At 53.2% G+C, this 57,671-nt stretch carries 49 protein-coding genes and 2 tRNA genes (1 of these 51 running past the window's edge); 23 read left to right on the forward strand and 28 right to left on the reverse strand.

Features of this window, described 5'->3' with window-relative positions:
* Positions 1 to 107 precede the first annotated feature (107 nt).
* The 3 genes from agp to QMZ65_RS18075 form a co-directional block, all read right to left on the reverse strand.
* On the reverse strand, positions 108 to 1,730 hold the full coding sequence (gene agp, locus QMZ65_RS18065) for a bifunctional glucose-1-phosphatase/inositol phosphatase (protein WP_160832457.1): 1,623 nt from the start codon (positions 1,728 to 1,730) through the stop codon (positions 108 to 110).
* 256 nt (positions 1,731 to 1,986) lie between these two features.
* A tRNA-Ser gene (locus QMZ65_RS18070) sits at positions 1,987 to 2,074 on the reverse strand.
* Between the two features lie 35 nt (positions 2,075 to 2,109).
* A tRNA-Ser gene (locus QMZ65_RS18075) sits at positions 2,110 to 2,197 on the reverse strand.
* 224 nt (positions 2,198 to 2,421) lie between these two features.
* Between QMZ65_RS18075 and yccA the strand changes: the two genes are divergently transcribed.
* The gene (gene yccA, locus QMZ65_RS18080; RefSeq protein WP_034820380.1) at positions 2,422 to 3,078 is read left to right on the forward strand and encodes an FtsH protease modulator YccA; all 657 of its coding nucleotides are present in this window, start codon (positions 2,422 to 2,424) and stop codon (positions 3,076 to 3,078) included.
* A 100-nt stretch (positions 3,079 to 3,178) separates the two neighbouring features.
* Positions 3,179 to 3,505 (forward strand): sulfurtransferase TusE, encoded by a 327-nt coding sequence (gene tusE, locus QMZ65_RS18085; RefSeq protein ID WP_038647738.1) that lies wholly within the window; start codon positions 3,179 to 3,181, stop codon positions 3,503 to 3,505.
* On the opposite strand, the gene yccX is transcribed toward tusE, so the two are convergent.
* Positions 3,506 to 3,784 (reverse strand): acylphosphatase, encoded by a 279-nt coding sequence (gene yccX, locus QMZ65_RS18090; protein ID WP_283216458.1) that lies wholly within the window; start codon positions 3,782 to 3,784, stop codon positions 3,506 to 3,508.
* An 82-nt stretch (positions 3,785 to 3,866) separates the two neighbouring features.
* Between yccX and rlmI the strand changes: the two genes are divergently transcribed.
* Both rlmI and hspQ read left to right on the forward strand, forming a co-directional pair.
* Entirely contained in the window at positions 3,867 to 5,057 is a 1,191-nt protein-coding gene (gene rlmI / locus QMZ65_RS18095) for a 23S rRNA (cytosine(1962)-C(5))-methyltransferase RlmI (RefSeq protein WP_160832454.1), read from the forward strand.
* Positions 5,058 to 5,115: 58 nt separating this feature from the next.
* Positions 5,116 to 5,433, forward strand: a complete 318-nt coding sequence (hspQ, locus tag QMZ65_RS18100) for a heat shock protein HspQ (RefSeq protein WP_034820407.1) — start codon at positions 5,116 to 5,118, stop codon at positions 5,431 to 5,433.
* Positions 5,434 to 5,465: 32 nt separating this feature from the next.
* Here the strand turns inward: hspQ and QMZ65_RS18105 are convergent, their stop codons facing one another.
* The gene (locus QMZ65_RS18105; RefSeq protein WP_034820410.1) at positions 5,466 to 5,888 is read right to left on the reverse strand and encodes a CoA-binding protein; all 423 of its coding nucleotides are present in this window, start codon (positions 5,886 to 5,888) and stop codon (positions 5,466 to 5,468) included.
* 175 nt (positions 5,889 to 6,063) lie between these two features.
* Between QMZ65_RS18105 and QMZ65_RS18110 the strand changes: the two genes are divergently transcribed.
* Together QMZ65_RS18110 and QMZ65_RS18115 are read left to right on the forward strand one after the other, a co-directional pair.
* A complete protein-coding gene (locus QMZ65_RS18110) occupies positions 6,064 to 6,690 on the forward strand; it encodes a YccT family protein (protein WP_283216459.1) in 627 nt (208 codons plus the stop codon).
* A 67-nt stretch (positions 6,691 to 6,757) separates the two neighbouring features.
* Complete coding sequence (locus tag QMZ65_RS18115) at positions 6,758 to 7,219, forward strand: methylglyoxal synthase (RefSeq protein ID WP_034820416.1); 462 nt, start codon at positions 6,758 to 6,760, stop codon at positions 7,217 to 7,219.
* A gap of 3 nt (positions 7,220 to 7,222) precedes the next feature.
* Here QMZ65_RS18115 and helD read toward each other — a convergent pair whose 3' ends face one another.
* Positions 7,223 to 9,277 (reverse strand): DNA helicase IV, encoded by a 2,055-nt coding sequence (helD, locus tag QMZ65_RS18120; protein ID WP_283216461.1) that lies wholly within the window; start codon positions 9,275 to 9,277, stop codon positions 7,223 to 7,225.
* A 123-nt stretch (positions 9,278 to 9,400) separates the two neighbouring features.
* Here helD and QMZ65_RS18125 point away from each other — a divergent pair, with 123 nt between their 5' ends.
* Positions 9,401 to 9,844: a YccF domain-containing protein gene (locus tag QMZ65_RS18125; RefSeq protein ID WP_034820431.1), complete on the forward strand. Its 444-nt coding sequence runs from the start codon at positions 9,401 to 9,403 to the stop codon at positions 9,842 to 9,844.
* A 12-nt stretch (positions 9,845 to 9,856) separates the two neighbouring features.
* Positions 9,857 to 11,995 carry a YccS family putative transporter gene (gene yccS / locus QMZ65_RS18130; RefSeq protein ID WP_283216495.1) on the forward strand — a complete coding sequence of 713 codons (2,139 nt, stop codon included), beginning with the start codon at positions 9,857 to 9,859 and terminating at the stop codon, positions 11,993 to 11,995.
* Between the two features lies 1 nt (position 11,996).
* On the opposite strand, the gene QMZ65_RS18135 is transcribed toward yccS, so the two are convergent.
* Entirely contained in the window at positions 11,997 to 12,620 is a 624-nt protein-coding gene (locus QMZ65_RS18135) for a TfoX/Sxy family DNA transformation protein (RefSeq protein WP_097119299.1), read from the reverse strand.
* 221 nt (positions 12,621 to 12,841) lie between these two features.
* Here QMZ65_RS18135 and sulA point away from each other — a divergent pair, with 221 nt between their 5' ends.
* Entirely contained in the window at positions 12,842 to 13,333 is a 492-nt protein-coding gene (sulA, locus tag QMZ65_RS18140) for an SOS-induced cell division inhibitor SulA (protein ID WP_097119300.1), read from the forward strand.
* Between the two features lie 349 nt (positions 13,334 to 13,682).
* On the forward strand, positions 13,683 to 14,756 hold the full coding sequence (ompA, locus tag QMZ65_RS18145) for a porin OmpA (RefSeq protein WP_097119301.1): 1,074 nt from the start codon (positions 13,683 to 13,685) through the stop codon (positions 14,754 to 14,756).
* Positions 14,757 to 14,847: 91 nt separating this feature from the next.
* Here the strand turns inward: ompA and matP are convergent, their stop codons facing one another.
* On the reverse strand, positions 14,848 to 15,315 hold the full coding sequence (gene matP / locus QMZ65_RS18150; RefSeq protein ID WP_141399037.1) for a macrodomain Ter protein MatP: 468 nt from the start codon (positions 15,313 to 15,315) through the stop codon (positions 14,848 to 14,850).
* Between the two features lie 53 nt (positions 15,316 to 15,368).
* Between matP and QMZ65_RS18155 the strand changes: the two genes are divergently transcribed.
* Positions 15,369 to 17,231 (forward strand): AAA family ATPase, encoded by a 1,863-nt coding sequence (locus QMZ65_RS18155; protein WP_097119302.1) that lies wholly within the window; start codon positions 15,369 to 15,371, stop codon positions 17,229 to 17,231.
* Positions 17,232 to 17,298: 67 nt separating this feature from the next.
* Positions 17,299 to 17,817 carry a bifunctional 3-hydroxydecanoyl-ACP dehydratase/trans-2-decenoyl-ACP isomerase gene (fabA, locus tag QMZ65_RS18160; protein ID WP_034820448.1) on the forward strand — a complete coding sequence of 173 codons (519 nt, stop codon included), beginning with the start codon at positions 17,299 to 17,301 and terminating at the stop codon, positions 17,815 to 17,817.
* A gap of 66 nt (positions 17,818 to 17,883) precedes the next feature.
* Here the strand turns inward: fabA and rmf are convergent, their stop codons facing one another.
* The 6 genes from rmf to rlmKL form a co-directional block, all read right to left on the reverse strand.
* Entirely contained in the window at positions 17,884 to 18,051 is a 168-nt protein-coding gene (gene rmf, locus QMZ65_RS18165; RefSeq protein WP_007887362.1) for a ribosome modulation factor, read from the reverse strand.
* A 269-nt stretch (positions 18,052 to 18,320) separates the two neighbouring features.
* Positions 18,321 to 18,887 carry a membrane integrity-associated transporter subunit PqiC gene (gene pqiC / locus QMZ65_RS18170; RefSeq protein WP_034820450.1) on the reverse strand — a complete coding sequence of 189 codons (567 nt, stop codon included), beginning with the start codon at positions 18,885 to 18,887 and terminating at the stop codon, positions 18,321 to 18,323.
* Positions 18,884 to 20,527 (reverse strand): intermembrane transport protein PqiB, encoded by a 1,644-nt coding sequence (gene pqiB, locus QMZ65_RS18175; protein WP_211728177.1) that lies wholly within the window; start codon positions 20,525 to 20,527, stop codon positions 18,884 to 18,886. The genes pqiC and pqiB overlap by 4 nt, the downstream gene beginning before the upstream one ends.
* Positions 20,499 to 21,782, reverse strand: a complete 1,284-nt coding sequence (gene pqiA, locus QMZ65_RS18180) for a membrane integrity-associated transporter subunit PqiA (RefSeq protein WP_034820456.1) — start codon at positions 21,780 to 21,782, stop codon at positions 20,499 to 20,501. Before pqiA ends, pqiB begins: the two co-directional genes overlap by 29 nt.
* 16 nt (positions 21,783 to 21,798) lie before the next feature.
* Positions 21,799 to 23,712: an ABC transporter ATP-binding protein gene (locus QMZ65_RS18185; protein WP_034820460.1), complete on the reverse strand. Its 1,914-nt coding sequence runs from the start codon at positions 23,710 to 23,712 to the stop codon at positions 21,799 to 21,801.
* A gap of 5 nt (positions 23,713 to 23,717) precedes the next feature.
* On the reverse strand, positions 23,718 to 25,835 hold the full coding sequence (gene rlmKL, locus QMZ65_RS18190) for a bifunctional 23S rRNA (guanine(2069)-N(7))-methyltransferase RlmK/23S rRNA (guanine(2445)-N(2))-methyltransferase RlmL (RefSeq protein ID WP_283216462.1): 2,118 nt from the start codon (positions 25,833 to 25,835) through the stop codon (positions 23,718 to 23,720).
* Between the two features lie 97 nt (positions 25,836 to 25,932).
* On the opposite strand from rlmKL, the gene QMZ65_RS18195 reads away from it, so the two are divergent.
* Positions 25,933 to 27,042 (forward strand): YcbX family protein, encoded by a 1,110-nt coding sequence (locus QMZ65_RS18195; protein ID WP_283216463.1) that lies wholly within the window; start codon positions 25,933 to 25,935, stop codon positions 27,040 to 27,042.
* 4 nt (positions 27,043 to 27,046) lie between these two features.
* On the opposite strand, the gene QMZ65_RS18200 is transcribed toward QMZ65_RS18195, so the two are convergent.
* From QMZ65_RS18200 to QMZ65_RS18220, 5 genes are all read right to left on the reverse strand, one after another.
* Positions 27,047 to 27,589, reverse strand: coding sequence for a cell division protein ZapC (locus tag QMZ65_RS18200; RefSeq protein WP_034820471.1), 543 nt, complete (start codon positions 27,587 to 27,589; stop codon positions 27,047 to 27,049).
* A gap of 149 nt (positions 27,590 to 27,738) precedes the next feature.
* Complete coding sequence (gene pyrD / locus QMZ65_RS18205) at positions 27,739 to 28,749, reverse strand: quinone-dependent dihydroorotate dehydrogenase (protein WP_034820474.1); 1,011 nt, start codon at positions 28,747 to 28,749, stop codon at positions 27,739 to 27,741.
* Between the two features lie 117 nt (positions 28,750 to 28,866).
* Complete coding sequence (locus tag QMZ65_RS18210; RefSeq protein WP_249221621.1) at positions 28,867 to 29,868, reverse strand: glycosyltransferase family 2 protein; 1,002 nt, start codon at positions 29,866 to 29,868, stop codon at positions 28,867 to 28,869.
* 2 nt (positions 29,869 to 29,870) lie between these two features.
* Positions 29,871 to 31,388: a lipopolysaccharide biosynthesis protein gene (locus QMZ65_RS18215; protein WP_034820480.1), complete on the reverse strand. Its 1,518-nt coding sequence runs from the start codon at positions 31,386 to 31,388 to the stop codon at positions 29,871 to 29,873.
* Between the two features lie 95 nt (positions 31,389 to 31,483).
* The gene (locus QMZ65_RS18220) at positions 31,484 to 32,290 is read right to left on the reverse strand and encodes a hypothetical protein (protein WP_283216464.1); all 807 of its coding nucleotides are present in this window, start codon (positions 32,288 to 32,290) and stop codon (positions 31,484 to 31,486) included.
* Between the two features lie 741 nt (positions 32,291 to 33,031).
* On the opposite strand from QMZ65_RS18220, the gene ssuE reads away from it, so the two are divergent.
* Genes ssuE through ssuB form a run of 5 tightly spaced genes read left to right on the forward strand, consistent with a single transcriptional unit; the run spans position 33,032 to position 37,297 of the window.
* Positions 33,032 to 33,583: an NADPH-dependent FMN reductase gene (ssuE, locus tag QMZ65_RS18225; RefSeq protein ID WP_097119308.1), complete on the forward strand. Its 552-nt coding sequence runs from the start codon at positions 33,032 to 33,034 to the stop codon at positions 33,581 to 33,583.
* Between the two features lie 10 nt (positions 33,584 to 33,593).
* Positions 33,594 to 34,553: a sulfonate ABC transporter substrate-binding protein gene (locus QMZ65_RS18230; protein ID WP_160832441.1), complete on the forward strand. Its 960-nt coding sequence runs from the start codon at positions 33,594 to 33,596 to the stop codon at positions 34,551 to 34,553.
* Positions 34,554 to 34,564: 11 nt separating this feature from the next.
* Positions 34,565 to 35,710 (forward strand): FMNH2-dependent alkanesulfonate monooxygenase, encoded by a 1,146-nt coding sequence (gene ssuD / locus QMZ65_RS18235; RefSeq protein ID WP_283216465.1) that lies wholly within the window; start codon positions 34,565 to 34,567, stop codon positions 35,708 to 35,710.
* 10 nt (positions 35,711 to 35,720) lie between these two features.
* Entirely contained in the window at positions 35,721 to 36,509 is a 789-nt protein-coding gene (gene ssuC / locus QMZ65_RS18240) for an aliphatic sulfonate ABC transporter permease SsuC (protein WP_034820490.1), read from the forward strand.
* Positions 36,506 to 37,297: an aliphatic sulfonates ABC transporter ATP-binding protein gene (gene ssuB / locus QMZ65_RS18245; RefSeq protein ID WP_283216466.1), complete on the forward strand. Its 792-nt coding sequence runs from the start codon at positions 36,506 to 36,508 to the stop codon at positions 37,295 to 37,297. Before ssuC ends, ssuB begins: the two co-directional genes overlap by 4 nt.
* A 101-nt stretch (positions 37,298 to 37,398) precedes the next feature.
* On the opposite strand, the gene pepN is transcribed toward ssuB, so the two are convergent.
* Positions 37,399 to 40,014 (reverse strand): aminopeptidase N, encoded by a 2,616-nt coding sequence (pepN, locus tag QMZ65_RS18250; RefSeq protein ID WP_283216467.1) that lies wholly within the window; start codon positions 40,012 to 40,014, stop codon positions 37,399 to 37,401.
* A 244-nt stretch (positions 40,015 to 40,258) separates the two neighbouring features.
* On the opposite strand from pepN, the gene pncB reads away from it, so the two are divergent.
* The 4 genes from pncB to QMZ65_RS18270 all read left to right on the forward strand — a co-directional run bounded on the left by pncB (position 40,259) and on the right by QMZ65_RS18270 (position 45,832).
* The gene (pncB, locus tag QMZ65_RS18255; protein ID WP_166932039.1) at positions 40,259 to 41,464 is read left to right on the forward strand and encodes a nicotinate phosphoribosyltransferase; all 1,206 of its coding nucleotides are present in this window, start codon (positions 40,259 to 40,261) and stop codon (positions 41,462 to 41,464) included.
* A 149-nt stretch (positions 41,465 to 41,613) separates the two neighbouring features.
* A complete protein-coding gene (gene asnS / locus QMZ65_RS18260; RefSeq protein ID WP_160832437.1) occupies positions 41,614 to 43,014 on the forward strand; it encodes an asparagine--tRNA ligase in 1,401 nt (466 codons plus the stop codon).
* Positions 43,015 to 43,314: 300 nt separating this feature from the next.
* Positions 43,315 to 44,442, forward strand: coding sequence for a porin OmpF (gene ompF, locus QMZ65_RS18265; protein WP_283216468.1), 1,128 nt, complete (start codon positions 43,315 to 43,317; stop codon positions 44,440 to 44,442).
* Between the two features lie 199 nt (positions 44,443 to 44,641).
* A complete protein-coding gene (locus QMZ65_RS18270; RefSeq protein ID WP_034820516.1) occupies positions 44,642 to 45,832 on the forward strand; it encodes an amino acid aminotransferase in 1,191 nt (396 codons plus the stop codon).
* Between the two features lie 45 nt (positions 45,833 to 45,877).
* On the opposite strand, the gene QMZ65_RS18275 is transcribed toward QMZ65_RS18270, so the two are convergent.
* The 7 genes from QMZ65_RS18275 to cmoM all read right to left on the reverse strand — a co-directional run bounded on the left by QMZ65_RS18275 (position 45,878) and on the right by cmoM (position 56,537).
* Positions 45,878 to 46,504, reverse strand: coding sequence for an MBL fold metallo-hydrolase (locus QMZ65_RS18275; protein ID WP_283216469.1), 627 nt, complete (start codon positions 46,502 to 46,504; stop codon positions 45,878 to 45,880).
* Between the two features lie 36 nt (positions 46,505 to 46,540).
* Positions 46,541 to 47,092, reverse strand: a complete 552-nt coding sequence (gene mepK, locus QMZ65_RS18280) for a peptidoglycan L,D-endopeptidase MepK (protein ID WP_034820522.1) — start codon at positions 47,090 to 47,092, stop codon at positions 46,541 to 46,543.
* A gap of 188 nt (positions 47,093 to 47,280) precedes the next feature.
* Positions 47,281 to 49,071: a L,D-transpeptidase gene (gene ldtD, locus QMZ65_RS18285; RefSeq protein ID WP_502921535.1), complete on the reverse strand. Its 1,791-nt coding sequence runs from the start codon at positions 49,069 to 49,071 to the stop codon at positions 47,281 to 47,283.
* A 180-nt stretch (positions 49,072 to 49,251) separates the two neighbouring features.
* Positions 49,252 to 53,718 carry a chromosome partition protein MukB gene (mukB, locus tag QMZ65_RS18290; RefSeq protein WP_283216471.1) on the reverse strand — a complete coding sequence of 1,489 codons (4,467 nt, stop codon included), beginning with the start codon at positions 53,716 to 53,718 and terminating at the stop codon, positions 49,252 to 49,254.
* Positions 53,715 to 54,449 carry a chromosome partition protein MukE gene (gene mukE / locus QMZ65_RS18295; protein WP_097119316.1) on the reverse strand — a complete coding sequence of 245 codons (735 nt, stop codon included), beginning with the start codon at positions 54,447 to 54,449 and terminating at the stop codon, positions 53,715 to 53,717. Before mukE ends, mukB begins: the two co-directional genes overlap by 4 nt.
* Positions 54,430 to 55,752, reverse strand: a complete 1,323-nt coding sequence (mukF, locus tag QMZ65_RS18300) for a chromosome partition protein MukF (protein WP_034820534.1) — start codon at positions 55,750 to 55,752, stop codon at positions 54,430 to 54,432. The genes mukE and mukF overlap by 20 nt, the downstream gene beginning before the upstream one ends.
* An 11-nt stretch (positions 55,753 to 55,763) precedes the next feature.
* A complete protein-coding gene (cmoM, locus tag QMZ65_RS18305) occupies positions 55,764 to 56,537 on the reverse strand; it encodes a tRNA uridine 5-oxyacetic acid(34) methyltransferase CmoM (RefSeq protein ID WP_211728168.1) in 774 nt (257 codons plus the stop codon).
* Positions 56,538 to 56,661: 124 nt separating this feature from the next.
* Here cmoM and elyC point away from each other — a divergent pair, with 124 nt between their 5' ends.
* Positions 56,662 to 57,447, forward strand: a complete 786-nt coding sequence (gene elyC, locus QMZ65_RS18310; RefSeq protein WP_097119319.1) for an envelope biogenesis factor ElyC — start codon at positions 56,662 to 56,664, stop codon at positions 57,445 to 57,447.
* Here the strand turns inward: elyC and QMZ65_RS18315 are convergent.
* On the reverse strand, positions 57,427 to 57,671 hold the 3' end of the coding sequence (locus QMZ65_RS18315) for a YcbJ family phosphotransferase (protein WP_160832433.1). It continues 649 nt past the right edge of the window; 245 of the gene's 894 nt are visible here — the last part of the coding sequence; the start codon falls outside the window, past its right edge; it ends in the stop codon at positions 57,427 to 57,429. The genes elyC and QMZ65_RS18315 overlap by 21 nt on opposite strands.

Here is a 57,671-nt window from a genome sequence, read left to right on the forward strand (position 1 = left end):
ACCCAAGGGCGGTAAAAAAGAAGCCGCAACGTTATCCGCTGCGGCCTCCATTAAGATCTTAACTGACAAGCATTACGTCGAGGCGGGGTTTTTTCATTACAGCGACGTTAGTTGCTGGCGGGAGCGGCTTTTGCCGCCTCACCTTCCGGCTTGGCTGGCGTCGCATCTGACTGCGCTTTCTGCGCTGCAGCGGCATCGGCTTTCGCTTTGTCCTCCGCCGCTTTCTGTGCAGTGGTTTTCTCAGCTTTCGCTTTATCCTCTGCGGCTTTTTGGGCAGCCGCTTTGTCTGCCTTCACTTTCTCTTCAGCGGCTTTAGCATCAGCCGCTTTCTGCGCAGCTGCTTTGTCCGCTGCAGCTTTATCTGCAGCCGCTTTATCTGCAGCGGCTTGATCCGCTTTCGCTTTAGCGTCGTCATTGGCGGCAGCAGGCGCTGGTTGTGCCGCTGGCTGTGCTGCTGGAGCCGGAGCAGCCGGCTGCAGCGGGGTACCCTGCAGTGCAGTATTCAACGCGGTAGCAAACTGATCCCAGCTGCAGTAGCCGTTAGCATCGGCATCACAGCCTGCCAGTTGCAGCGTGACACGCTTCGGCGGGTTTTTCAGGCTCAGCACATCAGCATTGCGCAGCTGTTCCGCTGTCTGATAAACGTATTCCACTTTCAGCAGATCTTTGTTGTTTTTAGCATCGTGCCAGCGCTCAAACACCACCTGACCACCGATTGGCGTCTTCTCATCGTTACCCGGCAGCTCGTATGGCTTAACCTGCAATGCGCTCAGCAGTGAGGCAATATTCGAATCGTGCCCCACCATCACCGTGACTTTCGGTGCGTTCGCTTTGTCCTGGTCCACTAACTGGCTGCGGATGTAATCCACCAGCGGTGCGGCCACTTCACGCGCGACATCGGGAGAAGTGAACAGCGCATCCTGATAACCATTTTTGATTGCCGCGAGGGATTTCCACTGCTCAGGAGTTTTAATCTGGCCCCAGGCCACCTGATCGGCCGGGAAACCTTCGTAATATTGCAGCGTGAAGGCATCAACCAGCGAATTGCCGATTTTCAACGGTCCATTCACGTTAGGCTCTTTGCCATTTTCTGCGCTGAATGTGTTGTCACCGCCGCTCAGATCACACTGTTTTTTACCGTTACAGGCCGGTGCCGATTTGTAATCAACAATTTTTTCTAACTGCTGGAAAGCCGGTTTCAGCGCCAGCTTCTCATTCGCAGCCGTCATCGCCGCCAGCGCTTTCTTATTGAATTCGTCGCTGCCGTCAGTGATCACCGGATTAAAGATAGGATCCATGGTGCCCATCGCATCCTGATGCGTCACGGAAATATCACAACCCGGGAAAGCGCCAGTAATGAAGTATTGCGCGGTGGCGACCGTACGTTGCAGGCTGTTGGCATAGACAAAGATGTTGCTGCTGTCCGGGCAGGTGCCGCTTTCCACCAGGCCCTGCTGTGCCAGCCACTGACGGGTATAGTTACCCATGTAGACTTCCAGCACGCCGCCTTTGGTGGTTAACTCGCCGCCGGGCACATCCCACTGCGGCCAATTCTTCTTGGTGGATTGTTCCAGCACGCTGCCGTTGTTGGCTAACGGTGCGCGCAGATTGTGACGGCTCAGCATCAGCACTTGCTGTAACTGCATATCTCCATCTGCCGCGTAAGCAGACATACCGATCGGGAGCGCAGCTATAACTGACAACGCGCAAAGACTCAGTTTCTTGATCATTGTGCCTATTCCATAATTCATCAGTGAAACACTCTGGCATTCAAACGATTAGCTCGCCATTGAGCGAATTACCGCACAGTGTAACCCAGCTTGCCTCGGAAAATCGCCAGATGTTTACAAAAACCGTGAATGGAATATAGCAGTAAACACGGGTGCCGTCGGGTAACGGCAGCAGATTGAAAAGCAACGGGATGTTTTTCGGAATTCCGGAACGCAGAAAAGCAAAAAGCCCGCATTTCTGCGGGCTTCTTTAATATGGCGGAGGAACAGAGATTCGAACTCTGGGATGGTTTCCCATCGACGGTTTTCAAGACCGTTGCCTTAAGCCACTCGGCCATCCCTCCGGAAATCTTTTTGTCACTTCACTCTGCAAGAGTGATGGCGGAGGAGGAGAGATTCGAACTCTCGGATGGTTTCCCATCGACGGTTTTCAAGACCGTTGCCTTAAGCCACTCGGCCACCCCTCCGCAATGAGGCGCACTATAAACATCCCCCCGAACGATGTAAAGCGCGGATTGAATCGTTCGCCTGAAAAACAGCCAAAATCCATTTTTTCGCTGTCAAAATCACCATTCTGCTCAGTGAAACAGCAATTTATCGCGTAAAGATGGGTAAAACGACTTTGCTGTCTGGTAGCCGTTGCGTATCCTCAGGCCATATTTGGTGTTCTCTCTCTATAATGGAGCGCATGATGGATAGAATAATTAGCTCGTCACAGCAGCAATCGCTGATCAGCACCCACAAAGTGCTGCGCAATACCTACTTCTTACTTGGCCTGACGCTGGCGTTCTCCGCGGTCACTGCCACGCTCAGCACCGTTTTTGCTCTGCCCTCTCCCGGATTAATTTTGATGCTGGTCGGTTTTTACGGTCTGATGTTCCTGACCTACCGTCTGGCGAATAGCCCGGCAGGTATTCTGGCGGCCTTCGCCTTTACTGGTTTCCTCGGTTATTGCCTTGGCCCAATCCTAAGTTCCTTCCTTGCGGCAGGCATGGGCGATGTGATTGCCATGGCGCTGGGCGGTACGGCGCTGGTGTTCTTCTGCTGTTCGGCCTACGTCCTGACCACGCGTCGTGACATGTCCTTCCTTGGCGGTATGATGATGGCTGGCTTCGTGGTGCTGCTGGTTGCGGTCGTGGCAAATATCTTCCTGCAACTGCCAGCGCTGCATCTGGCGATCAGTGCGCTGTTTATCCTGTTCTCAGCGGGTGCGATTCTGTGGGAAACCAGTAACATCATTCATGGCGGCGAAACCAACTATATCCGCGCCACCGTGAGCTTGTATGTGTCGCTGTATAACATCTTTGTCAGCCTGCTGAGCCTGTTAGGCTTCGCCAGCAAAGATTAAGCTGCAGACATAAATGTCCAAAACCCCGCTTCGGCGGGGTTTTTGCTTTTTAGCCGTTGGCGAACTTACAATACGCCGATTGATGCTGTGAGGAATGACTGTGATTTTTGCCGGTAAAGAGATCGCCACCGATGCGGAAGGCTACTTAAAAAATAGTGCGGACTGGAGCGAAGCACTCGCTGCGGTGATTGCTGAGAATGAAGCCATTGTGATGAGTGAGGCTCACTGGGAAGTGGTACACTTTGTGCGCGCCTTCTATCAGGAGTTCAATACTTCCCCTGCGGTGCGCATGCTGGTGAAAGCCATGGCGCAGAAGTATGGCGAGGAAAAAGGCAATAGCCGCTACCTGTTCCGACTGTTCCCTGAAGGTCCGGCAAAACAAGCCACTAAAATTGCCGGTCTGCCAAAACCTGCCAAGTGTCTGTAATCAGCCAGTGGTAAATCGCGTGTGCATCGGCGTGGGTTGATGAGGTTCCACCAGCACCTTATCGACCCGTGCACTGGTTGGCCCACCTGCTTTTAGCCAGGCGATTAACGCCTCCACTTTTTGTTCATCGCCAGCGGCCAGCACTTCAACACTGCCATCGCGCAGGTTGTGCGCATAACCGGTAACGCCCAGTTTATTGGCCTGTGACTGGGTGTAATAACGAAAGCCTACCCCTTGCACCATACCGTGCACCCAGATTTTGTAGCACGTGTTCGCCATGGCTATCTCCCCATTGTGCGTTGCAATTTGCCGCCATCCACCGGAAAATGGCGCCTCATTTTTTCAGGTAAGCATAGCAAACATGACCGTTCGATTGATTCTCGCTAAGGGACGTGAAAAATCCCTGCTCCGCCGCCATCCGTGGGTGTTCTCAGGTGCCGTTGCCCGTATGGAAGGTAAAGCCCAGTCTGGTGAAACTATTGATGTCTGCGACAGCAATGGTAAATGGCTGGCCCGTGCCGCTTATTCTCCACAGTCACAAATTCGCGCGCGCGTCTGGAGCTGGCAGCAGGATGAGTCAATCGACATTGCCTTCTTTGTACGCGCTTTTGAAAAAGCGCAGCAGTGGCGCAAATGGTTGGCGCAACGTGATGGCCTTGATAGCTATCGCCTGATTGCCGGTGAGTCGGATGGCATGCCTGGCGTGACCATTGACCGTTTCGGCAACTTTATGGTGCTGCAGCTCCTGTCCGCCGGTGCTGAATATCAACGCCCGGCGATTCTCTCTGCCTTACAGCAGTGCTTCCCAACTTGCGCGATTTACGATCGTTCTGATGTTGCCGTGCGCAAAAAAGAAGGACTGGAACTGACACAAGGCCCAGTCACTGGTGAACTGCCGCCGCCGTTACTGCCGATTACCGAACATGGCATGAAATTGCTGGTCGATATTCAGGGTGGCCATAAAACCGGTTACTACCTTGATCAACGTGACAGCCGTTTTGCCACGCGCCGCTACGCTGAAAACGCTCGCGTGCTGAACTGCTTCTCTTACACCGGCGGATTTGCCGTGTCGGCTCTGATGGGTGGCTGCCGCGAAGTGATTAGCGTGGATACGTCACAGGATGCGCTGGATGTGGCGAAACAGAACGTTGAGCTCAATGGCCTCGATCTGTCTCGTGCACAGTTCGTGCGTGATGATGTCTTCAAACTGCTGCGTCGCTACCGTGACAGCGGCGAAAAGTTTGACGTGATCGTGATGGATCCGCCGAAATTTGTTGAGAACAAGAATCAGCTGATGGGCGCCTGCCGCGGATATAAAGATATTAATATGCTGGCGATGCAGTTGCTCAATCCTAACGGTATTCTTCTGACATTCTCTTGCTCAGGACTGATGGCCACCGAACTGTTCCAGAAAATTATCGCCGATGCCGCAGTGGATGCGGGTCGTGATGTACAATTTGTAGAGCAGTTCCGTCAGGCAGCCGATCACCCCGTGATCGCCAGCTATCCTGAAGGTCTTTATCTGAAAGGTTTTGCCTGCCGCGTGCTGTGACTTGAAAATCTGTACCCTGCCTCCATATTAGAGACAGGGCACAGTTTTGGGAGGCACCATGATTACCAGTAAATTTGGCATTGGACAGCAGGTCCGTCACCGTCTCTCCGGGGTGCTCGGCGTTATTGTGGATGTCGATCCGGAGTTTTCGCTCGATGAACCCGAGCAGGATGATGTGGCGGCCAGTGAAACGCTGCGCGCCGCACCCTGGTATCACGTAGTGATGGAAGATGAAGAAGGCGAACAGGTTCACACCTATGTTGCTGAAATTCAACTCGCCGGTGAAACGTCGTATGAGCATCCTGAGCAACCTTCGATGGATGAACTTGCTGCTTCCATCCGGCAGCAGTTGCAGGCACCTAGCCTGCGCCATTAATGACAACGGCGACCTCGGTCGCCGTTTCAGCTTTACGACGCGATGGGCGGAATACCCAGACGCGGAATTTCAATCTTAGGACAACGATCCATCACCACCGTCATGCCCGCATCGCGCGCTAGCACTGCCGCCTGCTCATTGATCACGCCCAATTGCAGCCACAGCGTATCGGCACCAATGGCAATCGCTTCCTGCGCCACACCCCACGCGGCCTCAGCATTGCGAAACACATCTACCATATCCACTTTACCCGGAATTTCTGCCAGCGTGGCGTAAGCGGTCTGCCCCAGCAACTGCTGCCCCGCCAGTTTTGGACTCACCGGAATAACCTCATAACCCTGATCAAGCAAAAACTTCATCACACCATAGCTTGGGCGATCGGCGCGATCGCTCGCCCCTACCAATGCAATGCGTTTGGTGCGGCTCAATACATCACGAATCGTTTGATCATTCATTTTTTTCTCCTTGTTCGTTCGCCTGAGTGTAGTTGCCATTGCGTGACACAGTGCAAGCCCCTCAGATAAAAACTTTGCGCCTCAGCACGAATAAATATGTGAAAATGTAAATTTACTGCCATAATGTAATAATTTGCTACACATCACCCTTAATCCCCATCCTCCGGGAGTTGAAATGAAGCTGTCTTTGGCTGTTACGAGTTTACTCGTGTTACTCGTATCGGCATCCTGCCATGCCATCACCCTGAAACTCGATCCTGAAATCGACTTGCTGGTGCTTGATGGTCGCAAAATCTCAGGCTCGTTGCTGAAAGGCGCGGACAGCCTGGAGCTGGAGCGTGGGCAGCATCAATTCCTGTTTCGCGTTGAAAAACCTTGTGCGGATGCCACGCATTTTCAGTCGGTGCCGATGATCGTCACGTTCAATGCCAGCGCCACCTCAGTCGCGATTCGTTTACCCGTTCTGGCCAACCGCCGAGAACGCAGCACGTTCGATAAGGCGCTAAATTTCCAGCTCGTTGATGAACGAGGGAATGAAATCACCAGCGTGCGCGATCGCTTACCACAGGGTAGCGATAGCGATCTGGAAAAGGCCATGCTGAATTATAACCGTACTGCCCAGGCGGCATCGGTTCCTCGCTTTGCGCTGCAATCGGTGAGTGCGCCGGATGCCCAGACGAGTCTCGATTTTGCCTGGCAGGATGCGGGAGAGTTACCTTATCTGCAACAGTGGTCTCAGCGTTTTGATGCTGCTACACGCCTGAGATTTATCAGTTGGATGAAAACCTTACGCGCAAGTTGATAGTGTTGAAATGTCAGGGGTACACTCATGCCTTAAAATTAATGTATGAGAAGAAACAGGAAGCCCTATGGAGCAGACCGTTCGTACCCTTAACGTTCAGAAACACATTGCCCTCGTTGCCCACGATCACTGTAAAGCGACGCTACTGGAGTGGGTTAAAGCCAACCAGAGCGCGCTGCAACCGCATGTGCTCTATGCCACCGGCACCACAGGTAATCTGATTAATCGCCACACCGGTTTAGACGTCAACGCCATGCTAAGCGGCCCGATGGGTGGCGATCAGCAAGTGGGTGCTTTGATTTCCGAAGGGAAAATCGATGTGCTGTTCTTCTTTTGGGATCCGTTAAATGCGGTGCCGCACGATCCCGATGTCAAAGCCCTGTTACGTCTGGCCACCGTGTGGAATATCCCGGTGGCGACCAATCGCGCCACCGCGGATTTCATTATTCAGGCACCGATGTTTGCCCAGCAGTTTGAGATCCAAATCCCCGATTATCAGCGCTATCTTGCCGACCGCCTGAAAGCGTAATGTTCAGGCCTTCCGACTTAGCGGCACGCCCAATTCGCGGAAGTGTTCGACAAAAACGGAAGGCCGATCTTTATCAAACAGCATCCACACTTGCTGACGTGCGCGGGTAATCGCCACATAGGCCAACCGTCGCTCTTCAGCGTCAGGGAAATCTTCCGGCTGGGGTAATAACCCCTTTTCCATAATCGATTCACGCGCCTCAGCGGGGAAGCCATCACGCCCCTCATGCAGGCCCAGCATAATGACAAAATCTGCCTGCTGCCCTTTGCTGGCATGAATGGTCATAAAATCAATCTGCAATTTCGGCCAGCGCGTTTTGGCTTTATCGAGGATGGCAGGACGCAGATGGTGATAGCGCGCCAGCAACAGCACACGCTCTTCCGGTTTCGCATAGCCACTTAATTTATCCAGCAACGGTTCCAGTTGCTCCTGCGGCAGCAGCGTGACTGACTTCTTATTCCCCTTGCTCAGACTGTTGAGCGGCTTGCGCAGCTGATGAGGATTCTGCTGCACAAAGCGGTTGGCAATCTCACCGATGCGATCGTTGAAACGATAGGTGGTGTCCAGTACACAGCGATCGCCGTCACCAAAGTAGTGGTGGAAAGCCGTGGTCAGACTCATCTCGGCGCCGCTGAAACGGTATATTGCCTGCCAGTCATCGCCCACCGCGAACAAACTGGTGCGCTTATTCTGCTGACGTAACGCAGTCAATAAAGCGGCACGCTGTGGCGAGATATCCTGAAACTCATCCACCAGGATATGCTTCCACGGGCTAATAAAGCGTCCTTTTTCGAGAATGGCAATCGCCTGATGGATCAGCCCGGAGAAATCGACTGCCCCCTCTTCTTTCAACGCACTCTTCCAGGCTTTTAATAGCGGCGCCATCAGTTTGACGCGTTTGCTGAAGTTATCGCGGAAATCTTCAGGTACATCGGCAATCATCGCCGCCTGCGCACCGCCGTGCATGCGCATCAGTCCCAGCCAGCGCTCCATGCGTGAGGCCAGCCGTTGCGCCAACTTGTCATCCTGCCAGAATGGGCCTTCAGCGACCTCCCACTCCAGTTCCTCCTGCAACCATTGACGCCAACCGCTCGCCTGCGCCTTTTTACTGTTGCACTGTTCGCGCCAGGTGTCGATCAGCAGTTGCTGCCGCGCCTTGCTGTCACTTTCAAGCTTGCTGATCACCGGCTGCTTATTGCTGCCTTCGCGGATGATGTGCAATGCCAGCGCGTGAAACGTTCGCGCCTGAATCGCACTCTCACCTAAGCGTTGCTGAATACGATCGTTCATCTCTTCGGCCGCCTGGCGACCAAATGCCAGCAGCAGAATCTGCTCCGGCTGTGACAGCTTGCGTTTCAGCAACCAACCGGCACGTGCCACCAGCACCGAGGTTTTACCACTTCCCGCACCGGCCAGCACCAGTAAGGCGTCTTCACCGTTGACCACCGCTTCGCACTGGGAAGCATTAAGCGGTGTAGTTTCGACAGTGGAGAAAAACTCGTGGTAGTCCTTGATGACCTTCGTCGTCCATTCACGGTTGCGCTGGCGAATGGCGGTTTCACCTTGTTCTAACCACTGCTGGCAAAACTGCCAGCGCGCACGGCAATTATCAAACTCATTCAGGCGCGAAAGTGGCAGCGGTAAGGCGGAAAATTGGCGTTGAATGCTCTCCTTTACCGTAGCCAGTTCGCTGCGCTTTAACCAGCGATCCTGTTGCGTGTAGGCGATAATCTCCTGTTCCAAAGCCATCAGGACTTGTACACTGACTTCGCTCATTTCCTGGCTCCACTGCTGCCAGGCATGCTGCAAGTAATGGAAAAAACGCTGCGTCTCCTGCCATTCCGTGCCGTGCAGGCGTACAACCTTATCTTCTGGCAAGTGAAATTCCAGCTCTCCCCAAACCATGCCGCGTTTACAAGCAATACTGATTAACTGATTGAACGGGATAAGATATTCGTGACGATCGCCACTGACTTCCACGCCAGCGGCCAGCAGACGCACCCGATTATAGGGATGCTGAGCCAGACGTTTGCCCATTGATGTTGCTTTCAGTTCCATGTCCGCACCGTCTTGTGGAATTCGATTATCGCGCAGTTTACCTGTCAGACTCTTGGCGCTCCAGCCTTAAAACAGGCTAAACTGGGCGACACATATTGCGGATTGCAAAAGGAAAATCGTGTTATGCGCACCGTATTGAATATTCTTAACTTCGTTTTGGGTGGCGTGTTCACCACGCTAAGCTGGCTGTTTGCCACGCTTGTCAGCATCGTGCTTATCTTTACCCTGCCTTTAACGCGATCCTGCTGGGAAATCACTAAACTTTCACTTCTGCCCTTTGGTAATGAAGCGGTGCATGTCGATGTGCTGCGACCTGACAGTAAAAGCCATGTGCTGAATGCTGGCGGAACCTTCCTCAACATTTTCTGGCTGGTGTTTTTCGGCTGGTGGCTGTGTCTGATGCATATTTCTGCCGGCATCATCCAATGCCTGACCATCATCGGTATCCCCGTCGGTATCGCTAACTTTAAAATTGCCGCTATTGCACTCTGGCCAGTGGGTCGCCGTGTGGTTTCGGTGGAAGAGGCTCAGGCCGCGCGTGAAGCGAATGCGCGCCGTCGTTACTAAGGCGGACGATTGATGCTTCTTAACGCGATGCCGGGATGGCGACGTTATCTGTTTAATAGCAGTCTGCGTTATTTACTGCGCATCTTCTTCGCGCTGGCAGGCTGCGCCGCCGTTCCGTGGTGGTTGCAGCAGATAGAATGGACAATACCTTTAACGCTCGGCGTGGTGGCGGCTGCGCTGGCCGACCTGGATGACCGATGGACCGGGCGCTTGCGCAATCTGATGATTACGCTGGTCTGCTTTTGCATCGCTTCGGTATCGGTTGAATTGTTATTTCCCTACCCATGGGCATTTGCCATCGGTTTGGCGCTCTCCAGCTGGGGCTTCATTCTGCTTGGCGCTCTGGGACAGCGTTATGCCACCATCGCGTTTGGTGCGCTGCTGATTGCGGTTTATACCATGTTGGGGATTGGCCTGTTCCCTGAGTGGTGGATGCAACCCGCCCTGCTGCTGATTGGTGCTCTGTGGTACAACCTGCTGACATTTATCGGGCATTTGATCTTCCCGGTGCGACCGGTGCAGGAGCAACTGGCAGCCAGTTTTTCTCAGCTGGCAAGTTATCTGGAGGCCAAGGCGAATCTGTTTGATCCGGATGCCGGTGAACAGGATGATGCCAGTACCATTACCACGGCGATGGTGAACAGCCAGTTAGTGGCGCAACTCAATCTGACGAAAACCACCATTCAGAGTCGCTTGCGCGGCGACCGTGGCTCGCGCAGCACTCGCCGTAGCCTGCACTACTATTTCGTCGCGCAGGATATTCACGAACGCGCCAGTTCATCCCATCTGCAATATCATCTGCTGCGCGATGACTGGCGCTATAATGAAGTGTTGTTTCGCTTCCAGCGTCTGTTGAATATGCAAGCTCAAGCCTGTCGCAAGCTGGCTGAGAGCATCTTGTTAAGACAGCCGTGGCATCATGACAGCAGCTTTGAACGCACTTTTTCCCGACTGGAAACGGCTTTGGAGAGATTGCAGCAGAATGACCCGCAGGACCCTCACAATCGCGCGCTGTTTTGGCTGCTACGCAATTTGCGTGCGATTGATGCGCAACTAGCCTCGATTGAGTCTGAACAAGCGCTGGCCGAACCGACTTCCTCCGCAGATAACCATCTTTCTCGTGAAGGGCTGAGTGGATGGGCGGACATTCGGCTACGGCTGAGCCGTCATCTGAGCCCCGGATCGGCGCTGTTCCGTCATGCTGTGCGTATGTCTCTGGTACTTTGTGTCGGATACGCTTTTATTCAAATTACCGGTCTTCATCGCGGCTACTGGATTTTGCTCACCAGTCTGTTTGTCTGCCAGCCTAATTACAACGCCACGCGCCGCCGACTCGCCTTACGTATTGGCGGGACGCTGGCCGGTATCGCCATCGGCTTGCCAGTGCTGTGGTTGGTGCCCTCCATCGAAGGGCAGCTGATTTTAATCGTGCTAAGCGGCGTACTGTTTTTTGCCTTTCGCCAGATTCAGTATGCGCAAGCCACACTGTTTATCACCTTACTGGTACTGCTCTGCTTTAACCTGCTGGGCGAAGGCTTTGAGGTGGCGCTGCCGCGTATTGTTGATACGTTGCTAGGGTGCGGTCTGGCCTGGCTGGCCGTGGCATTTGTCTGGCCCGACTGGCAATTCCGCAAGATTAGCGCCGTTGCGGATCGCACGCTGAATGCCAATTGTCGCTATCTCGATGCCATTCTGGAGCAATATCATCAGGGCAAAGATAATCGTCTGCCCTATCGCGTGGCACGCCGCGATGCTCACAATGCCGATGCTGAATTAGCATCTGTGGTCTCGAATATGAGCAGCGAACTCAAGCTTCAGCAACCGTTGCGTGAAAACGCGTTTCGGTTGCTGTGCCTGAATCACTCCTTCCTGAGCTACATCTCGGCGCTGGGCGCTCATCGCGAACGCCTCTCTGACCCTGCACTGCTCAAAGTTTTAGATGATGCAGTCTGTTTTGTTGAGGATGTGCTGCAGATTGAACGCGTTGACGACCAGCAGGCATTAGCCATGCAGCAGCAGGTAATGCAACAATTAAGTGAAGTTAAAAACAGTTCGGACGTGCAGGCGCCGCTGGTGATGCAGCAGCTAGGATTACTGATTGCCCTGCTGCCGGAAATTGCCCGCCTGCGCCGCACACTATCCAGTCATTAAGTTAACTCGGCTCCACCATGTTTTTTTGGTGGAGCGTTTTGACATACCACGCATGCAGTTCTTCTCTGATCGCCGCAGGCAATGCAGCCTGGTGATGTCCGGAAATCGCCCCTTCCAATGCCATTAACGTTTTCAGCCCGATATGTTTGTTAACGGCACGCAATTTGAGCCAGCTCTGGCGCGATCCCATTTCATGCAGCACTTTCACCGAACTGATGCCAACTTTATGCAGCATCATCTCCATGCGCAGGCTAAGGTTAGGCAGATCCTTCAACCGTAGGGTCACTGTCCGGTTTGCTAACTCATGCTGTGCTGCGTGCAGTGCACTGGCCGACAACCGCAAGAGTTGCTCAGTATCCTGCCAAAGCTTCGCATCCACCTTGAAGTAATTCAGTTGCACTGGGATGCCGCGTTTGCGATAAACCAGCGGTTCAAGAGCACGTTGGGTGTGGTAAGTCTGCAATGCCTCACTGGCACGCAGGTAAAGCGCGTCTTCATTGATATACGCAAAAATGACCTTTTCTACTGTCAGAGCATAGCCACCAAATTGCGTTCGGGATTCGATCTTTCCCAGCGGTGCCAGCTGTGTTTTGGATTGTTTAACGAGTGGATTGTTGGTTTTCATTACAGCTCCTTTCCGTGAATTCTCATTCGAGAAAATTCCTTAAAATCCTGGGTTTTCATCTGGTTAGAAGATAGAAAAAACCCATTAGCTGTTCAATGAATAAAAGCATTTGCTGTGTGCGATGTGCACAATTTGCGAGGTGTTTTCAGAAATTGAGGTTGATCTTTATCCAGGAAGACATTACTGTACATCCATACAGTTCATTACTGAGTGATTAAAACATGCGTACTCAATTCTCTGGCCTTGCTGATCGTTCTCAACGTTTTGCTTCTACAAGCCTGACGCAGCCTTCTCTGGGTGGAATTACTGAACTACGTTACAGCGAACAACCTGGCATGATGCAGTTACTGCTGTTGCCGGTGTTAAAGCAACTCAGCGAACAGTCCCGCTGGCAGCTGTGGTTAACACCTGCGCATAAGCTGAATCGCAACTGGATGCAGCAGTCAGGATTACCGCTTGAGAAAAGTATGCATATCACCGAATCTGAACGACTCACGACAGTGGAAAGTATGGTGAAGGCTCTGCGCACGGGAAATTATAGTGTGGTTTTGGCCTGGATACCGTACGAATTGAATGATGAAGAGCGGTTTGAACTCGAAATGGCAGCGGCAGAAGGTGAAGCACTAGGTTTAATTATGCGTCCGCAAGGTCACGATCGCGTCTTGTCCAGACAACCAAATACGCCAAAAATTCCGTCGGATTTGTTTCATTAAGTAAAACCAGGAATTTTCTCACGCTTTTTTTTCTTAAGGATGCTGCTAAGCCACTGATTCTTTTCCCGCCAGCTTTGACAATGGTTTAGCCGCATTTTCTCAATTCGCTGGCGAAGATTTTGCCATGTGATTTGTTAAAATGTGTGTATAAATCCCTGTTTTTTTGCTGGCTGGCCTCACATCATACTTGTAACTTTCCAATCTCGTTGTAGACTTTATCTCGCCAGGGTGCTCAATAACCTCCGTTTTTTCGGTAGAGTCAAAAGCGAGCGTTTAGACCCGGCGAAGGATTAACACAAAGAGCAACCTTTTTGCTCATTGCCTATTTGGATGATAACGAGGCGCAAAAATGAAAAAGACAGCTATCGCAATTGCAGTGGCACTGGCTGGCTTCGCTACCGTAGCGCAGGCCGCTCCTAAAGATAACACCTGGTACACCGGTGCTAAACTGGGCTGGTCTCAGTATCACGATACTGGTTACTACGGTAACGGTTACGAGAACAACGACGGTCCAACTCACGAATCTCAGCTTGGTGCTGGTGCATTCCTGGGCTACCAGGCTAACCCATACCTGGGCTTCGAGCTGGGCTACGACTGGTTAGGCCGCATGCCTAACAAAGGCGACCAAGTTAACGGCGCATTCAAAGCACAAGGCGTTCAGCTGGCAGCTAAACTGAGCTACCCAATCACTGACGATCTGGACGTGTACACCCGTCTGGGCGGCATGGTATGGCGTGCAGACTCTAAACAAGTTGATCTGCGTGATGGTAATCGCATCAGCAACCACGACACCGGCGTTTCTCCGCTGGCTGCAGTTGGTGTTGAATACGCACTGACCAAAAACTGGGCGACTCGCCTGGACTATCAGTGGGTTAACAATATCGGTGACGCAGGTACCGTTGGTGCGCGTCCAGACAACAGCATGCTGAGCGTCGGCGTGTCTTACCGTTTCGGTCAGGATGAAGAAGCAGCACCAGTTGTTGCTCCAGCACCAGCTCCAGCGCCAGTTGTAGAAACCAAGCGTTTCACTCTGAAGTCTGACGTGCTGTTCAACTTCAACAAAGCGACTCTGAAACCAGAAGGCCAGCAGGCTCTGGATCAGCTTTACAGCCAGCTGAGCTCAATGGATCCTAAAGACGGTTCTGTTGTTGTTCTGGGCTTCACTGACCGTATCGGTTCAGAGCAGTACAACCAGAAACTGTCTGAGAAGCGTGCTCAGTCTGTAGTTGATTACCTGGTCTCTAAAGGTATCCCTTCTAACAAGATCTCTGCACGCGGTATGGGCAAATCTAACCCAGTGACTGGCAACACCTGTGACAGCGTGAAAGGCCGTAATGCCCTGATCGACTGCCTGGCGCCAGACCGTCGCGTTGAAATCGACGTGAAAGGTATCAAAGACGTTGTAACTCAGCCACAGGCTTAAGTTATCACGCAATAAAAAACCCCGCTCTTGCGGGGTTTTTTTTATCTCTTTTCAACTGGCTAACAACACCATCATAGTGCACACATCAGCGCTATTCGTTCTCTGATCCGCCTTTACCCAGAATCGCCTGCAGATCCTGCTTAAGCGTTGACATCTGGCTGGCATACTTCTCTTTGCGCTCGGCATCTTCAATCAACTGCACAATGGTTTCTGATAGCGTGTTACTGCGACGCTGTGCCAATCCTGCCAAACGCTGCCACACCAGATATTCCAGATCGATCGACTTCTTACGCGTATGCTGATGTTCCGCATTAAAATGCCGCTTACGGCGCGCACGAATAGTCTGCTTCAGCCGATTCTCGAGATCGGGGTGAATGTGCTGAGCTATCCATTCCGCTACCTCTACTGGACTATTTTCCATCGCCAGTAAGGCATCCACCGCAGCCTGCGCGGCGCTGAGCTCAAGATGACGGGTGATCAATTCACCCTCCCGATGCTTTTTCACCAGGTATTTCCACTTCCATCCACTTTCAAGATTTTCGAGTTGCTGGTATTTCATCGGAATCTCATCGTGATCACGTAACAAACTAAGAATAACAGCTTTTTTCCCGGATGCAGCAAGGAAAAACATGTAGCGGTCATCACATTTTGGGCTGGAACTCCGCAGTGCTTAACAAGGTTGATTCCTGTATAATCGCGCTTTTCCTAAATCTGACTAATGCGAATATTTTGACCAGCACTCAAATTACGTGGCAAGCCCTGCAGCCGGATAGCATCCGCTACCAATCCATTTTCTCAAACGTCTCACTGGAAGATAGCGATAGTCTTGCCGCGGTTCAGCCGCGTCTGCTGAATGCGCTGGCGCATTTGCATCATCAAACCTTAGGTTTTCCTCTGTTGCTATTACGCAGTCAGGAAAACAGCGATTATCTCGCGTGCATCGCCGAAGCCGCACAGCGCTTCCAGCCCGAAGAGATTGCGCTGTATGGCGGTGACTATCATGTCATGGGCGACACGGTCAGCCTGATGCCGCCCAGCGATGCTAACCGGCCATTCACCAGTCAGGGCGGTGTTCACTTTGCCGACTGGATTGAAGCAGAACAGCTGTTTGGTTGTGTGCGTCAGTACAAAGATCGTATTCAGCCCGAGCCGGGATTGATTCATCAAGCCAATGGCGGCACTTTAATCCTGTCCGTGAATACGCTACTGGCTCAACCACTGCTATGGCTGCGTCTGCGTAAGTGCATCGAGCAAGGCCGCTTTGACTGGTATTCGCAGGACGAACGCCAACCGTTGCCAGTGGCCATCCCTTCCCTGCCGCTGCAACTGCGCCTGGTACTTTGTGGCGATCGTGATGCGCTAGCCAGCTTCCAGGAATTGGATGCAGAAGTGCATGAAATGGCACTCTACAGCGAGTTCGAAGAGAACCTGCAGATCACTGATGAAGAGGACATGACCTTCTGGTGCCAGTGGACGCTCACACAAGCTGAACAAGCTGGCCTGGACCAGCCTGCAGCCGATTTCTGGCCGCTCTTGATCAATGAGGCGGTTCGCTTCACGGGTGATCAAGAAACCTTACCGCTCTGCCCGCGCTGGTTACGCCGTCAGCTGCAGGAAACCGCGCTGCACGGTGACGTCATGAATGCTGAAGCATTGAAAGAAGCACTGGAAGCGCGCGAATGGCGTGAAAGCTACCTGGCCGACCGCATGCGTGACGAAATTCTGCTCAATCAGATTATGATTGAAACTGAAGGTGAAGTGGTGGGACAGATTAACGGTCTGTCTGTAGTGGAGTTTCCTGGTCATCCGCGTCCGTGGGGCGAGCCGTCACGTATCACCTGTGTTGTTCATCCGGGGGATGGCGAATTCACTGACGTTGAGCGTAAAGCCGAGCTGGGCGGTAATATTCATGCGAAAGGCATGATGATTATGCAAGCTTATCTGATCGCTGAACTTGAACTCGAGCAACAGCTGCCCTTCTCAGCCTCGTTAGTGTTTGAACAATCCTATTCCGAAGTGGATGGTGATAGCGCCTCACTGGCCGAACTCTGCGCGCTGATTAGTGCACTGGCCAATCAGCCATTAAGCCAGCATATTGCGGTGACCGGTTCCGTGGACCAATTTGGTAATGTGCAGCCTGTTGGCGGCCTGAATGAAAAAATCGAAGGCTTCTTCAGCATTTGCCAGTCACGCGAGCTGACCGGTAAACAAGGCGTTATTCTGCCAGCCAGTAATGTGCGCCATTTGAGCCTCAGCGAAGCTGTGGTTGATGCGGTGAAGCAAGAGCAATTCCACATCTGGGCAATTGAAAGCGTGGATGAAGCGTTACCCTTATTAACCGGTATCGCATGGCAAAGTGAGAGCGGCGAGTCACTGCTCAATACCATTCAGGAACGTATTGCACAGCTGAACCAGCAGGAAATTCGTCATCGTCCGTGGCCATTGCGCTGGCTCAACTGGTTTAACCACAGCTGATTGATTTGCCCAGCGTACAACTGTTCGCTAATATTCGGGCTTCACTAAAAGAAGGCATATTGAGAACATGGTAGATAAACGCGAATCCTATAGCAAAGAAGACCTGGTTGCCTCAGGTCGCGGCGAACTGTTTGGCGAAAATGGACCGCCGCTTCCCTCTGATAACATGTTGATGATGGACCGCGTGGTCATGATGACCGAAGACGGCGGTAAATTTGACAAAGGTTTTGTGGAAGCCGAACTGGATATCCGCCCTGACCTGTGGTTCTTCGATTGCCACTTTAAAGGCGATCCGGTCATGCCAGGCTGCCTCGGCCTTGACGCCATGTGGCAGTTGGTTGGCTTCTACCTCGGCTGGTTAGGCGCTGAAGGTAAAGGCCGCGCACTGGGTGTGGGCGAAGTGAAATTCACCGGTCAGGTACTGCCAACCGCGAAGAAAGTCACTTATAAAATTCACTTCAAGCGCGTGATCAACCGCAAGCTGGTGATGGGCGTGGCTGATGGTGAAGTCTTCGTTGACGGTAACCTGATTTACACCGCGACAGATTTGAAAGTGGGTCTGTTTAAAGACACCTCTGCTTTCTAATTCCCCAAACGAAAACCTCCGCATTCAGCGGAGGTTTCTTCCTTCAATTATGGACATCCGACAGTGCTAGGCCACCGCCGACCTGTCCTCCATGGCTTGACGCCAACCTCCCAACCAGTAAGACCGCGCATCGATCATTTGATAGGGGCATATCTCTTTTGAGCGGCCAGTAATACCCGCTTGATAGCCTCGTGAGTGTGCACGTTCCAGGCGGTCTCTTTTCTGTCTCTTCATGCCTCGATTCCCTCATTTCAGGTCTGGTGGATTCTGGGTGGAAAGAAAGAGTGGCGATATAATGTTCAACCACAGTAATGTTCTAACTCCTGGCAGAAGAAAGATCAATGCGCAAAATTCACGCCAATGTCATCATTTTGACGTTTAAACGACATCTATAATTGTCAATTCCGTGTATATCTGGCTGATTAGACGATAAAAAAAGCCCCTGATTTGATGTCCGTCACACAACGGCAAATCAGGGACTTAGCATAAGCATCGAACAAATCTTAATTTAGCGAAATGACACTTTTTGCGATTTGTTGTGCTGTTTGCTGCCAGCCGATAGCCAGAGTACGCACCAGCGCATCATAGCCATCTTCATTTTGCGGCAGAGTCAGATTAAAGCCATGTTTGATTAAGCGCCCTTGATGTTGCAGGAGCCATTCTCCGCTCACCACAACCTGGCCATCATAGCGACCCTGGAAACCGGTCACATTTACCGTCAAAGTATCGTGGCTCTCACCTAACGGAGCACTGGCAACAATTCGGCCCGGCAGTGCTTTGCTGAGGTTGCTGATCAATGTCTGTTGTAGTTGTTGATCCAGCGGACTGGCCCACAAGTTATTGGCAGCAATCACATACTTTACATCGCTGGTTTGATACACCAAACCATTCCCTGCCATATAATCCGGAACCGATACCTGCTCGACCCAAATCATTGGCTGGTTGCCGCTGGATGCGCTGTCTACACGCGCGACATTGCTGCCCGCAGGCAGTTGATAATAGGTGTTTTCGATGGTGCTGCTACAACCTGCCAGGAGCAGCATCGCACCAATAATCAGCCCTTTTTTCACTGTTTCGCCCTCTTTGGCTGGGGATCCTGGCCCGGTTTGGCTTCAAACACCAATGCATTGCTCTTGGTATTGAGCGTTTTCAGCACCGGCTGCAATTCGCGCAGCACCTGGTCAAGTCGCTGCATGTCTCCCACCAGTTTGTTATAAGCCGGTGAACCCGGCTGCAAGCCTTTCATGCTGCGATTCAACTCGCGCAGCGTCTGCTGCATATCTTCTGGCAGCGTTTTCATCGCCGGGCTGGCAGTGATGTGATTGAGGTTATCCAAGGTTTTCTGCAATTGCTGCATCGTACGCTGGCTCTCTTTCAGGGTGCCTGTCGCTTCGGTGATCATCGGGTTCAATGGCAGACCGTTGATCTTATCCAGCGCTGCTGTGAGCTTCTGCTGAATCTGACTTAATCCACCACTGACCGTTGGAATCACCTCCAGGCCCGCAATCTCATTTGGACCTTTATACGCCGGTGCGTTGTCATAGAAGTCCAGATCGATATACAGCGCACCCGATAAGAGGTTACCGGTTTTCAGCGTAGCGCGCAGACCCCGCTTCTTGCCATCCTGCAGATGCTGCTCAAGATTGAAATCTCCGCCCAGACGGCTGATAAAGCGATCCGGTTCGATACGAATCAATATCGGAACACGATAATCGTTATTCAACGCCTGATTGACACCTGGAATGGTGTAAGGCACTTGCGAGACGGTACCCAGACGAATGCCGCGGAACTCAACCGGTGCGCCTACCTGCAAGCCACGAATCGAATCGGTAAAGAACAGCAGGAAATCGGTGTGGGTGGTATATAACGAATCCTGGATGCTGCGCTGATCGTCAAACAGATGGTATTCCGCTTTATTTTCGGCGATCTGCCCCAGCTCCGCGCCATCTGGCACATCAAAACTAACGCCACCGCTAAACAGCGTCGTCAGTGAACCCATTTCCACCCGCATGCCCGAGGCAGACATATCGACGGCGATACCGCTGTCTTTCCAGAAACGGACATTGGTCGTGATCAGACGATCGTACGGAGCGGCGATGAACAGTTGATAGGTCATCATGCGTTTATCGGTATCAAAGGTGCTGGATTCCACCGTACCCACGCGATAGCCACGGAACAGCACCGGATCGCCCGCATTAAGCTGTCCGGCTTTTTTACTGTCGAGTGTGATGCGAATGCCTTTGGCATCCGGCGGTGCCAGAGGTGGCGCATCCAGCAGTTGATAGCGCTCCGGTTGATCGCCCTTCGTACCTGGCTGCAATTCAATATAGGCACCCGAGAGTAATGTGCCGAGACCGGTAATCCCTTCGCGCCCGATTTGCGGTTTCACCACCCAGAATACGCTGTCGCCATGCAACAGTTTTTCCATCCCAGAATTGAGGCGTGCTTTGATCTCCACATGGTGCAGATCGTCAGTTAATACTGCACTTTCCACTACGCCAACATTGACACTGCGGCTCTTAATGGTGGTTTTTCCGGCTTCTATACCCTCAGCGCTTTCGGTGATCAACGTCACCTCCGGACCCTGATGGCTGAAATGATAAAATAAGATCCAGCCACCAATGAATAGCGTGACGATGGGTACGATCCAGACCGGTGACCAGCGTTTAATCTGGTCGACCTTAGCAGTCCCGTGATGGTTGTCCGTCAAGACGCGGCTCCTTTCGTTCAGTTTCCCGTAATCGATCCCAAATCAGGCGCGGATCAAACGTCATCGCTGCAAACATGGTAAGAATCACTACCATGGCAAACAGCAGCGCGCCTGGCGCAGGGTAAACACTCATTAGCTGCCCCATCCGCACCAACGCGGATAACACAGCGATGACAAACACATCAATCATTGACCAGCGGCCAACAAATTCCACCACCTCATACACCACGTGCATTTTCTCATCATCACGTCGACCGCGACCACTGGCGTGCCAGCAAAGCCAGGCAATCGCCAGCATCTTGAGTGAAGGCACCATGATACTGGCGATAAAGATCACCAGCGCCACTGGCCAGGAGCCATCGCTCCACAGCAGAATCACCCCGGCCATAATGTTCGAGGGATACTGCGAGCCAAGCGTCTCGGTGACCATAATCGGCATGATGTTTGAGGGAATGTAGAGCATCACCGAGGTGATCAAGAGTGCCAGCGTCCACTGCAAGCTGTGCTTACGTCGCGGTGCAGCGACCACGCCACAGCGGGGACACTCAGCCTGCCCGACAGATAAGATAGCGGTACAGCAAGGGCAACTGCGCAATCCCTGCTTCAACCCACTGATTCCGGCTTGCGGCACCATCGGCAATGCCGGGAGTGGACCCATGCTCTGCCACACCCATCGCCGATCCACACACTGAAATGCGCGCAGCTGTAATACACAGAATAGACACCACGGCCAGAAACTGCTTCCAAGGCCAATTTCGCCGTAGGCCATCAGCTTCACAAAGCTCACCAGCACGCCTGCCATAAAGATCTCGGCCATGCCCCAACTGCGCAGCTGGAATAAAATACGCGCCAGCCCAAGGCGCAGACTGTGCGGCATACGCACGCGATTCACCAACAGCAGAATGGTGATCATGCAGAATGCGGGAATCCCCTGTACAAACAGCAGAAACAGTGTCGCCAGGCTGCGGTAATCTTCACGATCCATCACCGCGGGAATTTCGAGCAGCGAGATTTGGCTGCTCAGCCCGGCCACATGCATATTGATAAAGGGAAATAGATTCGCCAGCACCAGCATAAACAGTGCCGCGAAAGCGTACCCGGTAGGACGTTTTCGCGGCTCATGCCAGTTAGCGGTCAGCGTGGTATGACAACGTGGGCAGCGCGCGCGACTGCCCACCGGCACGGCAGGCAATTTTACGGTTAAATCACACTGTGGACAGAGCATCCACTGGTGCGCCTGATCCGTTGCACACATACTGACTTCCTCTGTGTTACGCGCCGTTTTTCAGCGCTTCCAACTCTTCCCAGCGCTCAAACGCCACTTCCAGCTCTTTTTCCGTCTGCGCTAACGCATCCAGAACCGGTTGAGTTTTGTCGTGCGGCTGGCTGAAAAAGTCCGGATGGCTCATTTTCGCCTGCAGTTCGCCGATACGTGTTTCCAGTTGCTCCAGTTTTTGCGGCAGCTGTTCCAGTTCACGCGTCAGGTTATAGCTGAGTTTGTTCGCGCTACGTTTTGGCTCCTGATTTTTCTCTGCCGCTTTGGGCGCAGCGGATGCGGTTTTCACCGTAGCGGACTTGGTTTGCTTATAGGCGCTACGCTGCAACTGCGCATCGTGATAGCCGCCGACAAAGGCACCAATCTCACCGTTGCCTTCAAAGATCCAGCATTCGGTCACGGTGTTATCGACGAATTGACGATCGTGGCTCACCAGCATCACGGTGCCCTGATAACCATCCACCAGCTCTTCCAGCAGCTCCAGCGTTTCCACGTCAAGGTCGTTGGTCGGTTCATCGAGAATCAACAGGTTGCTAGGTTTCAGGAACAAACGCGCTAACAGCAGGCGGTTACGCTCACCACCGGATAACGCACGCACTGGCGTCATCGCACGCTTCGGATGGAACAGGAAGTCCTGCAGATAGCCCAGCACATGGCGCGGCTTACCGTTGACCATCACTTCCTGTTTACCTTCCGCGAGGTTATCCATCACGGTACGATCCGGATCCAGTTCAGCACGGTGCTGATCGAAGTACGCGATCTCCAGCTTAGTCCCGCAGTGCACGCGACCACTGTCCGCTTTTAACTCATCCAGCATCAGACGCAGTAGGGTGGTTTTACCACAGCCGTTCGGGCCAATCAGGGCGATCTTATCGCCGCGCTGCACCTGAGTGGAGAAATCGCGCACCAGCGTTTTGCCATCCACGCTGTAATTGACGTTTTCCATCTCAAATACAATCTTACCTGAGCGAGCGGCTTCGCCGACCTGCATGTTGGCTTTGCCCATCACATCACGGCGTTCTGAACGTTCACGACGCAGCGCTTTTAATGCGCGCACGCGGCCTTCATTACGGGTACGGCGCGCTTTGATGCCCTGGCGAATCCAGACTTCTTCCTGCGCCAGCTTGCGGTCAAACTCCGCGTTCTGCATCTCTTCGACGCGCAGTGCTTCTTCTTTACCCAGCAGGAATTGATCGTAATCGCCCGGCCAGGAAACCAGTTTACCGCGGTCGAGATCGACAATACGCGTCGCCATATTGCGGATAAACGAACGGTCGTGCGAGATAAACACGATGCTGCCGGTAAAGGTCTTGAGGAAGGTTTCCAGCCAGTTGATAGTTTCAATATCGAGGTGGTTAGTCGGTTCATCAAGCATCAGCACGCGTGGATTGCTCACCAGCGCACGGCCCAGCGCGGCTTTACGCAGCCAGCCACCGGAGAGTGAGGAAAGCTCAGTGTCAGCTTCCAGACCAATCTGCTGCAATACGTCATTGATACGGCTATCGAGCTGCCACAAATTCTGATGATCCAGAATGGTTTGCAGACGACCCATTTCGTTGAGGTTTTTCTCGCTCGGATCTTCCATCACCAGATGAGAAATCGCGTGATAAGCTTTCAGATGCTCAGCCTGCTCCGCAACGCCCTCCGCCACAAAATCGTAGACTGAACCGGTAATGTTCCGAGGTGGGTCCTGTTGCAGGCGCGCCACCACTAAATCTTGTTCGTAAATAATGCGGCCATCATCCAGCGGTTGTTCGCCATTGATGATTTTCATTAATGTGGATTTACCGGCACCGTTACGGCCCACCAGACAGACGCGTTCGCCCTCTTCGATGTGCAGTTCGGTGTTATCCAACAGCGGCGCATCGCTGAATGAGAGGTAAGCGCCATGGATACTGATCAGTGACATAAAACTTATTCCTTACCGGCGTGGCTAACCAGCCAGCAGTTGTGAATTTGACGGTTGCGTGCGAAATCTTGCGACAACGTTTTTTGGGTAATTTCCTGCGCCTGTAAGCCCAGAGCGGCTAAACCGTCCAGGTCCATTTTGAAACCGCGCTTGTTATTCGAGAACATAATGGTGCCACCGCGACGCAGCAGACGTTTCAGATTCTGCATCAGCATCATGTGGTCACGCTGCACGTCAAAATCGTCTTCCATTCGTTTGGAATTCGAGAAAGTCGGCGGATCGATGAAGATCAAATCAAATTGTTCGTCACTTTCACGCAGCCAGCTCAGACAATCGGCGTGCATCAGTCGATGCTGACGTCCGGTCAGACCGTTAAGACGCAGGTTGCGCTCGGCCCACTCCAGATAAGTGCGAGACATATCCACGGTGGTGGTGGTTTTCGCGCCGCCTAACCCGGCGTGCACGCTGGCGGTGCCGGTGTAGGCAAACAGGTTAAGAAAGTCTTTACCCGCGCTCATTTTGCCCAGCATTTGGCGGGCCAGACGGTGATCCAGGAACAAACCGGTGTCGAGATAATCGGTCAGATTCACCAGCAGACGCGCGTCAAACTCCTGTACTTCGAAGAAGTCGCCCTTTTCTCCCAGCTTCTGATACTGATTTTTACCCTTCTGACGCTCACGGGTTTTCATCACCAGTCGATTGGCCGGAATCTCCAGCACGCTCAGCGTCGCGCTGATCACATCAAACAGACGCTGACGTGCTTTATTGGCATCCACGGTTTTCGGTGGTGCATATTCCTGAATCACCACCCAGTCGCCGTAGCGGTCTACCGCGACGTTGTATTCCGGCAAGTCGGCATCATACAAGCGATAGCATTCAATGTTGGACTGCTTCGCCCACTTCTCCAACTTCTTCAGATTCTTACGCAAACGGTTAGCGAAGTCCTCTGCAATCTGCGCGCTACCTTCACCGCTGGTTGCGGCCAGCTGATAGTTTTTCTGCACACATTCCAGTGGGCCATTTTTGGCTTTGAACTGGCGGTCGGCGCGCAGTTGCAGGCAGCTTAGCAATTCCGGCGACGCACTAAACAGAGACAGATTCCAGCAGCCGAACTGCTGTTTCATAATGCGTCCCAGCAGGCTGTGCAACGCAATCAACGCGGGTTCGCTTTCCAGACGTTCACCGTAAGGCGGGTTGCTCAGCACGGTGCCGGTGATCTCCTGGCCCGCCAGCGGGTTCTTCAGCTTAATCACATCCTGCTGGGCAAAAGTGAACAGCTCGAACACGCCAGCACGACGCGCATTGGCTCGCGCGGATTCCAGCACGCGGCTGTCATTGTCGTAACCGAAGAAGCGCGCGGTTGTGGCCGCCGTCCCCACACGGGCACGCTCTTTCGCCTCAGCCAGTACTTCCTGCCAGACCGCCTGATTATGGTTTTTCCAGCGGTTGAAACCCCAATGAGTACGCAGCAAGCCCGGCGCGCGATCGGTAGCGATCAGCGCCGCTTCCAGCAGTAAAGTACCAGAACCGCACATCGGATCGATCAATGGCGTGGTGCTCTGCCAACCAGAACGCATCACAATCGCGGCCGCCAGCGTCTCTTTCAGCGGTGCCTGGCCGGTTTGCTGACGATAGCCACGCTGATGCAGCGCATCGCCACTCAGATCCAGTGCGATGCTGACACGATCTTTATTCAGCCACGCATTAATGCGAATGCCAGGCTGTTCACGGTCCACGCTCGGACGCTCCAGATTCTGACGCGTAAAGCTGTCAACGATCGCATCTTTAATACGCAACGCGCCGAACTGGCTGTTACGGATCACCTCATTGGTGCCGCTAAAGTGAATCGCAAAGCTGGTGCTGCTGTCGAACATCTCGGTCCAGGGAATGCTCTGCGCGCCCACATACAGGTCGAGATCGCTCCAGACGCCAAATTCTCCCAGCGGCAGCAAAATACGCGAAGCCAGTCGGCTCCACAGCAGGCTTTGGTACATCACACGGTCATCGGCACGGAAGTGGACGCCGCCCTGCACCACCTGCAAATCCTGCGCACCCAGCGCGTCCAGCTCAGTTTTTAACAGCTCTTCGAGCCCACGCGCCGTACTGGCAAACAGAGAATTCATATCGTCACTTTTTACTCTTGCTAAAATTGTTGCGCATTATAGCGAATCAGCGTCCTATGTCATAAAGTTAGCTTCTTTTTGTCCTGTTGGAGTTTCGATGATTACGCTTTCTCGCCTCTATATTCATCCGGTCAAATCGATGCACGGTTTGCAACTGTCTCATGCACTGGTGCTGGAGAGTGGTCTGGCGTTTGATCGCATCTTCATGGTGACCGAACTGGACGGCACTTTTATTACTGCGCGACAGTATCCGGACATGGTGCGTTTTACTCCTGCGCTGTTACCCGATGGCTTATTTTTAAATGCCCCGGATGGCAGCCAGGCGTTAATTCGCTTCAGCGATTTCACGGCACAATTGTCACCCACTGAAGTTTGGGGGAATCATTTCACCTCGCATATTGCGCCCGCCGAAATCAATGATTGGCTGAGTGAATTCTTTCCGCGTCCGGTGCAATTGCGCTGGACCGGTGTGGCTCCCACGCGACGGGTGAAAAAATTTGATGAGGTATCGCTGAGTTTCGCGGATGGTTTTCCCTTCCTGCTGGTGAATATGTCGTCACTGCAGGATCTGCAGCAGCGTTGCCCGGCCAGCGTTCGCGTTGAGCAATTCCGCCCTAACCTGGTGGTCAGCGGCGCAGCCGCATGGGATGAAGACAGCTGGAAGCAAGTTAAAATCGGCGAGATTGTTTTTGATATGCCCAAGCCCTGCAGCCGCTGTGTATTCACCACCGTGGGTACCGAAAGCGGGCGCAAACATCCCGAAGGTGAACCCCTGGCCACGTTACAACGTTTCCGCAGCGGTCAGGACGGCAGCGGAGATATCGATTTCGGTCTGAATCTGATCGCCCGCAACAGCGGCGTGATCCGCGTCGGCGATGAGCTCACGGTTTTGGCTCGTCAGACACCGCGAGCTTACGGAGCGGGCGCGGTGGTGGAAACCCTCAAACCGGCTGCCAGCCAACAGGCAGAAGTGATCATTGGCTATCAGGGCAGTGAATTTACCGGCGACAACCAGCAAGTGCTACTCGAACAACTGGAGATGCAGGGCTTTCGCATTCCCTACTCGTGTCGTGCCGGGATATGTGGTAGCTGCAAGGTGACGCTGGTATCGGGCGAAGTGAAAGCGCTGAAACAGAGCGCAGTGCGCGCAGACGGAACGATTCTCAGTTGTAGCTGTATTCCCGCAGGCGATATTGTTTTGGCTTAAACGCTTAAACCGCCCGCGCAAAGTGGGCGTTTTGTTCCTGCTGATGCGGCCGCAAACGATCGTTCATGATCTTAATGGCATCGCCTAACTGCATACCTTTACCGGCTACCGATAATGTATTTTGCGCCAGCAGGCACAACGCCGCATTTTCGCCGCTCTCGACCACCAGCAATTGCGCCTGTTCGCCGCTATCGGCCAGCGTCACGGCTACCATATCGCCTGATGCGGGTTGCCAGCTCTGGGTATGGCTGGTGAAATGCCAGCTTTTTGGCATCAGCGGTTTTAAAAAACGACTCGCCACTAATGCGTTTAAGACTAATTCAGCGCGCTGATCGCCTTTTAATCCACTCTGTCGGCAACGCTCTTCAAACGTAAAATACAGGGCAGCGTCATCGACACAAAAACCACTGACATTAAAGGCATCCGGTGTCAGCATTTTACGCGAGAAGCGCGAACGAAATAGCATGCCATCGGCCAAATCCAGCATCATACGATCGTGTTCTGCGTCAAAATACCAACGCCAGTTATCATCAGGTTTGATTTTCATGATGTGCCCTGTGGTTAATCGCTGCGCTAAATGGCGCTCAATGAAAAAATAAAGCTCTAAGGAAAAGCTGAAAAAAACATCAGCAGGACAAAATATAAACGAGCCGAAGGGATAAATAAACCCCCCGGCGCGGGAAAGTGGGAAATGTCTTAGAGATGGGTCACGATATCTTTAATTAAACCTGGGCCTTTATAAATAAAGCCAGAGTATATCTGCACCAATGTGGCCCCTGCGGCCATTTTTTCACGAGCGGAAACCAGTGAATCAATACCACCGACGCCAATAATAGGTAAGCGACCTTGCAGCTCTTGCGACAAGCGGCGAATCACTTCAGTGCTGCGTGACTGTACCGGACGGCCACTTAATCCACCCATCTCATCGGCATATTTAAGTCCAGCAACTAAAGCACGATCGAGCGTGGTATTCGTGGCAATGACACCGTCAATTTCATGGCGCACCAAACTGTCGGCAACCTGGATCAATTCTTCTTCAGAAAGATCCGGCGCGATCTTCACCGCGACCGGCACATATTTAAGGTGCCGTTCCTGCAGCTCTTTTTGTTTTAATTTGATCGCCGAAAGCAGATCGTCCAGCGCTTCGCCATATTGCAGCGTGCGTAATCCAGGTGTGTTTGGCGATGAAATATTGATGGCGATATAACCGGCATGGGCATACACCTTTTCCATGCAGATCAGATAATCGTCTTTGCCTTGCTCCACTGGCGTATCTTTATTTTTGCCAATATTGATACCGAGGACACCTTTGAAACGCGCTTTTTTAACGTTCTCGACTAAGTGATCGACGCCGTGATTATTAAAGCCCATGCGATTAATAATCCCTTCCGCTTCCACCAGACGGAACATGCGCGGCTTATCATTGCCAGGCTGTGGACGTGGCGTCACCGTCCCGACTTCCACGAAGCCGAAACCCATCGCACCAAAGGCATCAATGCACTCTGCGTTTTTATCGAGGCCTGCAGCAAGCCCCAGCGCGTTAGGGAAAGTCAATCCCATGCAGGTCACCGGGCGTGACGGCAGCGACTGGCGAATCAGTCCTTCCAGCGGCGTTCCGCTGATAAAACGTAATTGTTGAAAGGTGAGTTCGTGCGCACGCTCTGGATCGAGCTTAAACAGCGCCGGCCGGACGATAGGATATAACATGCACTCTCCTGAATGGCGGAAGCGAAGAAGTCGGGTGCACGGAAATTTGTGCGCCAGAATGGTAAAGGCCTCTGGCGCAAAAGTAAATTTAATCAGCAGCGGGAGAATTGATCACGGTCAGCGACGTGCAGAATAGCGCCCGACTTGTTCACGAACATTTTGCAATCCGAGGTAAATCGACGGGCAATACCACAGCAGCTTCAGGCGCGCATCCTGTTGCAGCATCTTACTTACCACTTGATTCACCGGAGCCTGCCATTCATTGGGCACGGTCATGTGATTTTTACGGATTTGCGCGAGACAGCCCTTCATCACCGTCTGGTAGTAATCATCCAACAACAACTCATCAACGGGTTGCTGCTGGTCGCGTAAAAACTGCTCGCTGCTTTGTCGCGCAATGAAGTAATTTTTTACCCACGAAAAGTCACGCGTGCTCTGGGACAATGAACTGAGCATGAAGCGCTTGTAGTAGTAGCTTTGGCTGGTGCAGTAGATTTGACGCGCGGCCATATAGAGCGCAAACATCCAGGGCGCATCTTCGTGGTTCTGAATGGGAAGGAACTGCAACGCCAGCTGATCGATTAAACGTCGCGACATGATCGAGCTCCACACCACGCGATGTGCCGACTGGTGTTGCAGCAAAATGTGCAGACTTGCCCTGCCCCCGGGCAATAAACCACTGACATGACGTTGATGAATACGTTGATACTGGCGCTGCGCCACAGGCAGATCAAGAAACATCTTCGCGCCAAAACAGAACAGATCAATTTCCTGATGCCTGGCCTGTACCCGTCGAAAATCAGCAAACAGTTCAGTCGAAACGAAATCATCCGCATCCATGAAATAGACAAAATCACCGGTGGCTGCGGCGAGTCCTTTCATACGCGCGGCGCTGACGCCGCCGCGTTCACCGCTCAGCAGAGTGACCTGCGGATGCGCAGCAGCGAAAGCGGTGAGCCAGGCCACACTGCTATCACTTGAACCGTCATCAATGATAATGATCTCATCGGGCGGTGATGATTGACGTAACAACGAACCCATCGCCTCTGGCAGCCACGGGGCACAGTTCCAGTTTGGCACGATGACAGAAACGGTCGGCACGCGGCGAGATGTCAACATTCTCATCCTCTCTCCTCAACATTGAATAACGGCAAGCGCAGGCGCTTTAGCACCAGGCTATGCAGCAAACAGCACACACCAAGATTGATTGCGCCAATCAGGCCTAACCACAGCAGGTTGATCCAACGGTTTTGATTCCAGTCGATAGGCAAGAAGGTGCTTAACCAGGCCATCAGCGCGGATGCCGCCCAAATCAACATCACATCACGCGTGAGCCAGGTGAAATGCAGACCGGGCGCGAAACGGCGGTGTACCAGCCATGCCCAACCCACTAAATAGAAGATGTTTTGCCCCAGCCACAACCATCCGGTACCCAGCGCGCCAAAATGCATCGCGCACCAGATGTTGAGCGGTACCAAAATCAATGCGAACACGCTGAAGCCTTGCATATGCAATTTGAGATTGCCGTTGATGTATTGCAGGTGATACAGCAGGCCACAGATGGCCTGAATGCCGCTGCCCAGCGCGTAAAGACTGAGCACAAATGACATCTCATCAACAATCTGGGTTTTCTGGGTCCAGGCCCAAAGCAGCGGTCCGGCATAACAGGCAATGGTGATACTGAGCGGCGCCATAAATATCGCGACGGCCTGAGTAGTATAGCGATAGAGTTTGAGCGCTTCCGCATCGCCTTCATTACGGGTTTTCATGCCGGTCATGCGCGGCACAATCGCCTGCATGATCGGGCTGCTGAGCAGCAGGATGCCGGTAGCCGCGGTCGCCACCACGGTAAACGAACCGTATTGGCTCAGCGGCAGGGTTTTGGACAGGACCAGTCGGTCAATCTGTGAAATAAAGGTCCAGACCGCACTGGAGTAGGCCGCGCTGAGCGCAAAACGAATAAAGGGCCGCAATACTCCTTTCAGGTCATCACGCTTCTCTTTGCGCGCGGAACGTGGGACCAGTTGGCAGGATTTGTAAATACAGCATGCCGCTTCGGCAATCGATACCAGCAATTGCCAGATAAAGAAGGTCAGCACAGGGTTAGGGAAAAACTGAATCACCACCACGGCACCAAAAGTACGCAATGTGGTGATGATCAGGTTAACGCCATTTAGCCAGACCTGATGTTCAAATCCGACAATCACGCTACGATACGGGCTGGTACGCCAGCGTATGGCCGCGGTAATGACCATAATGCCAACCGCAATCACCACATCCCTGGCTGGCAGATGTTGCGCATTGAGCCAATGAGCGGCAATCCACGGCGTGGCAATCCAACCCAGTACCACAAGGATTAGCGTTGAAATCAGAAAGAATCGCGTCAAGGTGGCAAACAGCGCCGGGAACCAGACAAATTCGGCTTGATTGGCACGATAGCGCGCAGCTTCACGCATCAAGGTAGTAGAAACCCCGGCATCCAGCAGTTGTAACCACGTCAATAAAATAGAAAAGAAGCCGACCAGACCGTAGGCTTCCATTCCTAAATGTTGAATATAAAGTGGTACCACCAAAATACCTGACAGCGTCAGATAGATTTGGCCAACATAGTTGGCAATCGCGTTACGTTTAATCGACATAAGTGTTTTGGTGTCAGTTTTTTCTCAAGGAGAATTAGCGTGGCATAAAAAAAGCTCGGCGCACACGGGACTAATTCTTAAAACCAACGTTGGTCTCATACAACAGAGGTTTTTCTGACTTTCATCAGATTGAAATAGATGTCCGGTTGTTTCAACATGAGTTTTTCCATGACACCCTGTGCAGGAAACTGCTCTGAGAAATAGTGAATGGCGTGCCGCACATTATCAGAGAGTTTGTCTGTATGATTTAAGTCCTGCTGAATCAGGTTCAATAATCCGCCCCTTAAATAACTTTGCCGATAAGCATTCCTTTCAGGCAGATAATGCGTCATTCGGGTCAATTTTTCATACTCTTGCATAAACTGTTGATAGCTTAACGTGGCACACTCTTTCTCGTCACTGGCGCTATTTAAGGTATCCAGTACCCAGACGGACTCCGTATTAATCAACCCAGCAAGCATCACATCCCGCATGCGATTCAAAGGTGTTGCGGCGTAAACAAGCGCAACACGCAGGATGACGAGGTAATGTTGGCACCAATGCTGCCCGGTCTGTAACTGCTGAAAGAGTTGTAATGAAGACTGCAATCCCGTTTTAAGGGTGTGCTGAGGGGACAGAGGTTGGATAAAACAGTTCAGCTCAGGACGCTGATCGTTGCATTTAGCGACCTCCAGCAACAGTGCGACTGCAGGCGTAAAGCCAGCGGGTGCAAACAGTAAGAAGTCATCCTCATTCAAACCTGCAATCCTGTCAGGGTCTGTATTGACCAAATTAAAGCGTTGAGAGGTGATAACCGATTGGAGCTCATAGCAGCGAAGGGTTAAATCTGATAGCAATCGATCTTCTAGCCCTGCGTTCATCGCTGGGCCAGACACATCGTGATCCGGAGAAAAGCGTTCCATATTTTATATCCCCAATAAAAGATGAAAACCTGAACCTTTCCCAATGAAATGCTCAAGTAAAAAATAACAGACAAGCTGATGAAGATTTTTAGCGCAATTAATCTCAACAGATTATAAACAGGCTAAGGGCAGAGAATTCATTTTTTATCGGCCTTCCAGACGTCACCCTAATCTTAATTGTTAAAACTTTCTGTACCAGGGCTAAAGCATCGAGAATAAAGATAACGATTTTTAGCCAAAACAGGAGTAAGGCATGCCTTATTTTTAATGTTTGTACGCTTTTAGAAACACTTAATCACGAATCAATCCATTATTTACCAGAGTGAAACACCCCTCCTGAAATGACTTGCCGCTCAAAAAAAACACTTCGGACTGTTCGCTCCCCCACTACTCTTTCATTCGTAAAAGAAAAATATTCTTTTATCGTTTGAAAGATTCATTCATCCTTCATTTTCTCTCTCAAACACTCTATTAATAAGAAACTTCATCCAAATTAATCATTCCCCTGAGTGATACTCACGCCCGTGCTTAAGTGAGAAGCATTCACCTCACTGAGTTTTCAGAATATCCTTAGCCCAGAACACGGCATGCCTTTCACTAACATCTCCTCCCCGCCAATCCCATATTTCGGCTTAAGTTTGCCAGATAAATCATTTATACCCGCGCACGCGCTCTGCCAGTATTGAACGTATCAGTTCTCAATTTCAGATAATCAATAACTTTCAGTTATAAGGAGTGACCATGCGAGTTATTACGCTGGCGGGCAGCCCTCGCTTCCCATCGCGCTCTACTGCACTGCTCAGCCTTTGCCAACACGCGTTGGAAGCACGCGGTGTTGAAGTCATTCCCTGGAATATTCACAACTTTCAGGCGGACGATCTGCTCTATGCGCGCTTTGACTCCCCAGCCCTCAACGCATTGAAAGCCGACCTGGCGCTGGCGGACGGACTGATTGTTGCCACCCCTATTTATAAAGCTTCATTTTCGGGTGCGCTGAAAACCCTGCTTGATTTACTGCCAGAACGTGCCCTGGAACACAAAGTGGTGTTGCCATTGGCCAGCGGCGGTAGTGCATCCCATTTACTGGCCGTGGATTACGCGCTCAAGCCGGTATTGAATGCGCTGAAAGCCCAGGAAGTGCTGCATGGGGTGTTTGCCACCGATACGCAAATAGTGAATTACGACCGCCAGCCAGAGCTGGATCAACAACTGGCCGATCGCATTGATGATGCGCTCGACACCTTCTGGCATGCACTGCATCGTCGCCATCAACCTTACGCTCAAGCGGTATAAAGGAAGAATCATGAAAAGGATGTTTACGGGTTTACTGCTGCCAGCCTTTGCTGCGCTATTTGCCCTGAGTGCCAACGCCGTTGCCGCTGATGCCCCGGCGCAATTGCGTGTGGGGTATCAAAAAGGTTCGGTGAGCATGGTGTTAGCAAAATCTCACCAGATGCTGGAACAACGTTTCCCCCATACCCAGATCAAATGGATTGAATTTCCCGCGGGCCCGCAGATGCTGGAGGCGCTGAATGTCGATAGCATTGATTTAGGCAGCACCGGTGATATTCCACCGCTGTTTGCCCAGGCAGCAGGCGCGGATCTGCTGTATGTCGGTTCCGAACCACCGAAACCTCAGGCTGAGGTGATTCTGGTGCCCAAAGACAGCCCGATTAAGCGTGTTGCCGATTTGAAAGGTCATAAAGTGGCCTTTCAGAAGGGCTCCAGTTCACACAACTTATTGTTGCGTGCGCTGGAGCAGGCTGGCCTGAGCTTTAAAGATATCCAGCCCACCTATCTGACCCCCGCCGATGCGCGAGCCGCTTTCCAGCAGGGCGATGTCGATGCCTGGGCTATTTGGGATCCCTACTACTCTGCCGCCTTACTGCAAGGCAACGTGCGCGTACTGGCTGATGGCAGCAAGCTCAACCAGACCGGTTCCTTCTATTTAGCCACACGCAAATATGCCGAAGCCAACGGTCCATTTATCCAGCAAGTGCTGCAAACCTTCAGCGATGCTGACGCGCTCACCCGCAGCCAACGCGAGCAAAGTATTGATCTGCTGGCACAAGCGATGGGCTTACCCAAGCCGGTGATTGCCAGCTATCTCGACCATCGTCCACCCACCACGATTACGCCGGTCAGCGCACATACTGCGCAGGCCCAACAGCAAACGGCCGACCTGTTTTATGCCAATCATTTGATGCCGGTAAAAGTGAACATCACTGACCGCATCTGGCATCCACAGTCCGCCCAGCCATAAGGAATTGAATCATGAGCATATCCGTATTTTGGTTTCTTCCCACCCACGGTGATGGGCACTATCTTGGCACCGCCGAAGGTTCGCGTCCTGTCGATCACGGTTATCTGCAGCAGATTGCTCAGGCCGCCGATCGCCTTGGCTTTGGCGGCGTGCTGATCCCCACCGGCCGCTCCTGCGAAGATGCCTGGCTGGTGGCCGCGTCACTGATTCCGGTGACGCAACGTTTGCGCTTTCTGGTGGCGCTGCGTCCAAGCGTGATTTCACCGACGCAGGCAGCGCGCCAGGCCGCGACGCTGGATCGTCTGTCCAACGGGCGCGCGCTGTTTAACCTGGTCACAGGCGGCGACCCTGAAGAGCTGGCGGGGGACGGCGTGTTCCTCGATCATCGGGAGCGTTATGAAGAATCAGCGGAGTTCACCCGCGTATGGCGTCGCGTTTCAGAAGGTGAAACCGTGGATTACGAGGGTAAACACGTCAAAGTGCGCGGTGCACGCCTGATGTTTAAACCGGTACAACAGCCACGTCCACCGCTGTGGTTTGGCGGTTCATCCGATGCCGCGCAGGATCTCGCCGCTGAGCAGGTCGATGTTTATCTCACCTGGGGCGAGCCTCCGGCATTAGTCAAAGAGAAAATTGATCAAGTGCGTGCCAAAGCGGCGGCACAGGGCCGTAAAGTGCGCTTTGGCATTCGTCTGCACGTCATCGTGCGTGAAACCAATGAAGAAGCCTGGCAGGCAGCGGATCGCCTGATTGCTCATCTTGACGATGCCACTATTGCCAAAGCGCAGGCGGCCTTTGCCCGTACCGATTCTGTCGGACAACAGCGCATGGCTGCGCTGCATGGTGGCCGCCGTGACAAGCTGGAGATCAGCCCGAACCTGTGGGCAGGCGTGGGTTTGGTGCGTGGCGGTGCCGGTACTGCGCTGGTGGGCGATGGCCCAACCGTGGCTGCACGTATGCAGGAGTACAGCGACCTCGGCATCGAGACCTTTATTCTCTCAGGTTATCCGCATCTTGAAGAAGCCTATCGTGTCGGTGAGCTACTGTTCCCACACCTTGATTTGGCCATCCCAGAAGTGCCGAAACCTCGTGTGGTGCAAGCGCACGGTGAAGCGGTAGCCAATGATTTCACCCCGCAGAAAGTGTCTCAGAGCTAAGGAGTTCAGGATGGCAAAGTTTCAAAAACAGCTGAGTAATGCCCTACTGCCCTGGGCTTTACCGGTGCTGCTGGTTGCGGTGTGGCAGCTTGCCTCTCAGGTGGGCTGGCTCTCAACACGTATTCTGCCATCACCGGAAAACATCATTATTACGTTCTGGAAGCTGACGGTGAGTGGTGAACTGTGGCAAAACCTCGCCATCAGTGGCTGGCGTGCGGCGATCGGCTTTGCCATTGGCGGCTCGATCGGTTTGGTGCTTGGCTTGATCACCGGCACCTCACGCGTGGGCGAACGTTTGCTGGATACCTCTGTGCAGATGCTGCGCAACGTGCCGCACCTGGCATTAATCCCGCTGGTGATTCTTTGGTTCGGCATCGATGAGTCAGCCAAGATTTTCCTGGTGGCACTCGGCACCTTATTCCCGATTTACCTCAACACTTATCACGGCATCCGTAATATCGATCGTGGTCTGGTGGAGATGGCGCGCAGTTATGGTCTTTCTGGCTGGAGTCTGTTTATTCAGGTGATTCTGCCAGGTGCGCTGCCTTCGATCATGGTCGGCGTACGCTTTGCCCTCGGCCTGATGTGGCTGACGCTGATTGTGGCTGAAACAATCTCGGCCAACTCTGGCATTGGCTATCTGGCGATGAACGCACGCGAATTCCTGCAAACCGATGTGGTGGTGGTCGCCATCATTCTCTATGCGCTGCTCGGCAAACTGGCCGATGTCGCCGCTCAACTGCTGGAGCGCGTATGGCTGCGCTGGCATCCGGCTTATCAATTGAAGGAGAACGCATGAGCAACGCAACTTTGAGCCCGTCGCGTCTGAACAGCGGCAACCCCGTTGGCGTTAACGGCGTCAGTAAGCAGTATGGCGACCGCACCATCCTCAACAATATCAATCTGCATATCCCTGCCGGGCAGTTTGTTGCCGTGGTGGGCCGCAGCGGATGCGGTAAAAGCACCCTGCTGCGCCTGCTGGCGGGACTGGAATCCACTTCGCGCGGTGAGCTGCTGGCAGGCACTGCGCCGTTAGCGCAAGCACGCGAAGACACACGTCTCATGTTCCAGGATGCACGTCTGCTGCCGTGGAAAAAAGTTATCGATAATGTGGGTCTGGGTTTAAAGGGGCGTGAATGGCGGGCTGCCGCACTGGAAGCTCTGGAGGCGGTGGGTTTAGCCGATCGCGCTAACGAGTGGCCAGCGGCACTATCGGGTGGGCAAAAACAGCGCGTGGCGCTGGCTCGCGCGTTGATTCATCGACCCGGTTTGTTGCTGCTGGATGAACCCCTCGGAGCGCTGGATGCACTGACGCGTATTGAGATGCAGGGATTAATCGAATCATTATGGCAACAGCATAACTTTACCGTGCTGCTGGTCACCCACGATGTCAGTGAAGCGGTGGCGATGGCCGATCGTGTATTGCTGATTGAAGAGGGACAGATTGGGCTGGATTTAACCGTGGATCTCGCGCGACCACGTCGCCGCGGATCGGCGCGTCTGGCGGAGCTGGAAGCAGAAGTGCTGGATCGCGTGATGAAGCGCAGTCCGGCAGATCAGCCGCTGAAATTCGCTCAGCAGCGTTAGTCGAAGTCGAGCGGGATATTGCCACTGTTACTCCACGCAACCAGAGGAAGTGGCGGTGAATTCAGTAAAAGCCGCATCATCGTGATGCGGCTTACACCTTATCAGGCATTCAACGCTTTGGTGATCTTCTCGTACAGATCGCCCGACAGCTTATCCAGACCTTTTAACGTTTCCAGCGCCTTACGCATCAATGCCTGACGACCGGCATCATAACGTTTCAGACGAATCAATGGCTCGATCATACGCGCCGCCACTTGTGGATTACGCGTGTTGAGATCGGTCAACATCTCCACCAGGAACTGATAACCACTGCCGTCTTTGGCGTGGAACGCCGCAGGATTGCCGGCAGCAAAAGCCCCAATCAGCGAGCGGATGCGGTTCGGGTTACCCATGGTAAAGGAACGGTGGTTCAGCAGTTCACGCACCTTGCTCAGCACGTTGTCCGCCGGGCTGGTGGCCTGCAGCACAAACCATTTGTCCATCACCAGACCATCCTGATGCCAGCGCTCGTCGTAGGCGGCCAGCAAGGCTTCACGGCACGGCAACTGCGCTGACACCGCTGCCGAGAGCGCGGCCAGCGCATCCGTCATGTTGTTGGCTTGATAATACTGCGCCTGTACCAGTTTATCTGCTTGCTCCACATCGGCGAACGCCAGATAGCTCAGGCAGACATTTTTCAGTGCACGCTTGCCGATTTCCGCATGCTCAACCTTGTATTCGTGACTCTGATTCGCCAGATACACAGCATACAATTCATCGCTCAGTTCGGTTGCCAGCGCATGCACCAGCGCCGCACGCACCGCAGAAATCGCCAGCGGATCGATCACGTCAAACAGCTCGGCGATTTCATTCTCGCCAGGCAGTGACAAAATCAACGCGGTTAACGCCGGATCGCCCTGCTCTTCCAGTAACACCGCGCGGAAGGCATCCGCCACGTGCAACGGCAGCGACAGCGGTTGTCCCTGCTGATGGCGCGCGACATTCAGACGGATATAAGTCGCCAGCAAACTTTGCGCCGCATCCCAGCGCGAGAAATCGTTGCGGGCGTGGCGCATCAGGAAGGTGAGCTGCGCATCGCTCCATTTATAATCGAGCTTCACGGGCGCCGAGAATTCACGCAGCAGCGAAGGCACTGGCTGGAAGTGCACGTTATCGAAAATAAAGGTCTGGAACTCCTCGGTGACATTCAGCACATGATGCACCGGATGGCCGTTATGCTGCAGCGGAATCACCTTGCCTTCGTTGTCGTACAGTTCAATATCCAGCGGGATATGCAGCGGCAACTTCTCTTTCTGCTCGGCCGTTGGTGGCGTGTGTTGTGTCACGTGCAGCGTGTACTGCTCCAGCTCAGGATTGTAGTCATCACGCACCGTCAGCACCGGTGTACCCGCCTGGCTGTACCAGCGACGGAACTGTGACAAATCAACATTGGAGGCATCTTCCATCGCCTGAACAAAATCGTCGCAGGTGGCCGCACTACCATCGTGACGCTCAAAATAGAGCTGCATGCCTTTCTGGAAATTGGCTTCGCCGAGCAGAGTATGCATCATGCGAATCACTTCAGAGCCTTTTTCGTACACCGTCAGGGTATAGAAGTTGTTCATCTCGATCACCTGATCCGGGCGGATCGGGTGCGCCATTGGGCTGGCATCTTCGGCAAACTGTGCGCCGCGCATCACGCGTACGTTGTCGATGCGGTTAACCGCACGCGAGCCCAGGTCAGAGCTAAACTCCTGGTCGCGGAACACGGTTAGGCCCTCTTTCAGGCTGAGCTGGAACCAGTCACGGCAGGTGACGCGGTTACCGGTCCAGTTATGAAAGTATTCGTGACCAATCACCGCCTCAATACCGAGATAATCTTTATCAGTGGCGGTCTCGGCTTTCGCCAGCACATATTTGGAGTTGAAGACGTTGAGGCCTTTGTTCTCCATTGCGCCCATATTGAAGAAATCCACCGCGACGATCATAAATATGTCGAGGTCATATTCGAGGTTAAAGCGCTCTTCATCCCATTTCATGCTGGCTTTCAAAGAGGTCATCGCCCAGTCGGCACGATCGAGATTGCCACGATCGACGAAGATCTCCAGCGCCACATCACGGCCGGAACGCGTGGTAAAGCTGTCGCGCAGCACGTCGAAATCGCCCGCCACCAGCGCAAACAGATAGCACGGTTTCGGGAACGGATCCTGCCACTTCACCCAGTGGCGACCATCTTCATGACGACCGCTCTCTAACTTATTGCCGTTGGAGAGCAGGAACGGATATTTTGCCGCATCGGCAATGATGGTGGTGGTAAAGCGCGCCAGCACGTCCGGGCGATCCAGATACCAGGTGATATGGCGGAAGCCTTCAGCTTCACACTGGGTACAGAGTGCATCACCCGACTTGTACAACCCTTCCAACGCGGTGTTGGTATCCGGATGGATGTCATTAATTATGGTCAGGGTAAAGTTGTCGGGCAGTTGGCTGATGACCAGCGCGCCCTCTTCTTCACGATAGTGTGACCAGGGATGGCCATCCACCGCCAGCGACACCAGCGTGAGGTCTTCGCCATCCAGACGCAGTTCGGCATCCGCAGCACCGAGACGCTTCACCTGGCTCACCGCCGTCACGCGTGTGCTGGAGGCATCGAGGTCAAACGTCAGGTCGATATCGGTGATGGTATAATCCGGCGCACGGTAGTCGTGGCGATATTTGATTTGCGGCTGTTGCGTCATAAGTCCTTCTCGCATCGTTAATATGTTGACCCGTCAAAGTCTAAGCGGGTTGTGCCTTCGTTGCCACGCACAATGCGTGCCTTCGTGCAAAAGGCTACAATTCATTAACAATGGCACAAATGACCCTCGACCTGCCACCCGCAATTATGGTGTGATCGCGGTCATTACTGTTTTATACTCCTGCGTCTTTATGACTTTGTTGACACCGGGCTCTGCTCCGCGGAAGAGGATGCTGAAACGCACCATGACTGGACATGCTTCCCCGATTTTGACCACGCTGCTTGATACCGATGCGTATAAGCTTCATATGCAGCAGGCCGTTTATCATCGTTACTACGATGTCCCGGTAACGGCAGAATTTCGTTGTCGCGGCGATGAATTGCTCGGCCAGTATGCCGATGAAATTCGCGCGCAACTCGATACGCTGCCCTCCCTTGCCCTGAGCGACAACGAATATCACTATCTCAGCGGCTTACCTTTCTTTGAATCCGATTACCTCAACTGGCTGCGCCAATTCCGCTTTGATCCCTCTCAGGTCAGGGTGCGCAATGAGAATGGCCGTTTGTCTATTCAGATCAGCGGGCCATGGCGCGAAGTTATTCTTTGGGAAGTGCCGCTGCTGGCGCTGATCAGTGAAGTGGTGCATCGCCATCGCACACCGGAGATCGGTGTGGAACAAGCGGTCACTCAATTGCAGCAGAAGCTGGTCGATTTCCGTCAGCAGGTGGGCGATCTCGATATGTCTCGCTTCCAGCTGATGGATTTTGGTACCCGTCGCCGCTACTCCAAAGCGGTTCAGGAAGCGATCGTCAGTACGTTAAAAGCGGAATTCCCGTGGTTAGTGGGCACCAGCAATTACGATCTCGCCCGGCGCTTGCAGCTTAATCCGGTGGGCACTCAGGCCCATGAGTGGTTCCAGGCACATCAACAGATCAGCCCGGTGCTGGCGAATAGCCAACGCGCGGCGCTGCAATCCTGGCTGGATGAGTATGATGACCAACTCGGTATCGCGTTGACAGACTGCATCACCATGGATGCCTTCCTGCGTGATTTCGGCCCGGGCTTTGCCCATCGCTATCAGGGTTTGCGCCATGACTCGGGAGATCCCGTGGAGTGGGGTGAAAAAGCCATTGCGCACTATCAGCGTCTGGATATCGATCCGAAGAGTAAAACGCTGGTGTTCTCAGATAACCTCAATCTGGATAAAGCGCTGGCGTTATATCGTCACTTTGGTCAACGCGCCAACGTGGTATTTGGCATTGGTACGCGCCTGACCTGCGATATTACTGGCGTCACACCACTGAACATCGTGATTAAACTGGTGAGCTGCAATGGCAAACCGGTGGCGAAACTCTCTGACAGCCCAGGCAAAACTATCTGCCAGGACAAAGCCTTCGTGCGCGCCCTGCGTAAAGCATTCGACCTCCCGCTGGTGAAAAGAGCCAGCTAATCATGGATGCAGGGTGCCCGCACCCTGCTCTTTCACAACAAATCTCCCTTTTTCCCCTGCAAAATTGCTTGTTTCCTGATGGCTCGCAAGTAACATAGCAAAACCCCGAAATGGGGCTTTTATCCACTTCTATATATAGAGAGATATTTATGAGCGTAGTGCCTGTAGCGGATGTACTGCACGGCCGTGTCGCGGTTGACAGTGAGGTCACCGTACGTGGTTGGGTGCGTACCCGAAGAGATTCCAAAGCCGGTCTTTCCTTTATCGCCGTTTATGACGGTTCCTGCTTTAATCCCGTTCAGGCCGTCGTCAATAATTCTCTGAATAATTATCAGGATGAAGTGCTGCGTCTGACCACGGGCTGTTCTGTGATTGTCACCGGTAAAGTGGTGGAATCACCGGGCGAAGGCCAGGCCTTTGAACTGCAGGCGACCAACGTAGAAGTCACCGGCTGGGTAGACGATCCGGATACCTATCCCATGGCGGCAAAACGCCACAGTATCGAATACCTGCGTGAAGTCGCACACTTGCGTCCGCGCACCAATCTGGTCGGTGCCGTAGCGCGTACACGTCATACTCTGGCGCAGGCGCTGCATCGCTTCTTCCACGAAAATGGCTATTTCTGGGTTTCTACCCCGCTGATCACCGCATCGGATACAGAAGGTGCGGGCGAGATGTTCCGCGTCTCTACGCTGGACATGGAAAACCTGCCGCGCGATCCGCAGGGCAAAGTTGACTACGACAAAGATTTCTTTGGTAAAGAAGCCTTCCTGACCGTTTCTGGCCAGCTGAATGCTGAGACTTATGCCTGTGCATTGTCAAAAGTCTATACCTTTGGCCCGACCTTCCGCGCAGAAAACTCCAACACCAGCCGTCACTTAGCGGAATTCTGGATGCTGGAACCGGAAGTCGCTTTCGCTAACCTTGACGACGCTGCTGCACTGGCTGAGGCCATGCTGAAGTATGTGTTCAAGGCGGTGCTTGAAGAGCGTGCTGACGACATGGCGTTCTTTGCTGAACGCGTAGACAAAGATGCGATTGCGCGCTTAGAACGTTTTGTCACAACCGATTTCGCCCAGGTAGACTACACCGATGCCGTCGACATTCTGCTGAAAAGCGGTCAGACGTTTGAGAACTCAGTGTCATGGGGTGTGGATCTCTCCTCCGAGCACGAACGTTATCTGGCGGAGAAACACTTCAAAGCGCCGGTGGTGGTGAAGAACTATCCGAAAGACATCAAAGCGTTCTACATGCGCATGAATGAAGATGGCAAAACCGTTGCAGCGATGGATGTCCTGGCGCCGGGCATTGGCGAGATCATCGGTGGTTCACAGCGTGAAGAGCGTCTGGATGTACTAGATGCGCGTCTGGCTGAAATGGGTCTGAATAAAGAAGATTATTGGTGGTATCGTGACCTTCGTCGTTACGGCACCGTGCCACATGCTGGCTTTGGATTGGGTTTTGAACGATTAATTGCCTATGTCACCGGCGTACAAAATGTAAGGGATGTTATCCCCTTCCCACGTACTCCACGTAACGCTAATTTCTAAAATTCGCGATTAAATATAAGTAATTCATATATATAACGAGGTCGGCCTAGCCGGCCTTTTTTTATTTTTGTAAATTTTGAGTTCTCTCACAAAGTTCCCGATATTTTACAAATTGTAATACAAAATTTCTTTTTGATACGTAATTGCGAGATTTGAATCATTTTCGGGCTAGAAATAGCAACCCTGTGATGGAAAGATGCGTGCAGACACAGGAGACATCAAACTTCTTTCAAGGTTCCCGTAAAGGTTTCTTGACGGCAGTGGCAGATGTCCAAATAACTCCAATGAGGGTAATAAAAAATGATGAAGCGCAACATTCTTGCAGTGGTTATCCCTGCTCTGTTAGCTGCAGGCGCAGCAAACGCAGCAGAAATCTATAACAAAGACGGCAACAAACTGGATCTGTACGGTAAAGCTGTTGGTCTGCACTACTTCTCTGACAACGCTGGCGATGACGGCGATCAGACTTATGTTCGCTTTGGCTTCAAGGGTGAAACCCAGATTAACGACCAGCTGACCGGTTACGGCCAGTGGGAATACAACGTTCAGGCGAACAACTCTGAAGGTTCTGACGCGCAAGACGGTAACAAAACCCGTCTGGGCTTCGCGGGTCTGAAATTCGGTGATGCAGGTTCAATCGACTACGGTCGTAACTACGGCGTTGTATACGACGCAATCGGCTGGACTGACGTTCTGCCAGAATTCGGTGGTGACTCTGGTTACTCAGATAACTTCATGAACGGTCGTAGCACCGGTTTACTGACTTACCGTAACACCAACTTCTTCGGTCTGGTTGACGGTTGGAACTTCGCAGTACAGTACCAGGGCAAAAATGACCGTGACGATACCCGTCGTGCTAACGGTGACGGCTATGGTCTGTCAACTTCTTACACTTCGCCAATCGGTTTAGGTTTTGCTGGAGCTTATAGCAGCAGCGATCGTACTAATGCTCAGGCTGCAGGTACTGTTTACAGCGAAGGCGAAGCAATTGGAACTGGTGTAGGCGCTGGTAAACGTGCTGAAAACTGGGCAACTGCTATCAAGTATGATGCAAACAACATCTACCTTGCTGCTATGTACGGTGAAACCCGTAACTCAACGCCTATCTCTGGCACAGTAAACATCGCAGGTACCAACACATCTGTTGCTGGCTTTGCTAACAAAGCTCAGAACTTTGAAGTTGTTGCCCAGTACCAGTTCGACTTCGGTCTGCGTCCATCCATCGCTTATGTCCAGTCTAAAGGCAAAGACATCGAAGGTATCGGCGATGCTGACTTGGTTAAATACATCGATGTGGGCGCAACCTACTACTTCAACAAAAACATGGCTACCTACGTTGATTACAAAATCAACCAGTTGGATGACAACAACCCTCTGGGTCTGGCTACCGACGACGTAGTTGCTGTAGGCCTGGTATACCAGTTCTAATCTCTCGATTAGATATGTGTATCGCCTAAAAACGGAGCCTTCGGGCTCCGTTTTGCTTTTCAGTGATCAGCTTCTCAATTAGCGCCACTACTTTATACACGCGGCTTATTTCTTTTTTATGTCAGCGGTTGGCAAGCGTATCATCTGACGCTAACCTGATAGCTCATTTCGCTAAAGTTCACCCAAACGGAACTGACTCATGTTTGAATCGATCTCTGCCGCACCCGCCGATCCTATTCTGGGACTGGCTGACCTGTTTCGCGCCGACGACCGCCCGAATAAAATCAACCTTGGCATTGGTGTCTATAAAGATGAAACCGGTAAAACACCGGTACTCACCAGTGTTAAAAAAGCTGAGCAGTATCTGCTGGAAAATGAAACCACCAAAAATTATCTGAGCATTGATGGTCTGGCCGACTTTGCTCGCTGCACTCAGGAATTGCTGTTCGGCAAAGAGAGCGCGCTGATTTCAGCGGGCCGCGCGTGCACAGCACAAACTCCAGGCGGCACCGGTGCATTGCGCGTCGCTGCGGATTTCCTCGCGACGCAGACCAATGTGAAGCGTGTGTGGGTAAGCAACCCTAGCTGGCCGAACCACAAAAACGTATTCAACGCGGCGGGTCTGGAAGTTTGTGATTACCAGTATTACGACGCGGCCAACCATAGCCTCGATTTCGCAGGCATGGTCGCTTCGTTGCAGGAAGCCAAAGCCGGCGACGTGGTTCTTTTCCACGGCTGCTGCCACAACCCGACTGGCGTCGATCCTTCCGCGGACCAATGGCAACAGCTGGCGAAGCTGTCCCAGGAAAAAGGTTGGCTGCCGCTGTTCGACTTCGCTTACCAGGGCTTTGCACGTGGCCTGGATGAAGATGCCGAGGGCCTGCGTATTTTCGCCGCGTCTCATCAGGAGCTGATTGTTGCCAGCTCTTACTCTAAGAACTTTGGCCTGTACAACGAGCGTGTCGGTGCACTGACGCTGGTTGCCGCCAACAGCGATGTCGCGAAAACCGCCTTTAGCCAGGTGAAATACAGCATCCGTGCTAACTACTCTAACCCACCGTCACACGGTGCCGCTGTGGTCGCCACCATCCTCGGTAACGACGCGTTGCGTACCATCTGGGTGCAGGAGCTGACAGACATGCGTCAGCGCATCCAGCGCATGCGTCAGCTGTTCGTGAATACCCTGGCAGAGAAAGGCGCGAAACAGGACTTCAGCTTTATCATTAAGCAGAATGGCATGTTTTCGTTTAGCGGCCTGACCAAAGATCAGGTTGTGCGCCTGCGTGACGAGTTCGGCGTGTATGCCGTTAACTCTGGTCGCGTGAACGTGGCCGGGATGACGCCAGACAATATGTCTGCGCTCTGTGAAGCGATTGTCGCTGTACTCTAAACAAGTCAGCAGAACGAGAAATGGGCCTTAATGGCCCATTTCTTATTACAGGAACGGATTACTGATACGCTCCCGACCCAAGGTGGAAATCGGACCGTGGCCCGGCACAAAGGTCACATCATCACCCAGCGGTAACAGCTTAGTGTTAATCGCATTGATTAAATCGCTGTGGCTGCCCTGCGGGAAATCGGTACGTCCGACACCGCCATTGAAAATCACATCACCCGATATCAATAAGCGCCCAGCCCGGTCAAAGAAAACAATGTGTCCCGGCGTATGACCCGGGCACAGCAGCACTTCCAGCGTGACATTGCCAACCTGAACCGTTTCGCCCTCTTCCAGCCAGCGATCCGGCGCCAGTGGCGCACATTCCGGCAGGCCAAACATACGGCTTTGCGTCGGCAAATTATCCAGCCAGAACGCATCCAGCTTGTGAGGGCCAACAATAGGAATTTGATAGTGTGCGGCGAGTTCAGCGGCGGCCCCCACATGATCAAGATGACCATGCGTCAGCAGAATTTGCGCGGGGGTTAATCCCCGCTCAGCTAATACGGCAATAATCGTCTCGGCATCGCCGCCGGGATCCACCAGCGCCGCCTGCTGAGTTTCGTCATCCCAGATGACCGAGCAGTTTTGAGAAAAGGCCGTAACCGGAATAATGTGGTAATTCATAGCGCTCCATGACCGACACACGCAGCGCTGCCGGTATCAGGACCAGTGCCTTGCAGGCCCGGTATCTATGTGTACGAAGTTGCTGCGCGGGTAATATCCTACACCACCGGCGCGCATAGATAACGCCGCTTTGCGAACATTGCTCAATGAAATTCCCTCGATATGGAAATCCATCGCCTGCCCTTTGGTGTGATAACTGTGTTTGGCCACGCCAGGACCCGATTCACGCAGCATATTGTTAGTGGCCAGCGTACGGTAGCCTGAGATAAGCTGCACCGGTTTGCGGGTGTTGAGCACCATCTGTAAGCGATAGAGCTGATCAAACAGATGCGGATCGATGTGTTTCACTTGATTGGCGCGGTAATCACGGAAGAAGTGATTTAAGCGGGCTAACTCATCCTTGTCATAACTCTTGCCGTTAAAAAACTCCGTTTTAAGGGTTTCACCGGTGTGAAGGTTATTAAGCGTCAATACTCGGGGGCGCGAGGTGGAAAGCGAAGCCAGCGCTGAACCAGGAAGCAGAGACAAACCTGCCGCTGCGCCTCCAATCAGGAGCAATCGACGACGTTGAGAATCAAAATTAGCCATGTAGCGGGGTTACCTAATCTAAAGCGATAAAAAAATGTGTAAAAAGTACACAAGGCCGAACAGTAACCGCAGCCTGGAGGTCAGTCAACCCGCAATGTGTCACAGAATGACCAAAACCCGCGCAAAACCGAAATTTTGCGACGGGCCCTGATCTTTTCGAAGAGAGGTGAAATCCGGCAAATCAATGACTAGAGGAGAAGTTTTCCTGCTTTTGACAGAACCTGGCTACCGGAGCGCGCAGGGTTATCATAATTGTAAATATCTGTACGATATTGCGGCTGTCCATCCGCCGCGACCCATGCGGTTAAATAATAGAGATTAACCGGGATGCGGTGGCGAATCGGCACGTAGCGCGTGTCGCCCTGTTTCAGCGTGTCGGTGATGCGGCTGTCATTCCAACCCACATCCTGCAGCAGCAGGTCGGCCAGTTCAGAGGCCTTATTCACGCGCACACAACCAGAGCTCAGTGCGCGAATATCGCGCTGGAACAAGCCATGGTTAGGCGTGTCGTGCAAATAGATGGCATCGGAACTCGGCATATTAAACTTATATCGACCCAGCGAGTTCATCGCGCCCGGCGCCTGACGAATGCGATACGGGAAACTGGCTGCAGAAACCATATGCCAGTCAATCATCGACGGATCGATCACTTCGGCATCCGCACTCCAGCCCGACAGTAAGGTATAGCCGTGCTTGTAGAGGTATCCGGGATCCTGTTTGACCTTCGGCACGATATCCTGACGCACCAATGTGGTAGGTACATTCCACGGTGGATTGAGCACCACATTGTTCAACGCACTGCGCATCAGTGGCGTTTTACGATCGGGACGACCGACAATCACCCGCGATGACAAAATCGTGGCTCCGTTGTTGTAATAGGTGAGTGAATAGTTGGGAATGTTCACCATAATGCCGTTATGCATATCATCCGGCAGCAGACGCAGGCGCTGGATATTCAGTGCCAGTAACGATGCGCGCATCTGCGGAGACACATTCAACCACTCACGCGTGCGAGGGCCTATCGCCCCATCATCTGCCAGACCTTGCCAGTGCTGGAAGCGTTTTACCCCTTCCACCAGCGCGGCGTCATACACATTATCACCAGCAGGCGTGGTATTCGCCACCACGTTGCCGGTTGCCGCAGGTGCCTGTGCAGACAAATCATTGACGCTGGCCGCCGATGGACTCACCGCGACCGGCTGATTGCTCTGGCTGACCGGCACAGGTGCTGTCGGCACGGCATCATCAGTTGGCGTCGGTGTGCTGCTGTGCGTTGCGGCAGTCAGCATGCCGGTCCGCTGCAAAATCTCTCTGAGAGCAGGCACATCGTTGCTAATTTGGCCGGGGCGGAGCGTCCCGCTGTCGCGCAGTTGTGGCCATGGACGGTTATCGGTCAGCAGCGCTTTGAGCGCACTGTGCATCGGCGCATATTGAGGATGTTGCGGTGCCAGCGAGATGATAAACGCGCGACTGCCACCACCGTTTACCGCATTTTGCCACTGGTTAATGGCAGCTACGCCCGGCATCGTCAATTTGTAGGGAACATTACTGTACAGCCAGGTTTCACCCTGCGTCGGCACATTAGCGACAAACTGCAAATAGCCTAACATGGCATCGCTCAGCACGATGTCGCGCGCCATGCCGGTAATCGTGGGATTAGTCAGTAATTCAACCCAACGAGTAAACTGTGGCTGGACGCCGGAAAGCGCCACCTCCGCCAACTGTTGCTGGAAAGCCTGCACCGCTTGCTGATCCTGCCAGAGTGGCGCCATATTACGCGCGGCGTAGATACCGGCTAAACCCGGCAGATAGAAAGGCTGCTGACTGGGGCTAAAAGCCTGCTGAATTTGATGCTGACTCGCCGCCACTGACATGGCGCTATGTGAAGTTCCGGGTAAAGCGGCAATGATCGCGGCATGGCTGGTGGCCAGCGGCGACAATACCAGTGAAACACTGAGTGCGAGTACCGCACGATTCATTCTGCTTCTTCTATTCAGCCACATCCCTGCCCCCTTCTCACCTAAGACACAGCGCCCTGTTTTCGCTATGTACAGCCTTACTCTTATTGTTGAGTATACAAATAAAAAACGGCATCTGCCTCAGTGTGCAGATGCCGCTTACAGATTAAACGGTGCGCTGTTTTTTAACCAGATTCAGCGTCAGGTATTTTCTGTTTCTAAATCGATATCACTGGTGTCGCGTTTTGCTGGCACAGGATCTGCCGAGAATCCACGCAGCCCCACCACATGCACGTGTTCAGTGTTGTTAAACACTTTACGCACCAGCTTGTAGGTGGTGCCTTTCTCCGGGCTGATGTTCTCTGGCGCAGCAATCACCAGCTGCATCTCCAGACGCTCACACAGTTCGAACAGGGTGGCGATGGAGCGGGCATCGAGACGCGCCGCTTCATCAAGGAACAGCAGTCGGCATGGCGAAATATCTTTACCGCGCAGACGACGTGATTCCTCTTCCCAGCTTTGCACCACCATCACCAGAATTGACATACCGGTACCGATCGCTTCACCGGTCGACAACGCTCCACTCTCTGCGCGCAGCCAGCCATCGGAGCCGCGGTTCACTTCCACTTCCATCTCAAGATAGTTGCGGTAGTCGAGCAGCTCTTCACCGATGGTTTGTGGTGTGCGCTGCCCCATATCAATTTGTGGATTCAGACGTTGATAGAGTTTCGCCAGCGCTTCGGAGAAGGTCAGACGATTGCTGGTAAACAGATCCTGATGCGCTTCATGTTCTTCAGACAAGGTATCGAGCAGCGTAGAGTGCGCTTCACGCACGTTAACATTCAGACGTACACTGCGCACCTGACCAAAGCTCACGGCCTGCAAGCCCTGGTTCAGCTGACGAATACGATTCTGCTCACGCTGAATGGTTTTACGAATGATATTCGCCGCGCTGCGTGAACTGATGGCCAGCGTCTGCTCGCGTGCCGTCAGCTCTTCCGTCAGACGATTCAGCTCAATCTCCATCTGCTCGATGGCTTCAACCGGATCGTCAGTACGAATGATGTCCTGACGAATACGTTCGCGCAGATGCTGATAAACTGCGATAAAGAACTGTACTTTGCGTTCTGGACGTTTTGGATCTTCCGACATGCGCAGCACATCACGCAGATGTTCGTTATCCGCCACCGCCAGACGCAGTGCACCCAATGCCTTATCCGACATTGAACGCAGTTCATCTCCGCCCAGATAGGCCATCTCACGACGATGCAGGCGACGCTCCATGCCGTTCTCTTTGACCAGACGCAGCACCGTACACCAGCCTGCTTTAGCGCTGACGACCTGCTCACGAATCTGGTGATAATCGCGCTCCAGCTTGCGCAGTTTCTTCTGCAGGCCGTCCATTTCGGCTTCGCAGAACGTGAGCTGTTTCTCCAGCTGATTACGACGAGCACGGTTATGGCTTAATGCGGTATAAAGTTCGTCGCGTCGGGCGCGGGCGCGCTCTTCGGCGCTGGCATCGGCATGCACGCCGATATCCTGCATCTCCTGCTGCAACTCTTTCAGCATGTCACGCTTGGCGTCATAGGAACTTTTCAGTGATGCCAGCACTTGTGAATATTGTGTCAGCTGAGCCTGATGTTCGCGCAGACGTTCACGCGCACGACTGCGCTCACCCTCCGCCTGATCCAGACGCTGGCGCAGTTTTTCATTGAGATCGCTGTTGCCGGTCAGCATGCCGGCAGAATCTTCATAGCTAAAGTGGGCGCGACGTTGCACCACCTCCGTCAGGGCAAAGGCCTGCTGACGCGCATCACGCTGCTGCTGCTGTGCTTGCTGGTAATCGCGCTCCAGCTGATCATGCTGCTGCGGATCGCTTTGCAACACCGACACCAGCGGCTCCAGCTTGCTGATTTTAGCGCCATGCTGATGCAGGAAGCGCGCCGCTTCCTGAGCTTCTTCGACGCGTTCACGGATCTCTTCGCAGCGATCGCCAAGTGAATCATCCAACAGCAGATTCACGCGTGGCAGCAGGCGGTTGAGCTGGCTGACGCCCTCTTTAGCCTGTTCAAACTGGGCACGCTGCTGCTGGTTATCATTCTCATGCTGTGCCAGACCCCGTTCCAGCTCGCCACGACGGATGTTTAGCTGGCGGATCAGCGCTTCAGGATCCTCATCAAAGGCCACCGCTAAATGGCTACCGATAAAGCGGCTGAAGGATTGATGCAAGCGCTGCGTTTTCTGCACGTCAAAGGACAAAGTGGCAAACCGTTCTGCCAGCTGGTCGCGTTCATTGTTCAGCAGTTCCAGCTGGTTTTCACGCGCAGCGCGGCCAAACAGCGGCACTTTAGGGAAGCGGGAGTAGCGCCATTGACGCTCAGCCACTTTCACTACCACGGCGTTTTCCAACTCATCAACACTGAAGACGCTGTCATCAAACGCCTGCGGATCCCCTTCAATCAGATAGAGGTCTTCCGGGCAATCCTCCAGGCCATCCAACAGTTCACGCACCAGAGATAAATCGGGTACCACAATCGCATGACGCGATGGGCCATACAGCGCCGAGAAGTACGGTGCGTCATCCAGTGTGACGTCATCGTAAATTTCCGACAGCAGTACGCCGCCAAATCGTTCCGCCAGTTGCGTCAGGCGAGCATCTTCCGCACCACCAGGTTGACTTAAACGCTCGATCTGCTGCTCGACTTCACGTTTACGTGCCGCCACATTGTCACGTTCAACGGTGGTTTCACGCTCACGTTCCAGCAACTGCTGCATGAACTCAGTGATCTGCTGGCTGTTAGTCAGCGCCTGACCTGTTTGCTCGCTAAGCTGCGTCAGGATTTCCTGCGCGGCCAGCCAATGTGGCGCACGCGCCGTCAGTGCAGTGATGCGTTCACGCAGCTGTTCCAGTTCCTGGCGCATCAGCATGCGGCGTTCACCGGCATCGGACACGCTTTCGTTCAGCTGTTCAATCTGTGCTTCCAGCTCGCGCTGCAGCCCTTCCAGCGCGTCGGCATCGTACTGTTGCCCCTGACGCTTGCAGAAATCGGCTAACAGGCGCTCGGCATCATGCTGCTCGCGCAGGCGCGTTTCCAGCTCATTGAGACGCAGGCGCAGCGAAGAGAGCTGATCGGCATGATGACGCTGGTTAGCCGCATCACGCAGTAAGTCGCGTCCCACTTGCCATGCATCCTGACGGCTCACTTCTCCGGCAATGCTGGTCACCAGCGCTAAGGCCTGCTCAAACTGGCTGTGCGCCGCTTCGGCCACGCTGAGTTTCTGTTCCAGACGCAAAAGCTGCTCAGTGGCTTCTTCTTCGCGTGCCTGGAAGGTTTCCTGCCACTCCGTTGCATTATCGATGGTCAGATCGGGCAACTGACACTGCGCGCGCGCTTTATCCAGCGCCTGCAACGCTTGCTGATACTGAATGGCCCGCGTTTGTTGCACATCGAGTGCCTGCTGGAAATCGGCTAACTGGCTTTTCAGCTCATCCACTTCAATTTCAGCCGCTTCGGCACGCGCTTCATTCTCTTCCTGCACTTCACGGGCTTCCGCCACCACTTCATTCTGTTCTTCGAGGCGGTAAGTCAGCTCTTCGAGATCGGCATCATAGCGCTCGATCTTCTCCTGCTGACGCATGGCTGTCTGGACCAGATTCAGGTGATCGCTGGCGCCTTGATAGTCAGTTTCCAGATCGCTTTCTGCACCGTTGTGCTCAGAAAGTTCACGCGCCATTTCGATGTGGCGATACTGCTCCGAAGCCAACTGGTTACGGCTGGTAAACAGCTCATTGCGCAGTTGCAGTGCCCCATCGAGATGAATGCGACGCTCGTTGGCGTGACGCATATAATCTGCCGACACATAGCTGGTGGCTTCAGAGATCAAATGCTTAAACAGGTCGCGATCGGACTGCGTAACGCGAATCGCTTCCAGCGTCATGCGGTTTTCACGCAGCGCGGCTTCCATATCCTGGAAGGCTTTGCGCACGCCACCATTTTCTGGCAACAGATAATCACGCAGTGAACGGGTGATAGCGCTGGAGATACCGCCGTACAGCGAGGCTTCAATCAGACGATAGAACTTACTGCGGTCGCTGGCGGTGCGCAGACGACGCGGCACCACGCCCAGCTCGAACAGGACGGCGTGGTAATCCGTAACCGAGTTGTACTGACGGAACTGCACGCCTTCCTGCGCTTCAACGCGTTCTTTCACTTCCGCCAGCGGTAATACGCGCGCCTGGCGGCTGTTAAGGATTTCGGTCAGCATATCGGTCGGCTGCGAATCGGTCGGCAGGCCATGAATACTGAAGGGTTTGATATCGACTTTTTTATCGCGTCCAGCAACCTGTTGCAGACGCACGCCGACCACCACGCGCTGATGGCGCGAATTGACCACATCCAGCACCGCATAGCAGACACCCGCGCGCAGTTTACCGTGCAGACCTTTATCGCGAGAGCCCGAGGTGGCCCCCGCTTCGGTGGTGTTACGGAAATGCAGCAAGGTGAGGTCGGGGATCAGCGCCGTGACAAAAGCCGCCATGGTGGTGGATTTACCCGCACCGTTACCGCCGGAGAGCGTGGTCACCAGCTCATCGAGATCAAAGGTACGGGCAAAGAAGCCGTTCCAGTTGATCAGCGTTAGCGAACGAAACTTACCGCGTTCAATCATTCCTGTTCATCCTCCGCGTTATCATTCGCATCGCTTTCAACGTCATTGTCGTTATCTGCATCATCACTCTCGTTGGCCGCGGCTTTGTTCTCCAGCATCATGGCTTCGCCGTCGCGGATCAGACGCAGCTGTGCTTCACGCGCATCGTCACCGCTGCGCACATCCGCACCGAAGCGGAACACCGACTCCATGATGCGGAACTTGCTGCTGTCGTTGCCCGTGTACCACACCATACCTAAGCGGCGCAGGCGGCTGATCGAAGCACGCATTTTTTCCTGCAGCTTGGCACGATCCAGGTCAGAACCGGTCGAACGCTGGTTTACCAGCTTGAGCAGTTTGCTCTCATCCGCCAGTGACAGCAGTTCGTCATACAGCTCCTGCTGGGTGAAAATCCCCTCATTGGCCAGACGCTCTGGGCTGAGGTAGAGGTAACACAGGATCTTACCGACCATCATATCCAGCTCGGACAGCACCGAGCGTGGAATCAGCGTCGTTGAACGTGGACGCAGATAGAAGAAACCTTCCGGCGCGCGCATCAACTCAACGTTGTAGCGCGCATAAAACTCTTCCAGGTACTCCTGGTAATCCATCAGAAAAGCGTGATTATCCAGTTCCTCAATACCAATGTGGCGTCCCGCGCGTAACTGGCTATCGAGCGCCGGGAAAATCGGGTTTGCCAGTGCCAACGCCAGTTTAACTGGCATCACTTGTTCAATATTTGTCGATGACATGTGCCTGCACCTTGGCTCCGTAATCATTAATAGTCTGCCATTCTGCCGGCAGACCGGCTAAATCAGCTTCGGCGACACCGAGGCGTACTGCCTGATCGATGACGATACGCGCCAAATCAAAGTGGCGCGCACGCGGGTATTGCGCCAGATAATCGCGCATCACCGTAGCGAGATGGAGCGGCTTTTGCTCCAGCTTATAAATCTGCAATGCTTCTTCGATCATCGCGGCAAGCTGCTCACGAATCTCGTTAAACTCTTCGTACTCCATCTCTGGCGGCAGTTCGCCCATCACCTCATCATTACGCAGCGTCATCTCTTCATCGCGCATATCGTAAAGACGGTCGGCATTCGCGTAGGTCAATGCCCAAGGCTGGTCGAAGTAGTTCTGCACCGACAGGCGTAAACGTTGCGCGAAGACGCGGTTCTTATCCATGTCGATAGCGGTACGGATAAATTTATGTACGTGGCGGTCGTAGCCAATCCACAAATCGATGGCCTGCTGACCCCAACTGATGATGCGGTCCAGCTTATTTTGCAGGTCAAACACCAGCTTATCGACAAAGCCCAAGTCGGGGCTGCTCAGCGTAGCATCCTGAATGCGCAACAGATTGGCCTGCAATTTGTCACCCGCCGCTTCCAGCGTATCCTGCAGTTCACGCAGTGTGCCGGAGGTTTCGGACAGCAGCAGTTCACAGCTTGAAATCGCGGCACGCCAGTCTTTGTTGAGCAGGTCCGCAATATCGGTTTTCACCGCTTGTTGCTGCTCATCCATCAGACGTTGCGTCATGTCGATGCTGTCAAAAATCTCGGCCACGGAATATTTCAGCGGGGCAAAGACATTGCGATGCCAGTGGAATTCATCACCGTCTTCTTCAGCGGCATCCGCAGCGCGCTTCAGTTCCTGCGCCACAATCGACAGCTGCATTGACAGGCGCAGCGTGGAAAATTCGCGCTGGCGAATGTAGTAATCGGTAATGCCGATGGCCAGCGGCGTCAGACGGTAAATCGCGTGGCCTTCAGTGAGCTCACTGGTAAAGCGATTGAGCAGACGCTGACGCACCATATCATTGATGGCGTTGTTGGCACGCACCTGCACAGTTTCATGGGTTTGCTCAAAGGCTTTACTGACGTGACGAAACGCATCGATCAGTTCACCTTCACTCATTTCACCGTCCATGCGCTCACCGTTTAAGGTGGCGATAGCCAGCAAAAAGGCCAGACGTTCTACCGGCAACGCAAGTGAAAAGTCATTCTTGCGCGCCCATGCCACCAATTCGGGGACCGTCTGGGAAAATTCGCTCATAGTTGATCCTTCTACCTGGGTTTGCGCGCGGTCACGTGGATATAGCGCCCTAAACTTAAAAAGGGCTCCTGACGACAGTAGCGCCGTTCCATCTCAATAATCTCTTCAACGCTTTTGACGACGCCGGGCGGTGGCGGTTTCATGTAATCACAAAACACGCGAATGCCTGCACGCTGTTCAATTTCAAAGCCCGCATCACTTAACCAGCGATTGACGTCCTGAGGATCGCGCGGGAAATCCGGTGACAGCGTACGCTTTTTGCGTTTGGTCATATTGGCACGCAGATAGCCGAAATTGCCGAGTTGCAGGGTGCGGAACGTCAGGGCATGCGCATTGTAAAACATCAACGACAGCACGCCACCGGGCTTCAGCGTGTGCCACAAGGCACGCAGCACCACTTCCGGTTCTGCCACCCACTCCAGCACAGCGTGAAACAATACCAGATCAACCGGCTGATCCAAATGTTCGCCCACCTGCTGCGCGCTAATTTGTTTGAATTGCATGTTGTGGCTCACACCCTCGGTGTGCGCATGCGCTTCAGCCAGCTTCAACATCTCCGCGGAGAGATCGCACAACAGCACCTGATGGCCACGTGCCGCTAATCCACAGGAGATTTGTCCTACGCCACCGCCGGCATCCAGCACTGACAGTGCGCCTTCAGGCAGTGTCGGTAACAGCGCATCCAGTTCGTCCCACAGGATCGCCTGCCGTACCTGCCCTTTGCGGGTGCCATAAATGTTCTGCGAAAATTTGTCCGCCAGATCGTCAAAGTTACGATCCTGCATGATGATGGCTCCACTGTGCTGCATTCAACTTGTGCTATTTTGTCACAGGCTCAACAAGAATGAACCTTTCACGCCACAGTAACTGTCTGGCTGCTGTTTTTTCGGACAAAAGGAGCAAATTTCGATGTTTTTTGCCTTAAAGAAATGGATTGGCGCGATGTTATTACCTTTACCACTGCTGTTGTTGCTCATGGCGGTAGGACTTTTACTTCTCTGGTTTAGCCGTTGGCAAAAAGGCGGCAAAATCCTGATCTCTCTGAGTTGGCTGCTGCTTTTATTGCTCAGCTTGCAACCCGTTGCCGATCGTCTGTTGCGTCCCATCGAACAGCATTATCCAACCTGGAACGGTAGCGAACCGGTGGATTATATCGTCGTGCTGGGCGGTGGCTACACCTTCAATCCGAATTGGGCACCAAGTTCTAATTTGCTCAACAACAGCCTGCCGCGCGTAACAGAAGGTGTGCGCCAATGGCGTCGGAATCCACAAGCAAAAATGATTTTCACTGGCGCTGCTGCTGGATACAACCCCCGCAGCAACGCCAGCGTGGCGGCAGAGGTAGCCGAAAGTCTGGGAGTGCCACGGTCGGCGATTATCACGCTGGACCAACCACATGATACGGGCGAAGAAGCGCTGGCCGTCAAACAAACTATCGGCAATCACCCTTTCCTGCTGGTCTCATCGGCGAACCACTTGCCACGTGCAATGCATTTTTTCCTGAGCGCAGGTCTGAACCCCATCGCCGCACCGGCCAATCAGCTCGCGATTACCTCGCCAATCAGCGCCTGGGACCGCATGTTGCCATCGCCAATGTGGCTGGGTCACAGTGAACGTGCGATTTATGAAACCCTGGGCCAGATTTGGCAACGGCTGCGTGGCGATGATTTGCTGTCATCCGAGCCAGGGAAGTAACTGCTCGCGGGCATGATCAAAGCGCGGACGGTCAAACTGTCCGCTGCTTACCAACGTATCGACACAATCCCATAGCTGATACAGCCAGCGCCGCCAGATAAAGCCTTCAGAAACCGGCGCGCGTTGCAGGTAATGCTGCAGCAGTGAGGCTTCAGCCCCGCTATCTGCCAGCCGGATTAATTCATACTCACGCGGAGCCCAGAGAATATTGCCTGGCTGCATCA

Origin of the sequence: Pantoea sp. EABMAA-21 (assembly GCF_030053335.1) — a bacterium.
In the GTDB taxonomy this organism is placed as follows: domain Bacteria; phylum Pseudomonadota; class Gammaproteobacteria; order Enterobacterales; family Enterobacteriaceae; genus Pantoea; species Pantoea communis.

Bases quoted from the DNA above. Each gene is read 5' to 3' on its own strand.
- agp (WP_160832457.1), bottom strand. From the start codon at position 1,730: ATGATCAAGAAACTGAGTCTTTGCGCGTTGTCAGTTATAGCTGCGCTC.
- yccA (WP_034820380.1), top strand. From the start codon at position 2,422: ATGGATAGAATAATTAGCTCGTCACAGCAGCAATCGCTGATCAGCACC.
- yccX (WP_283216458.1), bottom strand. From the start codon at position 3,784: ATGGCGAACACGTGCTACAAAATCTGGGTGCACGGTATGGTGCAAGGG.
- rlmI (WP_160832454.1), top strand. From the start codon at position 3,867: ATGACCGTTCGATTGATTCTCGCTAAGGGACGTGAAAAATCCCTGCTC.
- hspQ (WP_034820407.1), top strand. From the start codon at position 5,116: ATGATTACCAGTAAATTTGGCATTGGACAGCAGGTCCGTCACCGTCTC.
- QMZ65_RS18105 (WP_034820410.1), bottom strand. From the start codon at position 5,888: ATGAATGATCAAACGATTCGTGATGTATTGAGCCGCACCAAACGCATT.
- QMZ65_RS18110 (WP_283216459.1), top strand. From the start codon at position 6,064: ATGAAGCTGTCTTTGGCTGTTACGAGTTTACTCGTGTTACTCGTATCG.
- QMZ65_RS18115 (WP_034820416.1), top strand. From the start codon at position 6,758: ATGGAGCAGACCGTTCGTACCCTTAACGTTCAGAAACACATTGCCCTC.
- helD (WP_283216461.1), bottom strand. From the start codon at position 9,277: ATGGAACTGAAAGCAACATCAATGGGCAAACGTCTGGCTCAGCATCCC.
- QMZ65_RS18125 (WP_034820431.1), top strand. From the start codon at position 9,401: ATGCGCACCGTATTGAATATTCTTAACTTCGTTTTGGGTGGCGTGTTC.
- yccS (WP_283216495.1), top strand. From the start codon at position 9,857: ATGCTTCTTAACGCGATGCCGGGATGGCGACGTTATCTGTTTAATAGC.
- QMZ65_RS18135 (WP_097119299.1), bottom strand. From the start codon at position 12,620: ATGAAAACCAACAATCCACTCGTTAAACAATCCAAAACACAGCTGGCA.
- sulA (WP_097119300.1), top strand. From the start codon at position 12,842: ATGCGTACTCAATTCTCTGGCCTTGCTGATCGTTCTCAACGTTTTGCT.
- ompA (WP_097119301.1), top strand. From the start codon at position 13,683: ATGAAAAAGACAGCTATCGCAATTGCAGTGGCACTGGCTGGCTTCGCT.
- matP (WP_141399037.1), bottom strand. From the start codon at position 15,315: ATGAAATACCAGCAACTCGAAAATCTTGAAAGTGGATGGAAGTGGAAA.
- QMZ65_RS18155 (WP_097119302.1), top strand. From the start codon at position 15,369: ATGCAGCAAGGAAAAACATGTAGCGGTCATCACATTTTGGGCTGGAAC.
- fabA (WP_034820448.1), top strand. From the start codon at position 17,299: ATGGTAGATAAACGCGAATCCTATAGCAAAGAAGACCTGGTTGCCTCA.
- rmf (WP_007887362.1), bottom strand. From the start codon at position 18,051: ATGAAGAGACAGAAAAGAGACCGCCTGGAACGTGCACACTCACGAGGC.
- pqiA (WP_034820456.1), bottom strand. From the start codon at position 21,782: ATGTGTGCAACGGATCAGGCGCACCAGTGGATGCTCTGTCCACAGTGT.
- QMZ65_RS18185 (WP_034820460.1), bottom strand. From the start codon at position 23,712: ATGTCACTGATCAGTATCCATGGCGCTTACCTCTCATTCAGCGATGCG.
- rlmKL (WP_283216462.1), bottom strand. From the start codon at position 25,835: ATGAATTCTCTGTTTGCCAGTACGGCGCGTGGGCTCGAAGAGCTGTTA.
- QMZ65_RS18195 (WP_283216463.1), top strand. From the start codon at position 25,933: ATGATTACGCTTTCTCGCCTCTATATTCATCCGGTCAAATCGATGCAC.
- QMZ65_RS18200 (WP_034820471.1), bottom strand. From the start codon at position 27,589: ATGAAAATCAAACCTGATGATAACTGGCGTTGGTATTTTGACGCAGAA.
- pyrD (WP_034820474.1), bottom strand. From the start codon at position 28,749: ATGTTATATCCTATCGTCCGGCCGGCGCTGTTTAAGCTCGATCCAGAG.
- QMZ65_RS18210 (WP_249221621.1), bottom strand. From the start codon at position 29,868: ATGTTGACATCTCGCCGCGTGCCGACCGTTTCTGTCATCGTGCCAAAC.
- QMZ65_RS18215 (WP_034820480.1), bottom strand. From the start codon at position 31,388: ATGTCGATTAAACGTAACGCGATTGCCAACTATGTTGGCCAAATCTAT.
- QMZ65_RS18220 (WP_283216464.1), bottom strand. From the start codon at position 32,290: ATGGAACGCTTTTCTCCGGATCACGATGTGTCTGGCCCAGCGATGAAC.
- ssuE (WP_097119308.1), top strand. From the start codon at position 33,032: ATGCGAGTTATTACGCTGGCGGGCAGCCCTCGCTTCCCATCGCGCTCT.
- QMZ65_RS18230 (WP_160832441.1), top strand. From the start codon at position 33,594: ATGAAAAGGATGTTTACGGGTTTACTGCTGCCAGCCTTTGCTGCGCTA.
- ssuD (WP_283216465.1), top strand. From the start codon at position 34,565: ATGAGCATATCCGTATTTTGGTTTCTTCCCACCCACGGTGATGGGCAC.
- ssuC (WP_034820490.1), top strand. From the start codon at position 35,721: ATGGCAAAGTTTCAAAAACAGCTGAGTAATGCCCTACTGCCCTGGGCT.
- ssuB (WP_283216466.1), top strand. From the start codon at position 36,506: ATGAGCAACGCAACTTTGAGCCCGTCGCGTCTGAACAGCGGCAACCCC.
- pepN (WP_283216467.1), bottom strand. From the start codon at position 40,014: ATGACGCAACAGCCGCAAATCAAATATCGCCACGACTACCGTGCGCCG.
- pncB (WP_166932039.1), top strand. From the start codon at position 40,259: ATGACTGGACATGCTTCCCCGATTTTGACCACGCTGCTTGATACCGAT.
- asnS (WP_160832437.1), top strand. From the start codon at position 41,614: ATGAGCGTAGTGCCTGTAGCGGATGTACTGCACGGCCGTGTCGCGGTT.
- ompF (WP_283216468.1), top strand. From the start codon at position 43,315: ATGATGAAGCGCAACATTCTTGCAGTGGTTATCCCTGCTCTGTTAGCT.
- QMZ65_RS18270 (WP_034820516.1), top strand. From the start codon at position 44,642: ATGTTTGAATCGATCTCTGCCGCACCCGCCGATCCTATTCTGGGACTG.
- QMZ65_RS18275 (WP_283216469.1), bottom strand. From the start codon at position 46,504: ATGAATTACCACATTATTCCGGTTACGGCCTTTTCTCAAAACTGCTCG.
- mepK (WP_034820522.1), bottom strand. From the start codon at position 47,092: ATGGCTAATTTTGATTCTCAACGTCGTCGATTGCTCCTGATTGGAGGC.
- ldtD (WP_502921535.1), bottom strand. From the start codon at position 49,071: ATGAATCGTGCGGTACTCGCACTCAGTGTTTCACTGGTATTGTCGCCG.
- mukB (WP_283216471.1), bottom strand. From the start codon at position 53,718: ATGATTGAACGCGGTAAGTTTCGTTCGCTAACGCTGATCAACTGGAAC.
- mukE (WP_097119316.1), bottom strand. From the start codon at position 54,449: ATGTCATCGACAAATATTGAACAAGTGATGCCAGTTAAACTGGCGTTG.
- mukF (WP_034820534.1), bottom strand. From the start codon at position 55,752: ATGAGCGAATTTTCCCAGACGGTCCCCGAATTGGTGGCATGGGCGCGC.
- cmoM (WP_211728168.1), bottom strand. From the start codon at position 56,537: ATGCAGGATCGTAACTTTGACGATCTGGCGGACAAATTTTCGCAGAAC.
- elyC (WP_097119319.1), top strand. From the start codon at position 56,662: ATGTTTTTTGCCTTAAAGAAATGGATTGGCGCGATGTTATTACCTTTA.